Origin of the sequence: Paraburkholderia ribeironis, assembly GCF_900019265.1 — a bacterium.
GTDB lineage: Bacteria > Pseudomonadota > Gammaproteobacteria > Burkholderiales > Burkholderiaceae > Paraburkholderia > Paraburkholderia ribeironis.
On the sequence record NZ_CYGX02000031.1, the window covers coordinates 95,016 to 152,686 of the forward strand.

Genomic DNA, 57,671 nt, shown 5'->3' on the forward strand with positions numbered 1-57,671 from the left:
AAAAAATGGCACGGCGCGCGCCGGCGTGTACTACATGACGACAACGGAAGGCGCGCGTGTGTGCGAAAACTACGCGGAGTTACGCCGCGCGGTGCTGCTCAAGATGGCTGCTGCGGCGTCGGCGATCAAATCCGCTGCCGCTGAAGCCACGGCCTGCCTCGAACAGATGGAACATGTCTACGAATCCGCTACGCGCGAGGTCACGACGTTCCATCGGCGGCGCTAACCTGGCGCCTGGCACCCTGAAGCAATCCCGATCTTGAAGTGCGCTCGCTCTTCCAGACCCCCAACCTTTAAATGGAATTTCACATTGAAACTCTATTTGAACGAATCGTAGAGCAGCCGATTTTCGGCTGCAACCAAATTTCGCTAGGGGAAAACACCATCCGGAAAGGAGATTCTCGGGCCATCTGTTGGGCACGGCACGCTCGCGTCCAGCGGTGTGCTGATGTCCAGAATCCCGTTGGTGCGTACGAGCCAGTCTCGGCACCAGGCTGACCACTGCAAACGGTCGTCATCGAGCGCACTCGAGGCGGCCGACTCGTCAGCAGTGAATGGATGACTGGTCACACGGCCGGACGCCGCGCTGTCATCGGTCTGCTGCGCGACCCGCGGCATTGTGGCGATGAAGACCCCTATCGCGCCCCACCGGAGGTCTGATGTCTCGCATCAGGCCCATCGGCATGCCCATTTTCTAAAGAGATCGCATAATCTGCCGATAAACAAGTCATCGTACAACAACGGGTTGAAAAGCGGCATGCGAAACGTATCGGTTCGAAATAGTCTCCTGGCTGTCTTCCTGATCTTTGCGGCGATGATTTTGCTCGGTGGCGTGCTCGGGGTCGCCACGCTCAGCCGCGCGAATACCAATCTCAGCCGCATCCATCAGATTGCGATTCAGGAAATTCTCGTCAACGACGCATACAAGGACTCCACCCGCACGCGAGCCGCGTTGACGCGGGCTTACTCAGCGCTAAAGGAGCGCAACGACGAGGCGACACGAGACTCGGCATTGAAGAGCGCCGAAACGACCATCAACCGGGCGGCTGCCGAAACCGAGTCGTTTCGTAACGCCGCCGCTTTTCGTGGCCAGGACGACGAGTTGAAGCAGAAGTTGATCGATTCGTCGGTCAACCTCGCGGCGATCCTGAAGAAAGCCGCCGATGCACTGCGTGCCGGCGACACGAACGCCTACGCCGCTATCAACAATCGCGACATTACGTCGACCGGCGTAGCGTATTCGGTGAATGTCGAGAAATTCCAGAGCGTGGCAAACACGTTGTCGAACGATGCCATCGCACAGGTCGATCGCGAATATACCTGGGTCGTCAGCCTCGTCATTGTGGGGGTGAGCGCGGCGCTGGCCCTGATCGTCGCCTCGCATTTCGTGCTGCGACGCATCGTGACGGCTCCGCTGAACGATGCCGCCAATCTGCTCGATCGCATCGCGGCAAATGATTTGACAACGCGCATTCCCGAGGCAAGCCGCAACGAGATCGGTCAGCTATTCGCGGCGATGCAGCGGATGCAGTCTGGTTTGTCCCAGACAGTGGCGAACGTGCGCAACAATTGCGAGGCCATTCACGGCGGTGCGCGCGAGATTGCCGCGGGCAATCTGGATCTGTCGAGCCGCACGGAGCAGCAATCGGCGGCACTGGAAGAAACCGCAGCCAGCATGGAGCAATTAACGTCCACCGTCAAACAGAACGCGGACAACGCACAGCAGGCAAGCACACAGGCTGCGAGCGCAGCCGACGTCGCCGAGCGTGGCGGCGAGGTGGTCGAGCGCGCCATCCAGACGATGAATGCAATCAGCCAGAGTTCGCGCAGGATCGCCGAGATCACCGGGATGATTGACAGCATCGCATTTCAGACCAATATCCTTGCGCTGAATGCGGCGGTCGAATCAGCACGGGCCGGTGAGCAGGGACGCGGCTTCGCGGTGGTCGCCAGCGAGGTTCGCAGCCTCGCCCTGCGCAGCGCGGACGCTGCTCGCGAGATCAAGGCCCTGATCGGCGCCTCGGTCGAGGACGTGGCGAACGGCAATAGCCTGGTTGCGCAGGCGGGTCAGTCGATGCAGGAGATCGTGAGCGCAGTGCGCGGCGTGGCCACCATCATGAATGAAATCAAGGCGGCCACGATCGAGCAGAGCACGGGCATCGAACAGGTCGGCCAGGCGGTCACGCAGATGGACCAGGTGACCCAACAGAACGCGGCACTCGTCGAAGAAGCCGCCGCTGCCGCGAGCGCGCTCGAACAGCAGGCGCAGTCAATGACGGATGCAGTCTCGGCATTCCGTCTCGCCGCGCAATAGAAGCTCGGCTTGATCGAGGCCAGCCGCTCATCGATCAATCGTCCTCCACCAGACCGATATTGTTGTTCGACGCCTGATCAGATGCGCGCGAACGTTGGATCACTTAAACCATTTTCTAACAGGAGTATCAACATGAATGTTAAAGGCGTGTTGGGCGCCACCGCAATGCTGATCGCCGGTGCTTCCGTCTCTTGCGTCTCACAGGCTGCGACCTACGCATATGTATCGAATGCGGATAGTCAGGACATCTCAGTTTTCAGTCTCGACAAGTCGAACGGCTCGCTTGCGCCCGTCGAAACTGTCGCTGTCGGCGCAACGGTGATGCCGATGACGTTTTCGCCGAACCATCTCCGGCTCTACGCAGGACTGCGCTCGAAGCCTTATCGTGTGGTGAGCTTTGCGGTCAATCCGCTCGACGGCCGGCTGCTCGAACTCAGCACGGCGCCGCTGGCAGACAGCATGGCGTATATCTCGACGGACGCAAGCGGCCACTACCTCTTTTCCGCGTCGTACGGTGGCAACCTTCTGGCAGTGAACCGGATCGGCGCGAATGGTGTGGTCGGCGACGTGCAGCAGACTGTCAAGACTGGCCCGATGGCTCATGCGATCCGCAACGCCCCCGACAACCGTTTCGTATTCGCGTCGGTACTCGGCGCGGATGCCTGGCTTCGTCTCAAGTTCGATGCGTCGAATGGGCAATTGACCGAGGACGCCACGCCCGCCTATTCGTTGCCGCCGAAATCGGGACCACGCCACTTCGTATTCTCGCCGGATCATCGCTTTGCATACCTGATTGATGAACTCGACGGCAAGCTACACGTACTCGCCTTCGACAGCACCCGCGACACCGTCAAGCCGGTCGAAACAGTCTCGATCCTGCCGCCCAATTTCTCCGGCGACAAACCATGGGGAGCGGATCTCCACCTGACTCCGGACGGGCGATTCCTGTTTGCCTCAGAGCGCACGTCGAGCACACTCGCGGCTTACAAGGTCAACGCTGCGTCGGGCAAGCTGAAGCGTATCGGTACATACCAGACCGAGAAGCAGCCGCGCGGATTCAATATCGATCCGTCCGGCAAGTACTTGCTGGCTGTCGGACAATTGTCGACGAGCCTGAGCGTTTACAACATCGATCGTAAAACTGGCGAGCTGAGTGCGATCGGACAGTATCCGGTTGGCAAGGGTGCCAACTGGGTTGAAATCGTTGAGTTTGATGGCATAACTAACGAGTGAGGTTTGATTCCCGGCTAGCTGAGCGGTGGGGATGGCGTTTCTGATTCCGCTTTCATCGGGTGCCGTTGTCTACGTCTTGTCGGCGGCGCTGCTTCCAGCTCCACGGAATGCCGACAAGAGCGCTGCGCCTGGCGACCTGCTGTTCGGCCGGCGCAACTGCACTCCACAACTGTGCGGCCATGCGCTGCACAGCCCACCACATTTGCGCCAAATATGCGCGAATAGATCGTCTGCGGTACGACCATAACGCGGCGTTGTGCGTCACGACTGGTGATTGCTCACCATCGCTGATTGCTCGCAGGCATTCCTATTCATCAGACAAGCGACAGGGCCAACGGCTCGCAACTCGGCGCGGTTTTGCGGCGGCGTCGTGTCGGCCATCGCTGTTGGCCCCATAACGAATCGCACGCGATTTAATCTTATACGCTTGACATTGTTCGCCGCCTCGTCCATTATGCATCGCATGCGATCTGATCTTATGCGACGCATACACCATCCAAACCCGTTATCCATCGAGGAATCCATCATGACCACGATCGACAAAGTCCTTTTCTCGGGCAATTCCCACACCACGGTCAACCGCGACCCCAGCGTCCAGCGCGGCGAGTTCGGTGTCGTCGACCTCAAGCTGTCGGCGTCCGGCGGCGAAAGCCTCGACGTCATTGCCACCGAGCCGCACCCCAGGGCCGAGCAGCTCTTTGCCGGCGCGTGGTCGGCTTGCTACATCTCGGCGCTCGGGATCGCGGCTTCGCTAAAGAAGGTTACGTTGCCGCCGGACTATTCGGTGGATATCCAGGTCGACGTCGGCCAGACCGGTCCCGGCTGGTTTCTCGGCGCCCATTTCACGGTCCGGATACCGGGGGTTGCACAGGACGTCGCGGAGGCGATCGCGCGCAGCGCCCATCAGATCTGCCCGTACTCGAAGGCTGTGCACGGAAATATCGACGTGGTCCAGACCGTCGTCACGGCCTGACCCCGCAACACGCGTACCTATCACTGACTTCATCTGGAGAGATTCGATCATGAAGACCAAACTCATCGCTGCACTGCTCGTCGCACTTTCGGCTTCCGCAGCCGCTCCCGTATTTGCCAGCGGCTATGGCCCGGCGCCCGCATACCGGCCCGCGGTTGGCGCGCCGGCGTCGCAACGTGGCCAGAGCGTGCAAACCCTCGCTGCCGAGCGGGACAATGCGACCGGCTCGCAAAGTGCGTACGGTGGTGTAGTCGCCTTCGCCTCCCAGGCGGGAAGCCGTGTCGCTACGATGCCGGGCGACAAGCTTTTCGCGCATCACTAGCTCGCGCATCCCGCCGTCGCTGGGTCGTCGAGCATCGTCCGCGATGCACGGCGGTCCCAGCCTGCGAAGGGGGAGAGGCTATCTGCACAGGAACAGGCAAGCCATGTTCAGATTTGGCTGTGGCGATCGTGACGTCCGCTGCCACGATCGCCATCTCGCTCGAAACAGGGCATCGAAAATTTAAATCGCGTTGCGATATAATCGCAAGCGATCTATAACGCTGTCTGCGAGTGATCGGCTTTTTAGCTAAAGAGGATGCACGTGAAATCTACCGACCTCCCGGCGACTGCGCCCCTTCCGCTCTCCGACTTCCTGTGCTTTGCCGTTTATTCTGCGAATCTGGCGTTCGGCAGGGCGTATAAGCCCATCCTCGATGAACTCGGGCTCACCTATCCGCAGTACATCACGATCATTGCGCTGTGGGAGCAAGACAACCAGACCGTGAGTGGCCTGGGCGAGAAACTGTTTCTCGAATCCAACACGCTTACGCCAATGCTGAAGAAGCTCGAAGCGATGGGTTATCTGGAGCGGCGGCGTGATCCCGAAGATGAGCGCCAGGTACGGGTAAGCCTGACGAAAAGCGGCCGGCGCCTGCGCGAGAAGAGTCTGAAGATGGACCTCACCGATGCGACCGGGCTGGCGCCTAATGAATTCGCAAAGTTGCAGGAGGCGATCGTGACGCTGCGCGGCAATCTCATCAGGTCCATCGAAACAGATGAATGAGCGCGCAGCGGATCGGACGCGAATGATCGACGGGCCGCAAACCGCCCCTACGTCCTAAGCAATTCGCAAGCATCTTCTGCACACGCTCGGTGCACTGTCCCGCATCAGCAAGATTCTTGAACCTTAAGTCCGCACACCAAACGGCGCGGTCACAACGGGAGCATCCATGAACATCGATCAGTCCATTGCCGCCGCGTTCATCCCCACCGGCAAACTGCGCGCGTCGATCAATCTCGGCAACCCGATTCTTGCCAACCGACATCCGGAATCGGGTGAGCCCTTCGGCGTCTCGGTCGATCTTGCGCGTGCGTTCGCTGAAAGGCTGAACGTTGAACTCGAACTGCTGGTCTTCGACACGGCAGGCAAATCGGTCGAGGCAGTGAGCGAAGAGCGGGCTGATTTCGGCTTCTTTGCGGTCGATCCATTACGCGGAGAGAAAATCGCGTTCACAGCGCCGTATGTATTGATCGAGGGCTTCTATCTCGTGCACGATGACTCGCCGGTCAGGTCGAACGAGGACGTCGATCAGCCTCACAACCGGGTCGCCGTCGGCAAGGGCAGCGCCTATGACCTCTTCCTCACACGCGAACTGAAGGCAGCGCAGATCGTGCGCGCGCCGACGTCACCGGCCGTCGTGCAAACGTTCATCGAACAGGGTCTGGAAGTGGCGGCGGGCGTGAAACAACAACTCGAAGCCGACGCAAAAAAGACCACCGGGCTTCGGCTGCTCGACAAGCGGTTCATGGTGATCCAGCAGGCCATGGGTACGCCGAAGAGTCGCGGCCACGCGGCTGCTTCCGCGCTTCACGCTTTCGTTGAAGAAATGAAGGGTTCCGGATTCGTGGCTGATTCGTTGGCACGACATGGGATCGTCGGCGCGTCGGTGGCGCCGAAAGCGTAGTTGGAAGCGGTTGTTGACGGCGGATCGGCGAATGACCCTGCACGGCGGCGCCCGGTCACACCTGGCCACATCTGCCTGGCGCACAAGTTTCCTGCGCAGTAGTTCACCTACTGCGAAGGCGTGCTTCGCTTGCGCAAAAGAGCGCCCCACGCAAAAAGCGAATGGATGTGACAGGCAGAGCTCAGCTCTTTCTCGAAGTCTTTGCGACAAACGGCGTGGGTATGTGTTGAACCTGTTCACTTCCACACTTGGGGCAGCGCGGATGAGCGGTTTCATGCTCTGCGAGATGTTCAACGTGCTCAAACGTTTCGTGGCACTTCTCGCAGCGGTATTGGTAAGTCGGCATGGCATCCCTCCAGCACGAATCGTGCGCGTGCCGCCACGGACGAAGCCCGGTCGCGTGCAGCACCCCGTTGAGGCATTGTAGTGCAGGACGTCTCTGTCACAAGAACCTTTTACCCGTAGAGGCGCGGCGGCCTGCCGGCCTGCGCGAGTCACAACTGGCTGCGCGGAATCGGCGTCGAAAACGGGACGCCCCTTGCCGGCTGTTTCAGGAGTTACACCCAAGACCCGCTGGCCATGAGACGAAAATAAACTGAAGTTCTGGCGAGGCGCAAACCGGCAAAGCAACAACGCGGCGCGCCAGTCGGGCAAGCATTGCTAATGCTGCTGTGTCCCTTCCAGAACGCTCTTCAGTCGCGATACCGCCTCGTCGGATTCTGCCTGGATCCGCGCGCGCAGAACCAGCCAGTTGACCAAAGCGAACCACAAAGACGGCGCACGATAAGCAAACACGCGCTCGAAGCGCGTCCCCGTCGCGGTCGGTGCCAGTGAGTACGTGACGCTGCCCGCCGGTCTGTGAGCGATTGATCCCGCTATCGTCCATTTCCATGGCGGCTCGCGGGCAGTGCCCGCCACGAGAAAATCCTCCACCACCTGTTCGCCAATTTGAAGCGGATGATCAACGGCGCCCGTCACCGCCAGTGACGACGGATGCCACACAGGCCAGTGACCCGGCGTCGTCACATAGTCGAATACGGCTGCGGGCGGACGTTGAATCGACGCGACCGTCACAATGCGCGTGTCGAGCCGAACCGTTTGCGGCAATGGCACGACGAGCAACGCGATGACGACGAGCACGGCCAGGATTGCCGTTACGTATCGAGTCAGTTTTCTGCTGGCGGTTTTCACCGATAACACCTACCAGTCAATGAGCCGCGCGCAAGGCCTCGTCCGCGACGGCAAGCCGTGACGCCATGACCTTGACTACAAAACGATGAAACTGCTGCGCGGTCGCGGAATCGTCGCGTTCGAGCGCATGCAGCGATTCGAGCGTCAAACGCCGGACCCGTGTAGGCCGCTCGGCAAGAACGTCCGCACTACGTGCCTGCTGCGTATACACCGCCATTTCGCCGACGATCGTTCCCGGACCGAACGAGCGCAGCCTGAGCGACCTGCCGCCCGCCAGCGGCAATAAAACCGCGACACGGCCGCGCTCGACAAAGTACACTGCGTCCCCGGGGTCGCCGCGACGAAACACCGGCTGCCCCTCGCCCAGTTCGAGAACGTCCAGAAGCGCCAACAGTCTTGCGAGCGCGTCCGGAGTGAAATGCGGCGCGAGCATCGTCTGAAAGTCCTCCTCCTTGCGAGGCAGCACGCGTGAATCCGCCGCGAGCAGCGCATCTTCGACCCACTCCAGCCCGGCATCCAGTGTCGCGAACTCGTGAATCCGCAGGTTCAGCGTGCCGGTCTTCATCAGCAGTTCGCGCGAGCGCGCCGGCAGCCCCGTCAACACCAGATCCGCATCGTTCGTCGCGCACAGCTGCCTGAGCTTGACGAAGCTGACCGATACCGACGCGTCCATGCCGTTGGTCGACGCGAAATCAAGCACGACAAAGCGAATCGGCACCGGCCCTCGCGTGGCCAACCGTTCACGCACGCGCTGCAAGATCGAATTGGCCGTGCCAAAGAAGAGAAAGCCCTGCAGACACGCTCCGCATACCTGTGCACCCAATTCGCGAAGTCGTTCGGTTGCCTCGATACTGCGTTCGACATTCGACGTGCGCGTGCCGCCGTCAAATTCCATACGAACGCAACTGACGCGGCCATACAGCAACGCAAACATCACACAGGCGGCAATCACCCCGGCCACGACCCCGGTAACGACGCCGTAGAACGCGATAGCGCACAGAATGAGCGGCACAAGCAGATACTCATACCAGTTGAGCGTGCGATATGCGCCGACCAGCCACTGGATCAGGAGACGCAGCCCCATGAAGAGTTGCAGCCCGACCAGCACCGGCACCGGGAATAGCGCAACCAGGTCCGGCGAGACGGCCAGTACGAGCAGGCAAGCGAGGGCGGCGAACACACCAGCCAGGCGACTTGTTGCGCCCGCGCGTGCGTTGAGCATCGATCGATTGAACGACTGATAACCGACCATCCCGCCTAACAGCCCGCTCGCGATGTTGGCGATGCCGGCCGCGCGCATCTCGCGGTTCAGGTCGATGTCTTCACCGGTGGCTGCTCCAATCGCAGTGGAATTCATCAGGATCGTGATGGCCGAAATCGACGTGACGACGAGCGTCTCCGGCAAGTGCGCACTGATGGCCGACCAGTCGACGCCACCCTGCGCCAGCGACGCCGGCAGATGCAGTGAGGGAATCCGGATCGGGTGTAGCGCGACGCGCGGAAGCAATAGTCGCGTGTCGCGTGCATCGTCGATCGACAGGCCAGCGGCAAACAGGAGCACGTAGAAGAGCGCGACGCCGAGTGCAAGGGTGATCGGCAGCGCAGCGGCGTGCTTGGAGGTGCGCGCCATGAACGTGGCCAATCCGCACACCAGCAACGCAGGCGTCCACGTCAGCCAGTTCAGCCGCGTCAGCAACGCCAGTGCGTGCCAGTTCAGCGGCTCACCGGTCACCACCCGAAATGCGCCGGCCAGCAGCAGGTAGCCGGTCCCGGCAAGGAAGCCGCCGACCACCGGGAAAGGCAGGAATTGCAGCGAACGGCTGCGCTTCGACGATCCCACCGCATACAGAATGACGCCCGTCACCACCGAACACAACGCAATGGCGATCAGCACCGTCAGCAGGATTGTCTGCGGCGCGCCGCCGTCAGCGCGCACGCTGCTCGCGACGCCAGCCGCGACACCGGCAAGAAACGCCGTTGCATTGCCGTCGGGTCCGGCGATGTTCATGCGCATCGAACTCGTCAAGGCGATCACGAGTGCCGTCACTACGCAACTGATGAAGGCGGTGGGCACGCCAAGTCCCGCGTAGCGGGCTAGATCCGCGCTAAAGATCATGGTGCCGAGGCTCATTGCGTAGCAGAGCATGACCAGCATCGACACCATGCCGGCTGTCAGGTCGCCGGCCAGGTCCGTGATGCGCGACCCGGAGCGGACATTGGGTGAGGAACCTGTCGTAGCTGGCTTCACAGTGTTTCCCCGTGAGGGCAGATCGGTCTCGCGTGGGCCGTGCGGTTCGCGCTGCAGTCGTGCTGGATTCGAACGCCATCCATCGTTCCGGATAACGAACCATTGCACGTTGCACGTGCGCGCTCGCCCGCCACCGTGCCCGACTCGCCATGCGAGTATCCGTCGTGGCTGCAACCAGTGTCAAACGCGCGGCGGCGCACCGACGCACGCCGGGCCGAACCCGCATCCGCCAGCGTCGCTTATGCCCTGCATCCGTTTCCTTCACAGTGGACCTACACTGTATTTTGGTCAGGAATGGTCGAACGTGGCGTCGTTGATGCAGCCACAGCCCGGCAGCATTCGCGCATCGTTTCGTATGATCTGTTGGCGCGGGTGGCCCGCTTTGGGCATCAGGCTGAACGTGGGCGTTCGAACGTATCGGTTGGGGCGGCGGCGATGGATATCGATCAGTGGCTGCATGCATTGGGGCTGGAACAATACGCACCGGCATTTGCCGCGAACGACATCGATCTCGCCGTGCTGAAGCAGCTCGACGACGCCGATCTTAAAGAGCTTGGCGTCGCCTCGCTCGGCCACCGCAAGCGCCTGCTGGCGGCGATTGCCGATGAGCGCGCCGCCGCATCGTGCGCGCCGCCGCTCGCTGTGAATGCGCCTGCGAGCGAGCGCCGGCAAGTCACGATTCTGTTCGCCGACCTGTGCGGCTTCACCGCGCTATCGCAAACGCTCGATCCCGAAGAGTTGCGCGAGTTGACCGGTCGTTACACCGCGCTCGTCGATGGGATCGTGCTCGGCTACGGCGGGACGATCGACAAGCACATCGGCGATGCCGTGATGGCAATCTTCGGCGCACCACGCGCGCACGACACCGATCCGCTGCGCGCGGCGCGCGCCGCACTGGAAATTCATGAGGCACTTAACGGACTGACCGAACCGGCATTGCCGCCGTTGAGGGCGCACGTGGGCATTGCAAGTGGCGAGGTGGTCGCGGGTCCGTTCGAGCGCGCGGACGTTCAGGACTACACGGTACTCGGCGACTCCGTGAATCTTGCCGCCCGCTTGGTTGCCGCCGCCGGCCCCGGAGAAACGCTGCTGTCCGATAGCGTGCATCACGCGCTCGGAGACTGCGTGATCAGCGAGGCCGCGGGTGCGATGCGCTTCAAGGGCATCGACTCGCCGGTGCGGGTGTGGCGTCTGCGCGGTCTCGCCGGTGAACCCGTCGTGGCCAGCCGCAGTGTGTTTGTCGGCCGCAGGCCCGAACTCGAACAGTTCAAGGGACTCGCCCGCGCGTGCTTCGATCAGCGGGCCGGCCACCTCGTCTATGTGCGCGGCGAGGCAGGCATCGGCAAAACGCGGCTCGTCGACGAGATGCGCCGCTTCGTCGAAACGCTGGGCTTTGCGAGCCACCGCGGCCTCGTGCTGGATTTCGGCGTGGGCAAAGGCCAGGATGCGATTCACACGATTGTCGGCAGCGTGCTGGGGCTGCGGCTCGCGGCCAGCGCCGAGCAACGGCGCGCCGCCGCCGTGCAAGCCGCCGCATCGGCCGCCATCGGCGCCGATCAGTTGATGTTTCTCCACGACATCCTCGACCTGCCGCAAACCGGCGAATGGCGCACGCTTTACGACGCGATGGACAACACCGCACGCACGCGCGGCAAGCGCGCGGTCGCAGCAGCGCTCATCAAGGATGCGTGCCGGCGCGGGCCAACCCTGATCGTCGTGGAAGACCTGCATTGGGCGGACCCGCAAGTGCTCGGTTACCTGGCGGCCTTCGCGGTGGCTATCGCGGATGTGCCGGGCCTGCTCGTGATGACCTCGCGCGTGGACGGCGATCCACTCGACGCGGCATGGCGAGCAAGTTGCCGCGGCACGCCCTTCGCCACGATCGACCTCGGCCCCCTGCGCAGCGACGAGGCGCTGAGTCTCGCCGGCAGCTTTATCGATGCGACTGGGCGTATCGCGCGTGCCTGCATCGAGCGAGCCGGCGGCAATCCGCTGTTCCTCGAGCAACTCCTGCACAACGCCGAGGAAGGCAGCGAGGAAGCGGTCCCCGCGACCATCCAGAGCCTCGTGCTGGCGCGCATGGACCGGCTGAGCACGCGCGACCGCGAGGCGTTCCAGGCCGCCGCGGTGATCGGCCAGCGCTTTGGCCTCGCGTTGCTGCGCCGGCTGATCGATGCACCGGACTATGGCTGTCACGCGCTCGTCGCTAACGCACTCGTTTTGTCGGAAGGCGAAGACTTCCTGTTTGCCCACGCGCTCATCCAGGAGAGCGCCTACTCGACACTGCTGCGCGCACGCCGGCGCGAGCTGCACCGCCTCGCAGCCGACTGGTTTGCGCCGACCGACCCGGTGCTGCGCGCCCAGCATCTCGATCGCGCCGAGGACGAACGAGCACCGCGCGCCTACCTCGAAGCAGCGATCGCGCAACGCGCGGCCTACTTCACCGAAGCGGCATTCCGGCTCGCCGAGCGAGGTCTGCAGATCGCGCGAAGGGACACGGATCGCCACGCGCTGATCTGCCTCAAAGGCGAACTCCAGCGAGATCTGGGCGACATCGGCGCATCGATCGCGACGTATCGGGCGGCCGTGGCCGCCGCGCCCGACGAAGCAGCACTCTGTCAGTCCCAACTTGGGCTCGCCGAGGGTCTACGAGTGAGCGAAGGTCTCGACGAAGCCCTTGCACTGCTCGACGCGGCCCAGCAAGTCGCGCAACGGCTCGACCTGGTTGCAGAGCTCGCGCGGCTGCATCACCTGCGCGGCAACATCCTCTTTCCGCTCGGACGAATCGAAGATTGCCGTATCGAGCACGAACGTGGGCTCGCCCACGCGCGGCGCCTCGGCTTGCCGGAAGCGGAGGCGCGAGCGCTCGGCGGCCTCGGGGATGCGGCCTACGCGCAAGGTCGTATGCGCACCGCTTTCGAGCACTTCAGCCGGTGCGTTACGTTGAGTCGCGAACAAGGCTTCGGTCGCATCGAGGTGGCCAATCGTTCGATGGCAGGTTTCAGCCGGATCTTCCTCAACGAGGCACGCGCGGCACGCGAAGACGCAAGCGCCGCCGCGCACGCCGCCGCGCTGGTCGGCCAGCCACGCGCGCAGATGCTGTGCGAAACGCTGGGCGTCTTCGCCTGCTACGAAATGGGCGACATGCAGGCCGCGCTCGCCCATCTCGAGCACGAAATACAGATCATCCGTCAACTGGGCGCGCGCCGCTTCGAAGCGCAACACATGGAAATGCGAGCGCGCGTGCTGCTCGATAGCGGGCAGCGGCGAGAGGCCGCCGAACTGTTGGGCGAAGCACTCGAGATTTGCCGCGAGGTGGGCACGCAGTTCAGCGCACCCAAGGTGGTGAGCGCACTCAGCCGCGCTGTCGACGACGATGGCGAACGTATGCGTCTGCTTGCCGAAGGGGCCGAGATGTTGCGACGCGGCGCAGTGGGCCACAATCATTTGTGGTTCTACCGCGACGCCATTGAAGCGATGTTGGCCGCAGGCGAGCCGCCGGCTGCACTGAGCTATGTCAGCGCCCTCGAAGAGTACACGCGCGTCGAGCCGCTGCCGTGGGCGGACCTGTTCGCGGCGCGCGGCCGTGCCCTCGCTCGCGCGCAGCAAGACCCGTCTAACGAAGCGACGCTGCGCGAACTCGAACGTGTCCGCGCAGCGTTCGTCGAAGCCGGCTTCAACAGCTATCTGCCAGCGGTGGACGCCGCGCTCGCGATGTAGAGCACGACGTCATTTACGCGGGTCAGAGCTCGAATTGGGCCACGCAATCGACCAACTGCGCGGCCTGCTGCCTGAGGCTCTCGGCCGCGGCCGCGCTCTGCTCGACCAGCGCGGCATTCTGCTGCGTCGTCTGATCCATCTGGCCGACCGCTTCGCCCACCTGCTCGACGCCGGTGCTCTGTTCCGCGCTGGCCCGGCTGATCTCGCCCACGATCACCGTCACACGCTGAATGGCCCCGACGATCCCCGTCATCGTCGTGGTCGACCCGCTGGACGCTGTCCGCGATCAACGCCTGGATCTCTCTTGCGGCCTGGGCGCTGCGCTGCGCGAGGCTGCGCACTTCGGTGGCGACGACCGCGAAACCCCGGCCCTGCTCGCCCGCGCGGGCCGCTTCGACCGCCGCGTTGAGCGCGAGAATGTTGGTCTGAGCCGCGATGCCGTCGATGATGCCGCTGATGTCGGCAATCTTGCGCGAACTCTCGTTGATGCCCTTCATGGTCTCAACGACCTGGCCCACCACATCTCCCCCCTTCAATGCGATCGACGACGCGCCGGTGGCCAGCTCGCTGGCTTCGCGAGCGTTTTCGGCGTTCTGCCGAACGGTGGCGCTGAGCTGTTCCATCGCCGCGGCGGTCTCCTGCAGCGCGCTCGCCTGTTCTTCTGTGCGCTGGCTCAGGTCGGCGTTACCGGATGCGATCTGCGCCGAGCCGGTCGCGATCGAATCGCTGCTGTTGCGCACCTGCCCGACGATGTCGGCGAGCGAAACGGTCATCGCCTGCATGGCCGCCATCAGGCTATCCGTGTCGCCCGGCCGTACACGCAGATCGACGTCGAGCTTGCCCGTCGCTATCCGACGCGCCGCCTCGCGTGCGTCGTCGGGCTCACCGCCAAGCTTGCGTGTCATCGCACGCGAAAACACGATGGCGCCGGCAACGCCCGCGAGCAGGGTGAGCGCCATTGCACCGAAGCTCGCCACGAGCGCGCGAGTCTGCTTCCTCTTCGCCTCGACAATCGCAGCGGCAGCCTGCTCGACGATCTTGCTGCCGGATTCGCGCAACAGGATGGCCGGTTCCCGGTCGATTCCATCCATCGCCTGATCGCCGACGGCAACATCGAATCCCGAGGCCTTGAACTGCTCGAGCGCCTTGCGGTACGACTGCCCCATCGCCTTGTGAAGTGTGTTGAATCGCTCGATCTTCGCGTGCGCTTCGCCGGGCGGCAACTCGAGCGCGAGTTTTTCCGTGACGGCCTGTGAAGCCTGCTCGTATTTCTCGAAGGCGCTCCAATACTTGTCAAGCTGTTGGGGGTTCTTGCCGCGCAGCAGGATGTCCTTGCCGTTTTGCACCTGGTTCTTGAACGAGACCAGTGCATCGGCGACCTGACGTGCCTGAGCTCCATCCACTTCGATGATCCGCTGGTACGTGTTTGCGGCATCGTTCATCTGGAGCACCCCGAAGAGTCCAGCAGCGGATGCCACAAGCAACGCGACGCCCAACGCCAGCGGGAGTTGATGGACCAGTTTCATGTGTCACTCTGTCAAGTGGAGCCGGCGCTCGATGCGCCGGCGTATAACGACACGACGTGCCACTGGACCAGTGGCGAGCGGTACCGTGCCGGGTCTCCTTGAAATATTTATTGGCGCTATTTATGCCGACGCGGGCGTTGGTGGCTGGCGCCATCGCGATGTCCGCATAGTCGGTCAATGAGCGAACGATATTGGAGGATGAGTCACGCGTCCCTGCATAAAAGTTAGATTCAATGGCACTTTTTGTTAGCGGGTGCGCGATCCATGATTGCCAAGAAAAACAAACGGGGCGGATGGCATCTTCCTCCATCCGCCCCGCACCATCATGTCCCGCTCCTTTCATGCAAGCGCCCTGAGTGTCTCGATAAAGACCCTGATTCAATTGACCGAGATTAGCTTGGACGTGCAATCAACCTCGACCTTCACCGATTCCCCGCCGTCACCAATTGCAGCGGTGTTTCAATCACCGCCGACAGCTCGCGCTGCTTGCGCTGCTCGGTCACTGCCTTTAACGCCGCATCGATGCCAAATACCGCTTGCCGGTCGGCAAACTGATTGACCGTTGCGAGCACACGGCCATCGGCGAGCAATGGCTTGATCGCATCGCTGGCGTTATAGCCGGTGACATACACGCCCCCGCTTCGGCCCGCGTCGCGAATCGCGTCGACCGCGCCCATCGCCATGTTGTCGTTGCCGCATAGCAGCGCGCGAATCTGTGGATGCTCGTTGAGCATCTTCGATGCAACGTCGCGCCCCTTTGTGTAGTCCCAATTGCCAGACTCGATCGCGACGATCTGCGCGCCGGCCGCGTCCATCGCGTCCTTGCTGCCGGCTGTGCGTTGCTGCGCATTGCGGTCCACCGAAACACCTTCGATGATCCCGACCTGATCGCCCGGCTTGAGCCGCTCGGCGAGATAGTTGCCCGCCAGCATCGCGCCCTTGCGATTGTTCGGGCCGACGAACGGCACGGAAATGCCGGCCGCCGCCAGCGACGCATCGTCGAGCGGATTATCGATCGTGATCATGATGATGCCGGCCCGAATCCCGCGCGCCATCACGGCAGTCAGCGCCTTCGAGTCGGTCGGCGCCACCACGATCGCATCCATCTTCGCCGCGATCATCTCGCCGACCATCCGGATCTGCACGGCCGTGTCGGTCTGTCTGGCCGTTCCGCGAATCGTCAAACTGAATTGCGACGCGTAATGTTGCTGGTAATTCTTCGCGGCATTGATCATCGCCACCGTGAACGGATCCGCGAGTGACTTCAGGACGAGCGCGATCTTCGGATTGCCAACCGGCTGCGCGCCGACACGTGTCGTCCCGCCCAGCCCGGCGGCGGCCAGCGCGCCGGCAAGCAGCACGCGGCGGCGCATATTCCGCTTCATCGGATCTCTCCTTCTGGACCACACTGTCCAATGACCGCGCCGCGTTCGCGCGAACGCACATCGAGCCACCGGCCATGCGCCGGTCTATACGCACCGGCCATCAATTGCTCCTCAGCGTCGACACAACCGCGGCGACTTCATCGAACAGCGGCCGGCTGTCGATCGCTTCGCTCAGGCAGCGGTCTTTCAGCGCAATGAGCGCCGCCGCTATCTGCGCGTGTGCATGCAGTGTGTCGCAACGGTCAAGCAACTCTTCGAGCAGACAACCATACGCGCGCACTTCCACGCGCTGCAGCGCAACGCCGACGTCGCTATTGTCAGCGGCATAGAACGACGCCGCGCCGAAGTCGCCCAACAGCGCGTGCCCCTCGCCGCCATGCAGGATATTGTGCGCGTACAGATCGCCATGCATGATGCCGCGCCGGTGCAGATGACTCGCCGCGGCTGCAATGCCATACGCGATGCCCAACACGGTGCCGACATCGAAACGTGTGCCGGCGTCGTAAATGTCGCGCGTGCATGACGCGAGGCTCGGCGGACCCGCAAGGTTCGTGAAGCGCGGATCGATCAGCTCCATCACGAGACCGTGCGTGCCGGCCGGATGATCCTTCACCTTTCCGGCCACCGGGATCAGGTTCGCATGGTCGCCGGCTCGAATGCAAGCGGCCATTTCGCAGTCCGGTAGGCCGTCACTGGTCACCGCGCCTTTGAACAACTTGACGGCGACCGTGCGCGGCGCGCCATTGCCATTGCCATTGCCATTGCCATTGCCATTGCCATTGCCATTGCCATCGCCATCGCCATCGCCATCGCCATCGCCATTGCCATTGCCATCGCCATCGCCATCGCCATCGCCATCGCCATCGCCATCGCCATCGCCATCGCCATCGCCATCGCCGCCATTGTCGTCGCGATCGGCCGCGAGCGCCGCACGATAGATCACACCGGACGCGCCCTCGCCCAAGGTCTGTTCGAGCTTCAACCGGTCCCACCGAATCTCCGGGATCGGCGCATCGCTCAGTGCGGCCGTCTCCAGCGCCGCGCTAAATGGATTGCCCGCGTATGCCAGCCAGGAAAGCCGCGGCAGGCGCAGCAACCAGCGCGGCAGTTCTTCGAACTGGTTCGCAGCGAGACGCAGCAGTTCGAGCCGCGAGCACGCCGCCAATTCGTCGGGTAGCATGCGCAGCCGGTTGCCTGCCAGCATCAACTTCTGCAATTGCGTGCAGCCGCCGATCTGGGCAGGCAACGCCTCGATCTCGTTGTCAGTGAGGATCAGCCAGCGCAATCGCGGTGGCAGCGCATTGCCGGATACCTCACGGATGCGGTTCGCCTTGAAACCGATCATGCTCAGTTGCGTGCACTGGCCGAGCACTTGCGGCAACTCGGTGAATGGATTGTCGGACGCGAAAAGGATGCGCAGTTTGCTTAGTCGCGGCAGGTCGTCGGGCAGCGTCGAGAGCGCATTACCCGACAGGTCGAGGACTTCCAGCGTGTCGGCCAGATCGAAAATCTCGCGCGGAAATTCGCTCAGGCCGCCTGTCAGCCTGAGCTGGCGCGTACCCGTCAATTGTCCGGCCCGCAGTTGTTCTAATGTCGTCGTCACAGTGGTAGAAGAGGTCCAGGTAGAGCGGTGCACATCGTACCCAAGCTATGGATTCTACTGAGTCGCAGGCCCGCTGCGGTCGCAACGTTCTTCCGACGCAAATCAGTCCGGACATGTCGATGTCCGACTCAAGGCAACGCCGATAACTTTCGTGAATGGAATCGAAAAGGGTTGTACAGTGACAGACCGGCCGTTTACCGGCCAGAATGCTTCGACACGAATGAGACAGCAAGATCTGGAGCGTGTTCAGACAGCACGCGGTTCACACTGTCGGATATCAGCGCGTTCAGCGCGGATTCGCAGACCCGCATCGCGCGCCTCTTCACCTCCAACCAGCTCGGGAGCCAAACAAAGTGACGTACGCATACAAGTTGATGGAGTCACCCGTCGGCCAATTGAAGCTCGTAGCCAACGGCGAGCGCCTCGCCGCGATTCTGTGGGAAAACGACAAGCCGAACCGGGTGCGCGTCGGCGAATTGGTCGAAGCGAATGACCGCGCTGTGCTGATCGAAACCGAACGGCAATTGAACGAGTACTTCGCCGGCACGCGGCACGGATTCGATCTTGCGCTCGAGTTTCACGGCACGGACTTCCAGAAGAAAGTATGGCAAGCACTATTGACCATCCCGTTCGGCCAGACACGAAGCTACGCGGAGATCGCGCGGCAGATCGGCAATGTCAACGCGGTGCGGGCAGTCGGTGCGGCGAACGGCAGGAATCCGATCTCGATCGTCGCGCCGTGTCATCGTGTGATCGGCGCGTCCGGCGAATTGACCGGATTCGCCGGCGGATTGGCCAACAAGATGTTTCTGCTGTCGCTGGAAGCTGGGCAGACTTCGCTGGAAGCGGCGCCGAATACTACGGCGCCAACCCAAACGCGCGCCGTCGATGCGAAGACTCATGCGAAGCCCGCGCGCCATGCGCCGAGTCATGGGACGCAAGCTTCGCTGTTCGGCCACTGACGCGATACGCGGCGCGCTGCTCGCGGCCGATCTCGACGATGCATCAGCAGCCACGCGCATGACAGCGCCGGTGGTTTGATCGAATGCACCGCCGACGTCGATTACGGGCGTCTCGCCCACTGTTCCTGCAGAATCGCGGCCGCAGCCGTGGCCGCGACCTGGCAGCCGAGGACGATGTGCTCCTCGGCCGTATCCTCGATGAAGTCGTGACTCACGCCGCCGATGCTCGGCACGAACAGCATGCAGGCCGGCATGCAACGCGCGATCACCTGGGCGTCGTGTGCGGCCCCGCTCGGCATGCGCAGCCATTTCCCTGGCGCGACGGCCTCGGCGGCTCTGGCGAGATGTTCCGCGAGCGCGGCGTCCATGCTGACCGGTTCCATCGGCTCATCGATGCTCGTCAGCTCGACGCTCACTCCACCTTGCGCATTGAAGTCCCGCACCAGTTCGGCAAGCCTCGCTTGCATCGCCTGCAAGCGCACGGCATTCGCGTCGCGGAACTGCAGATACATGTCGGCCGCGCCCGGCACCACGCTCAGCGAGCCCGGGTCGAGCTCGATGCGCCCCACCGTCCACACGGTATCGGCATCCGCGAGTTGCGCGAACGCGTCGTTCATCCTCGCGATGAAGGCGACCAAGGCCGCGCCAGCGTCGCGCCGGATCGCCATCGGCGTGGTGCCGGCATGATTACGCTGCCCCGTGAAGCGCAAGCGCAGCTCACGCAGTCCGACGATCGTGGTGACGACGCCAATGGCTTGTCCAGCGGCTTCGAGCCGGCCGCCCTGCTCGATATGCGGCTCGAGATACGCAACCTGCCGGCCGGGTTCGAAGCGCGCTCGCGGCCTTCCGGCCAATCCGGCGGCGTCGAGCACGTCGGCAAGTCGCTGCCCTTGACGATTCGTCGCGCCGCGAATCGACTCATCGATGCTATCGCCCACGAAGCTGCGGCTGCCGAGCAAACCGGAAAAGGTGCCTTCTTCGTCGATCCACGATGCGACGTCCACGGCCAGATGCTTCGTCGCATCGTTTTCCGCGAGGGCACGTGCGATCTCCAGTCCGTAGATCACGCCCATCGCGCCGTCGAGCCAACCGCCCGTCGGCTGCGTATCGGTGTGAGAGCCGATCACAAGCGCCGGGCCACTTTTGCGCGAGCGCCCGAACACAGTGCCCACCGCGTCGATGCGAGCATCAAGTCCGGCCTCCGTCATTCGTCCGACGAGCCATTCGCGCGACGCCAGATCCACCGGCGAGAGCGCCAGCCGGACCACGCCGGGCCCGGTCGCGCCGAAGCTGCGTAGCCGCTTGAGGTCGTTGAGCAAGCGGTCCGCATCGATCTTCACCACGTTTCTCTCTCCTTTGCTTGATAGGCCACGCTGCAGCGCCTGCATTGCCGAAGCACAGTCAGTGGGCGGTTGACCGTTCGTGCCGACAGCTTACACGGGCCGAGCGCGAGCCGCCCATCAATGGGGCGGCTAAGCATGTCATAAGTTTCGGCTGTTAATATCGATCGACATCGACTCACGTCCATTCAAACAGCCCACCGCATGAGTACACTCGAAGCGTTCAACCAGGCGCTCTTCCTGATGATCAACGCCACGCCGTCGACACCGGCATGGCTAATCGACATGGCGCGCTTCAGCGCCGATTACGTGATCTATCTGGTGCCACTGTCATTGATCGCGATGTGGCTGTCCGGCGTCGAACAGCGCCGCGAAACAGCCGTGCATGCCAGCGCCGTGAGCGGGTTCGCGCTCGGCCTCAATCAGCTGATCGGCCTCGTCTGGCAGCATCCGCGGCCGTTCATGATGGGCATCGGCCACACGTTCGTCGAGCACGCGCCGGACTCATCATTCCCCAGCGACCATGGGACGCTGTTCGCGTGCATCGCGCTGACCTTGCTGCTCAGTGGCGAGAGGCGGCATGGCGTCGTGATCCTGTTGGCCGGTCTCGCGGTGGCCTGGGCACGCGTGTTTGTCGGCGTGCATTTTCCGCTCGACATGGCGGGCGCCGTGGTCGTGGCATTCATCTCCTTCGGGCTGATCGCGCCACTATGGCGACCGCTCGGCACAAACCTGACGCGCGGCCTCGTCATCGTGTATCGCAAGCTGCTGGCCTGGCCGATCGGCCGCGGCTGGTTGTCGTCGTAGCGCGATATTGCACGCGGGACACTGGCCAATGGTCTGCGTGACTATCGCGTCAGCGTCCGGAAATCGCTCGGCGACATATCGTAAGCACGACGAAACGCGCGATTGAAATCCGACGCGCTATTGAACCCCAAACCATAAGCGACCTCGACGATCGCTTTGCGCGGATAGCGGTGCAGTTCGTCGGCGGCTTCCCGCAGCCGGCGATTGCGAATATAGGCGGCCAGTCCGCCTTCGGATTCGAACAGTCGATACAGCGTGGGCCGCGACAGTTGCGATACGGCGAGCACGTTTTCGAGCGTGAGATCCGGCTGCCCGAGATTGGCGTCGATGTAGCGGCGCGCCGTCGCGAACATCGCAGTGCGCGCCGCTGCCCGCGCATTGCCGCTCAAGCCCTTGTCCTTGCCGAAGGCCGCCGCAATCAGCATTGCACAGGTATGTATCGCGTCGTACGCGTCGTGCGGGCTCATCGTGGGCAATTGCTTGCACAGGTTGGCGAGATGCCCCGGGATCAACCGCCCGAGCGGCGACCGATAGTCGACCACGCTGCCATGAATCGATTCCGCTTCGGGCAACACCGACTCCACCAACTCGCGCGGCAGAAAAAACGCCAGCACACGGCAGGCGCTGCGCGTCATCCGCATCGGCTGGTTCATATCGAGCGCGAGGATGCCCGGGGTGGACTGCAGCGCCGTGCGTTTCGGATACAGGCCCGTGCCCGTTTCAAGCGTGCCTTCGACGGCCACGTGAAACACCAACTGACGGACCGAATCCGTCGAAATGCGCGCGACCGAGCGCGTTTGCGAAACCGGATCGGTCCGGCAGTCCATGAAGGCGAGATCGCCAACGCGATAGCTGTCGATCGTGCCGCTGAAGCCATCGGCCAGTCCCCGGCGCGAGATCGGCACGTCGAGGAAATGATCGAGTCGGTCTCGCCATGCGAGCAACTGATCGCGCGGTGCCGCGTGGCGCGTATCGAAGTGGTTATAGACGCAACCGGTAGCGGCTGCATGCGTCGCTGCGGAGTCGGTCGTCACGTTGTCTCCGTCGGTTTCGTCATCCGCGCATGATAGCCGCAGGCGGGGAAAACTTCACGATTCGGGTAAGCCCATGGTGCACGCAGACGCGCACTCGCATTCGCCAGCCCGCCTCGCAACGCGACTTCAGAAGTTGGCGAAGAAGGTGCGCGCGGCGACCATGCAGAACGACGCGACCAGTTCGCCGTGATAGGCCTGCAACACCGCGGATGCACCGCCGTCGGTCGCGCCGCCCGCGACGGCCTGGCTCGCGAGCGTCGCCTTGGCGCTGGCGAAACCCTGCTTGATCGGTGCATACGGATCGTCGGGGCCGGCAACCGACGAGTCCACATCCAGCACCGAGGTGAGGCCCACCGGAACTTTGGCGCTCAGCCAGTACGCCTGCTCGATGCGCGCGTTGAAGAAGTACACCGTGGGGTCCGCGCCGCCGCCGCACAGCAGCACCGGCACATGCGGCTGCCAGTTGCGCAGGTCGTTGCGCTTGAATGCCTGACGCAGCGGATGCTGCGGATGCGCTGCCGGCGTCAGCGCCACCGTCGTGTTGGGGAACGCGCCGTCGGGATTGGCGGCGGCATCTTCGAGAAGTGTCAGACGGTAAGCATTGCGCACGAGGTTCGCGTTGCCGAAACCGGCGGCGAACACCGGCGTCAACACCGGCGGCTGCAGCGGCGGCGCGATTGGCGGCGTCATCGAGGCGAATTGCGGCGCTGGAGGCGTGCTGCTGAAGAGTTGCGTCGAAGGCAGCTTGCCCGCGGCGAATAGCGCGTTCAGCGGTTGCACGCTCGGCAAGAGACTTTCGATACCGGGCGCATAAGCCGCCTCGTAGAAGTCGCCCGGCTTGCGATAGATATTCTCGTAGGCGCGCTGATAGCTCGTCACAGTCAGGACTGTGAAGAGCGTCGAGCCGAGGTTGACCTCGCCCTGGATCAGCGCGTCGGCTGTAGCGGCGAGCGCATACGGACCCGACCCTGGCGCGGCCGCCGTCACGCTGACGCCGGCCGCCTGCAACGCCCGATGCGTCGCCATGGCCACGAAGCCGCCCTGCGAATAACCAGTGACGAACAGCTTGCCGCTTTCGCGCGTCGCGTGTCGCGCGTTGCCATCGTCCAGCACGCGGCGCGCCGCGCGCAGCGCATCGATCACATCGGCGGATTGCTGGTCGGCGTTCAGATATGGGTGGTACGGGAGGTCCGAGCCGGCGTAGCCCGCATAGTTCGACGCCACCACGATATAGCCTTGCGCCGCGTACATCGCGGCGACGCTGAGGCCCTCTCCGGCGCCGTCGCGGTTGCCCGGGTCGGTTTGCGTGATGTCGGCGAGATTGTAATTGCGGTATGCGGTGGTGCCGTGCGCGTAGATCATCAGCGGACGCGGGCCACTGCACGCGGCCGGACTTCCGGACGGAATCATCAGTGCGCTGCTCGCATTGGTGGGTTCGCCCGCGCCACCGATGGTGCGATAGCGGAAGTACACGATCTCGATGTCGCAAAGAGGCGCGCCGGCGATTTGCGCGAATTGCCGGCCGGACGCGGTTGACGTGAGCAGCGTCGAGAGCGCCCCGGCGCTGAGCCGCAACGACACGTGTTGATCGAGGAGCTGACCGCGTGCGTCGCATCTGTCGTCGCATTTCGAACCGCCATGTGCATGGACCGCGATGCCCAACGTGAAGCATGTCAGCAACGCAAGGGCTGCATTCCGGATCGCTACAGACATGTGAGGCTCCGTCTCGTTGGTATTGACGACAAACAGGCGGCCTTACAGAGTGAGACGAGTATAGGTTAACGAATCGATACGCCGCCAGCAGATCGGATGGGACTTTTGCACTGGAACGCTTCATGGCAATTGCGCGGTGAGTGCGATTTTGCAGGCGATTGCGCGAGCGCGAGCGGTGACTGCGATCAACACACACCGGTTATCACGACGGCCTGACATTCGCCCTCGGTGAATGCGGCATTTGCGTGAATGCGGTCGCGCCGGGCGTCGTCGAAATGGACATGTCCGACGAACTTCGCGAACACCGACGCAGGGCGCGAAGTCACGCTGAACATGCTGGCATTGAAGCGCGTGGCGCGACCCGCCGATATCGGCGGCGCAGTGGTCTTGCTCGCGTCGGACACCGCGCGCTGGCTTTTACTGGTGAACCGCTGCGTGTGGACGGCGGCTCGAAGCTCCGAGCCTGATGTGCGTCATTGCGGTGCGGATTGTCCGGACGCTTTGCGGTGTGTCGCGCAAACGTGCCGGCACACCGCAACGCTCATTACTTCCACAACGTGCGACCGAAGAACGTCAATGTGCGGTCCCACGCTTGCTGCGACCAGACCGCATCGAACTGCGTTCCGGCGATACGGCCCGGCCCGACGGCCGTCTCGTTCGCGAACGCGTGATGCGCCAGATAGCGGTGGAACTCGATATCGACGTTGGCCTCGGTCAGCTTCTTCTCCAATGCATCGACCGTTTCAGCGGCGAAGAACGCGTCTTGCGAAGCCCAGTGACCGAGCACCGGCACCTTGATTCTGGACGCGTCGATGTACTCGAGCGGCGGGAAACCGTACCACACCGCACCGGCCGACAGCTCCGGGACGTTGCACAGCGCGAGCCACGTGAGCGCACCGCCCATGCAAAAGCCAGTCACGGCGACCTTCGCCGCGTGCTGCTTCAGATACTGGACCGCGCCGCGCACGTCCTGCGTCGCGGCGTCGCCGAAATCGAGCCCGCTCATCAGATGGTGCGCCTCCTCCTCTTCCACCGTCGATTTGCCACGGTACAGATCGGGCACCAGCGCGAAATAGCCAGCCTGCGCGAGGCGGTCCGCCACGCCGCGAATCTGCTCGTTCAAGCCCCACCATTCCTGAATCACGACGACGGCGGGCGCGCCCGCCTGCTTTTGCGGCTTCGCCAGATAGCCCTGAACCTGCTCGCCATCGGGGCGGTTAAACGTGATCATCGATCCTGCTGGCTGCTTCATCGGTTGCTCCTGGGTGTGGGAAAAGCCCGCTAGCATAGCGCCAGTGCGGTGAGTTCTGCCGACGCGCCGCAGCGTTGCACGGCGCGCATGAACGACCCGCTTCGCGATCGAGCGCATGCAGTCTGCCGGGCGTGCCGCTTGCGCTGGCCGGATGACGCGATCAATACGACTTGTAGGGCAGGAATTTGCCGCTGAGCACCACCCGCACCCGGTCGCCATTCGCATTCGGCTCGCGCTGGATATCCAGCGAAAAGTCGATCGCGCTCATGATGCCGTCGCCGAACTCCTCATGGATCAACTCCTTGATCGTGGTGCCGTACACATTGACGATCTCGTACCAGCGATAGATCAGCGGGTCGGTCGGCACCGCGGTCGGCAGCGAACCTTTGTACGGGACGATTTGCAACCACGCGGTTTCTTCATCGGTGAGGTCGAACAGTTCGCGGGCGACGCCAGCCTCTTTTGCATCGAGCGTCATCTGACCGAGCAGCGCGGCGGTTGTCCACTCCTTGCTCTTGCCGATCTCCGCGGCGATCTCGGCCCACGTCAGCTTGCCAGCAACCTTCGCGGCGAGGATTTTCTTCGTGACATCATTGCGATCCATGATTGACTCCTTTTTGAAGAGTCCGGCAACAACGGTTGAGAGGTGTGCAGTGATAGTAATCCTGGTTGAGACAACAGGCGCGACCGTCCAGCGCCGCGCTGACTAGAATCGCTGAATCACGCCGAGTTGCACGCCTGCGACGGGCGCGCCGGGATAGGCGACCGGCAGCCCGACCACGTTGACGCCGCGCAGCGTGAAGCGGGCGTCGTCGTGATTCGCCAGATAGGCAGCGCTGAAATACAGCAGCAGCGTGCGCGAGAAGTCGTATTCGAATGCCGCGCTGAACTGATCGGCGCTCGCGCCCGCAGTGGCATAGTCGCGCACATGCGCATAGCCGACCGACGCCCGCGCATGCGCCGAAAAGCTGTATTGAGCCGACAGCGAACCGCCCGCGCCGTGATAGAGCGGCGTGCCGCCGTCGCCGTTGAAGAAAGCGAGCCACACGTCGACGCTGCCGAACGCGTAGCTCGCGCCGCCGAGATGGGCCCGCAGCGCGCCTGCGCCGTGCGTTTGCTGTCGCGCGAAGAGCAGCCGTAGTGCGTCGATCTGGTATTCGGCGGTAACGTAATAGCCGTCGATCCCATTGCCGTCATTCTCCGACGGATCGCGCGTCGCCATCATGAGGGTCGCGCTGAAGCCGCCAACCGGCGGCGACAGATACGCGAGCGCGTTACTGGCATAAGGCGTGATCTTCGAAAAATTGTTGAGTCCGGACGCGATCGTGCCGGCGCCGAACGCATCGAGATTGCCTTTGAACGGGATGTAGATCGGCGAGTATTGGCGGCCGAAGCGCAGCTCGCCCCATGCGCCGCGCGCACCGATCCACGCCTGGCGGTTGAACAGCACACCGGGCGTTTGCAACGTACCGTCGGCAGAGCTGAAGCCGTTTTCCAGTGTGAACACGATCGCCGTGCCGGCGCCGATCGGCTCCGAACCGTGCAGCCCGAATCGCGAGCCGCGATAGGCGCCGGAGTCCATGCGCGGCGTCCACCCGGAGCCGGGGTCGGTGACTTCGATGCTGGTGTCCAGCACGCCATACAGCGACACGAAGCCGGCGCTCGCGTCCGCTGCCGCAACGTTAGTTGTGCAAAACAGCGATGCGGCGGCGACGATACCTGCGCAAGAGCGCAGCGCCACGCGGCGAACGCGGGCCGCAGCCCGCACGGGCGCGGTCCGCTTGCAAGGCGTGGTGTCGAGCGAAAAGGTCGGAGCGCGGCGCAGGTGGGAATCCTCCACAAGGACATCGATCGATGTGTACCGGGAACGAAAATTACCATGTTCGTCACGCCGAGTCGCGGAGATCGTATCTCTGTCGCTCGTTGGCGTTGTATCGACGCTGAATCGGCGTTGCATCGCCGCTCAACCGACGTGCCGTGCCCTCGTAGCGCGGCTTCTTTGCCTTGTGCGCATGAGAAGTCGTCCTGGATAAGGGGAAACCCGTATAATCACCTCAGGAGGTCAGACAACTGTAAGACTCCCATCGTCAAGACCCTGATCTGCGTTCTGCCGCGCAGTGCCCATTCCGAACAGCCGTTTGCCAGATACGTGAATCCGACTGCCACTGCCCTGCCCTTTCGAAACGCCCTGTTCGCGATGCTCGGCATCGGTCTTGTCAATATGCTGGTCGCCCTCGACCAGACGGTCGTCAGCACCGCGTTGCCTTCCATCGTCGCCGAGTTGCATGGCTTCGAATACTTCGCGTGGATCGCCAGTGCCTACTTGCTGGCGTCGGTGGTGACGGTGCCGGTTTTCGGGCGGCTCGGCGACTACTTCGGCCGCAAGCGTTTTGTGATCGCCGCGGTGATCACGTTCACGGCGGCGTCGGTGCTGTGCGGTGTCGCGAACGACATGCTGTTTCTCGTGATCGCACGCGGCCTGCAAGGGGTCGGCGGCGGGATGATGGTCGGCACCGCGTTCGCATCGATCCCGGATCTCTTCCCCGATCCGCGCGCACGGGTTCGCTGGCAGGTGGTGATGGCCGCCGCATACGGCATCGGCACTGCCGCCGGACCGTCGCTGGGCGGCTGGATGAGCGAGCACTGGGGCTGGCGCTCGACTTTCCTGATCAACCTGCCGGTCGGCGCGGCGGCGCTCTACTTCATCTGGATGCATCTGCCGAGCTTCCGGCGTCCGCACGAAGGCGAAGTGAAGATCGACTGGCTCGGCGCGGCGCTGGTCGCCGCGGTGCTTGCCGGTTTGCAGGTCGTCATCGAAGCGGTGCCGAAACAGGGGTTGACCGGCGGCAATCTCGTGCTGGCGGTATGCGTGATCGCCGGGGCGATCGCGTTGTTCATCTGCGAAAAGCGCGCCACGCATCCCATCATTCCGCTCGACCTGTTCAAGAATCCGCAACTGGTGACGCTGTTCACCCTCGGCATGCTGTCCGGCTTCGTGATGTTTTCGCTGATCTTCTTCGCGCCGCTGTTGCTGCAAGGCGGCTTCGGACTGTCGCCGCAGCAGGCCGGCCTGATCGCCACGCCGATCGCCGCATGCATCGCGCTCGGCAGCGTGCTGAATACGCGCATCGTGATTCACATGAGGAAGCCCACGCGGATTCTGTCGATTGGCTTCGGGCTGCTGCTGTTCGCATCGATCGCGCTGGCGTTCGCGAATCCCGACACGCCGCGCCTGCGGATCGTATTGCCGATGGCCGCGGTCGGCATCGGCCTCGGCTTCATCCTCAACAATCTGAATGTGTTCGGTCAGGAGATCGCCGGGCGCGAACGCTTCGGCATTACGACCGCGCTGTTGCAGTCGACGCGCATGGTCGGCGGCATGCTCGGCACGAGCATCGTCGCGACCGTGGTCTCGCATCACTACCGCAATGTGGTGACACGCACGATCAGCGTGCTCGGCGAGCCGGCCGCGTCGCAATGGCGGCCGCGCTTCGTCGATCTGCGCATCCTGATCGATGAAGCGTCGCGCCTGAAGCTGATCGCGGATATGAAATCGTCGGGGCTGGATACGCTCGCGTTGATCGATACGGCGCGCGATGCACTAGTGCAGTCGATTCATATCGGCGTGTGGTTGACCGCCGTTGCATCGCTGGCCGCGGCGTTGCTGGTGCAGCGGATCTCGCAGGTCGTGTTCCGGCGCGGTTGAGTGCTGCTGAGTGACACTGAGCGCTGCACGCGATGCGCTGGTGCAGTCGATTCATATCGGCCGGTGGTTGACCGCCGTGGCATCGTTGGCGACGGCGTTGCTGGTGCAGCGGATCTGACAGGTCATGTTCCAGCGCGGTTGAGTGCTGCTGAGTGACGCATCGGCCGCTTCGACGCCGTCGCGCGAGCGGCGTCGAACGCAGGCAACCAGGCGCGGCTCCGCGCGTCGCCGGCCTGCTCACTCCGATTTCAACGCACCAGACACGGCCGCTTGTTATCGAACTTCCAGTTCGGAATCAGGTATTGCATCGCCACGCCGTCGTCGCGTGCGCCCAGGCCATGTTGCTGATACAGCGCATGCGCCTTCTCGATCTGGTCCATGTCCAGCTCGACCCCGAGGCCTGCCGCCTGCGGCACCTTGACCTTGCCGCCGACGATCCGCAGCGGCTCGCGCGTCAGACGCTGACCGTCCTGCCAGATCCAGTGCGTGTCGATCGCCGTGATTTTGCCCGGTGCCGCGGCGGCCACGTGCGTGAACATCGCGAGCGAAATGTCGAAGTGATTGTTCGAATGCGAGCCCCACGTGAGGCCCCAGTCATTGCACATCTGCGCGACGCGCACCGAGCCTTGCATGGTCCAGAAATGCGGATCGGCGAGCGGAATGTCGACCGACTGCAACTGGATCGCGTGACCCATCTGGCGCCAGTCGGTGGCAATCATGTTGGTCGCCGTCGGCAAGCCGGTCGCGCGGCGGAATTCGGCCATCACCTCGCGGCCGGAATAACCGTTCTCCGCGCCGCACGGATCTTCCGCATACGCGAGCACGTGGTGCTGGTCGCGGCACAGGCGCACCGCTTCGGCCAGCGACCAGGCGCCGTTCGGGTCGAGCGTCACACGCGCGTCGGGGAAGCGTTCGGCGAGCGCGGTCACCGCTTCGATTTCGGCGTCGCCGGGCAGCACGCCGCCCTTGAGCTTGAAATCGTTGAAACCGTAGCGTGCGTGCGCCGCCTCGGCCAGCCGCACGACGGCTTCAGGGGTCAGCGCCTGCTCGGTGCGCACGCGCTCCCAGTCGTCGCGGCCATCGGCGCCGCTCGCGTAGGGCAGATCGGTCTTGTCACGGTCACCGATATAGAACAGGTAGCCCAGCATTTCCACTTCATCGCGCTGCTGGCCTTCACCGAGCAAAGCCGCGACCGGCACACCCAGGTGCTGGCCGAGCAGGTCGAGCAGCGCGGCTTCGAGCGCGGTCACGGCGTGAATGGTGGTGCGCAGATCGAAGGTCTGCAGGCCGCGGCCGCCGGCGTCGCGATCCGCGAATTGCGTGCGCACCTTGTTCAGGACAGCTTGCAAATTGCCGATCGACTGACCGACGACGAATGGCCGCGCGTCGTCGATCGTCCTGCGGATGCTCTCGCCGCCCGGCACTTCACCGACGCCGGTGTGACCCGCACTGTCGCGCAGGATGACGATGTTGCGCGTGAAGAACGGGCCATGCGCACCGCTCAGATTCATCAGCATGCTGTCGCGGCCGGCGACCGGCACGACGCGCAGCTCGGTAACGATCGGCGTAGCGTTCGATTCAAAAGGTGTCGTGGACATGACAATAAGATCCATGGAGTAGCGAACCGGCGGGTGGAACGCATCGCAACCTGCGATCGCGTTCCCTACCTGTGCCGGATGAAAACTGAGAAGCGCGAGACCTGTGATCGGCCGTGGTGGACGTCAGTGTAGTCAATGGGCCTTGCTGTGCAACGGATCCGGCAGCATGTTGCGATCGCCGCGCCGATTGCGCGTGAGAAAACCGGCCGCCGCCGCGAGCAGCGAGGCCACGCCGAGCCCATACAGGCCACCGGTAATCGAGCCGGTATGCTGCTGCAGATAACCGAACGTGGCCGGCGCGAAGAACCCGCCGAGGTTGCCGACCGAGTTGATCAGCGCAATCACCCCGGCGGCCACGCGTGCATCGAGGTAGCCCTGCGGAATCGGCCAGAACAGCGACGATGCCGCCTTGAAGCCGATCGCCGAAAAACAGATCGCCACGAACGACAGAACCGGATTGCCCGAAGTCGACGCGAACAGCCCGCACGCCGCGATGACCAGCGCCACGGCCAGCCATGCCTGCTGAAAGCGCCATTTCGCCGACAGCAAGGCAAAGCAATACATCGCGACCATCGCAATCAGCCACGGAATCGCGTTGAGCATGCCGACCTCGAAGTCGGAGAGTCCACCCATCTTGCGGATGATGGTCGGAAGCCAGAAGGTGGCCGCATAAATGGTCAGCTGGATCGCGAAGTAGAGGAAGCAGAACAGCAGAATCTGCGGGTCCTTCAGCAGCTTCATGGCCGGCAGGTGCGCGCCGCCGTGCGTGTCGCGTTCGGCCTGCTCCATCGCGATCGACCGCGCAAGCACGGTCTGCTCTTCAGCGGTGAGCCACGTCGCGTCGCGGATATGCGATTTCAGCAGTATCCAGCTGACGCCGCACAACAGGATCGAAAAGCCGCCTTCAATCAGGAACATCCACTGCCAGCCTTGCAGGCCGAATCCGCGAATGGACAGCAGCGCGCCGGTGATCGGACCCGACAACACAGAAGCGAGGGCCGAGCCGGACAGGAAGATCGCCACGGCCTTGCCGCGTTCTTTCTGCGGTAGCCACTGCGTGAAGTAATAGACCACGCCGGGAAAGAAGCCGGCTTCGGCAACGCCGAGCAGAAAGCGCAGCACGTAGAACGAGGTGTCGTTCCACACGAACGCCATGGCCGCCGCGACCAGCCCCCACGTGCCCATGATGCGGGTGAGCCATGCACGCGCGCCGTACTTCTGCATCAACACGTTCGACGGCACCTCGAACAGCGCATAGCCGATGAAGAACAGGCCGGCGCCCAGGCCGTACGCCGCCGCGCCGATGCCGAGGTCCGCCCGCATGTGCGCATTCACGAAGCCGATGTTCACGCGATCGACGTAGTTCGCGATGAACATGATCAGAAAAAGCGGCAGTACATGCCGCTTGACCTTCGAAACCGCGGAATCTAACGGGTCGATTGCAGTGGTGAGAGCAGATGTCAAGGTTGTCTCCAGTATCGGCCGCGCCGGTGGCTTGATCGAACGCGATGCGGTGCAGCCGGACGAGGCGGCGAGTTCATCGTGAGTCACGTGTTATGTTGTCCGATGACAGTCTACCTTGATCTGTTTTCCGGCTCCAATTGGGTGTTTACCCTGCTATAGTCTTGCTAAATATAGCGGATGTACAGATCGAACAGCCTATTTTGGCCGCGAAACATCAATTCCGCTCGGACGTCTGATGACTAAATTTTCTGCCGCCAACGCATGCTCTCGCGGGCCGTGAAATAGCTGACAAGCGCTCGGCCGGGCGCGCGAGAATCGAGTAAAGTCCTGTGCAATACTCTGCGGAAATCCGGCGGTGGGCATCGTCGTCACCGCCGTCGGCCAGCGCGGCAATAGCCGGGCCGACACGGCCGCTGTCATTGGCGCGTGAGCGTCCGCATTCCAGCCGATTAGTCAACCAGCCACAAAAATGAGCAGCCTAACTGAGAAGGTGGTGGCCACCCTTTCCGATGAGATTCGCCGCGGCGCCCTGAGGCCCGGCGACCGCATTCCCACCGAAGTCGCGATGATGAAGCAGCTCAGTGTGAGCCGCTCCGTGGTGCGCGAGGCGATCTCGCGTCTGCAGGCGGCGAACGTGGTCGAGACGCGTCACGGCATCGGCACGTTCGTGCGGGCGCCGGCCGCCGAAAGGCCGATGCAGCTCTCCGCCGCGGACCTGTCCAGCATGCTGGACGTGATGGCCATCATCGAATTTCGCATCGACGTCGAAGCCGCCGCAGCGGCGCTCGCCGCGACGAGACGCACCGAGCAGAACCTCAAGCAGATTCGGGCGGCGCTGGTGCGTTTCGAGTCCGAACTCGAGCGCGGCAGCACCGATACGCTGGCGCACGACATCGAGTTTCATCTGCAGATCGCGCGTGCCAGCGGCAACCGTTATTTCTTCGACGTGCTCAGCCAGCTCGGCCGCTCGGTGAGCCCGCGCACACGGCTCGGCTCCGCCGAGATCGCCGAACTCGACCAGATCGAGCTGCTGCGCAACGTGCTCAACGAGCACCAGATGATTTATCGCGCAATCGAACGGCAGGACGCGGACGACGCGCGTGCCGCGATGCGCATGCATCTGAGCAACAGCCGCGAACGGCTGCGGCGCGCGCATGAGTTGAGCAAAGCGGGCGCCTGACGGGCGGCGTTAGCAGCGCCGACGCCACTGATGTAGTTGCCGCCGCGCACGCCGTTCACGCGCGGTGGCTGGCCGGAAGCCGGTGATGCGACACACGCCGGTTTTGCTTCACCCATGCCACGGTTTGAAACGAAGGATCCAGACGAGCAGCACGCCTCCATAGGAGTGACCAGCATGAACGTCTCGAAACCCGAAGCTCGACCCGATGCAGGTTCCGCACCGGCCAAACGCGGTTTGCCGATCGGTTTGATCGCGAGCGTCGTCGCGATGATCGTGGTGCTGGCGCTGCCGCTGCCCGCGACGCTGCCGCCTGCCGGGCACCGCATGCTCGCCATTCTCGTGTTCGCCGTGGTCGTCTGGTTGACCGAGGCCATCTCGTATGAAGCCAGCGCGATCGTCATCACGTCGCTGATCGCGTTCCTGATCGGCACCGCGCCGACCATCAAGGACCCGAGCGTGCTGTACGGCACCTCGGCGGGCATCACCATGGCGCTGGCCGGCTTTTCGAATTCGGCGCTCGCGCTGGTGACCGGCGCCCTGTTCATCTCCGCGGCGATGACCATCACGGGTCTCGACAAGCGCATCGCGCTCGTGACGCTGTCGTTGATCGGCACCACCACGCGGCGCATTCTGCTCGGCTCGATCGCCGTGACGATCGTGCTGTCGCTGGTGGTACCGAGCGCCACAGCGCGCAGCGCGTGCGTCGTGCCGATCATGATCGGCGTGATCTCGGCGTTCGGTGTCGACCGGCGCTCGAATATCGCCGCCGGCATCATGATCGTGGTCGCCCAGGCCACCAGCATCTGGAACGTCGGCATCCTGACGGCGGCCGCGCAAAATCTGCTGACCATCGGCTTCATGGACAAGATGCTCGGCGCACGCGTCACGTGGCTGGAGTGGCTGATTGCCGGCGCGCCCTGGGCGATCGTGATGTCGGCCGTGTTGCTCGTGATCGTGCTGAAAATGCTGCCGCCCGAAGCCGACAGCATCGCCGGCGGCAAAGAGGCAGTCGCGCACTCGCTGCGCGAACTCGGTTCGATGACCGGTCCGCAAAAGCGCCTGCTCGGCGTCGCCATCGGCCTGCTGTTCTTCTGGGCGACGGAAGGCAAGCTGCATCCGTTCGATACCACCTCCGTCACCTATGTGGGCCTCGTGATCCTGATGTTGCCGCGCATCGGCGTAATGGACTGGAAAACCGTGCAGAACCGCATTCCATGGGGCACCGTGATCGTCTTCGGGGTCGGCATCAGCCTCGGCACGGCCTTGCTCACCACGACCGCCGGCCAGTGGCTCGGCGACCTCGTCGCGCATCACACCGGCCTCGATCAGGCGAGCACGTTCACCGCGTTTGCGATTCTGTCAGCCTTCCTGATCGTCATTCACCTGGGTTTCGCGAGCGCCACCGCGTTGACTTCCGCGATGCTGCCGATCCTGATCTCCGTGCTGCAGTCCATGCAAGGCGACTTCAACCGCCTCGGCATGACGATGCTGCTCGGCTATGTGGTCAGCTTCGGTTTCATGCTGCCGATCAACGCGCCGCAAAACATGGTGTGCCTCGCCACGGACACGTTCAGCGCGCGCCAGTTCGCACGCGTCGGCATCGCGCTGACGATCTGCGGGTATCTGCTGCTCCTGCTGTTCGCCGCGACGTGGTGGCGATGGCTCGGCTGGCTGTGACGCGGGTGGCCATGCGATGGCGGCAAACCAGCGAACCCTCGCGCAACGGAGACCACGATGCACCCCTTGACTGCCTCACACGACGACGACCTCGAGCGATTCGCCGCGCAAGGGGCGCCGCCGCTGCCGCCATCGGACATGAGCGGCTACGTCGAGCACGACAACGCGCGCATCTGGTATGCGTCGTATGGCGCTGGCGCGCCGGTGCTGCTGCTGCACGGTGGCCTTGGACATAGCGGCAACTGGGGCTATCAGATTGCGCCGCTGCTCGACGCGGGGCACCGCGTGGTGGTGCTCGACAGCCGCGGTCACGGCCGCAGCACGCGTGACGCGCGACCTTACCGCTACGAGTTGATGGCCACCGATGTGCTGGCCGTGATGGACACGTTGCAGCTGGACAGGGCCGCGATGGTGGGCTGGAGCGACGGCGCGTGCGTCGCGATGGTGCTCGGCATCGTTGCCCCTGAGCGGGTGGCGGGCGTGTTCTTCTTCGGCTGCAACATGGACCCGAGCGGCACGAAGGAGTTTGTGCTGACACCGACGATCGACCGCTGTTTCAGCCGGCACGCGAAAGACTACGCGCAACTGTCGGCGACACCGGACGACTTCGACGCGTTCGTCGGCGCGGTCAGCGAAATGATGCGAACGCAGCCCAATTATCCGGCGCATGAGCTGGCTCGCATCCGCGTGCCGGTTGCGATCGTGCAGAGCGAGCACGACGAGTTCATCAAGCCTGAGCACGCCGACTATCTCGCTCGCACGATTCCCGGCGCGGACTTGATTCTGCTGCGAGACGTCAGCCATTTCGCGCCGCTGCAAAGACCGGCGCAATTCAATCGCGTCCTGCTCGGATTCCTGCGCCGGGTGCTCGCCTGATTCGGATGAAGAAGCGCTGCGAGTGGCCGTGGCGCGCCGCCCGTGCTTTCAGGGTCGCACCGGGCGCGAAAATTTCATGATACGAAACGATCCGTTGCTTCGTAAAAAGTCGTGGTGCGTGGCACAAATGCGGCATTTCGCAATGTCGCCCCACGTTGCACATCGCAAAATGAAATTCGCAAATCATTATTTTTAAAGGATATTTTTTAATAAAACGAACTGTTTGACGCCCACTTGCGCCGCAATGCGCTGACGTAGACTCTTTCACAAGAGCAGGCGCTTCAGCGCAGTCGAGTGGATGGGACGGAAAAAACGCCGTCTGACCGGTCCTCCAACTTGCGCACGAAGCCGCCACGGCACCGCGGTTTTTTTATTGGCTTTATTGGCAATTGGGAGACAAAAATGAAAGGCTTTCGCTTTGGTTCGACCGAGGGAGCGTTCTACATTTTGCCGGGACAAGATGGTTGGGAGGCAACCTACGGCAACGAAACGCTCGGTGAGTTCGCCACCCCGCAACAGGCGGCTGACGACCTTGCGCGCGGCCTGACCTGCTCGCTGTCCGAAGTCGACACGTCGACACTCGAAATTCCAGACAAACTCGCCGATTGGGAAATCGTTCACGTGTGAGCGCGGGCATGAACGCTAGCCACGTGAGAGCAGAAATGACGATGGCGCTCGAGAGCGCCATCGTCATGTTTACCGCCTACTGCAGTGCGTACTGCGTTGCTTTCGCACGCTTCGCGAGCTTCGGGACGTTAAGCCACCGAGTCCACGATCTTGTTCAGCGTCGCGCTCGGGCGCATTGCGTTGCTCGTCAGCTCGACATTCGGACGGTAGTAGCCGCCGATGTTCACCGGCTTGCCCTGCGCCGCGCCCAACTCTTCGACGATCTTCGCTTCGTTCTCAGCCATCGCCTTCGCCACGCCTGCGAACTGCACCTGCAGCGCCGCATCTTCGGTTTGCGCGGCCAGTGCTTCGGCCCAGTACATCGCGAGGTAGAAATGGCTGCCGCGGTTGTCGATACCGCCAACCTTGCGCGCCGGCGACTTGTCGTTGTCGAGGAACTTGCCGGTCGCCTGATCCAGCGTCTTCGCCAGAACCTGAGCTTTCGGGTTGTGATACGCGTCGCTCAGGTGTTCGAGCGATGCCGCCAGCGCCAGGAATTCACCCAGCGAATCCCAACGCAGGAAGCCTTCTTCAACCAGTTGCTGAACGTGCTTCGGTGCCGAACCGCCAGCGCCGGTTTCGAACATGCCGCCACCTGCCATCAGCGGGACGATGGAGAGCATCTTCGCGCTGGTGCCCAGTTCCATGATCGGGAACAGGTCCGTCAGGTAGTCGCGCAGCACGTTGCCCGTGACCGAGATCGTGTCCTCGCCGGCGCGAATCCGTTCGACGGAGAACTTCGTCGCTGCGACCGGCGTCATCACGCGGATGTCCAGACCGCTGGTGTCGTGGTTGCACAGGTATTGCTCGACCTTCTTGATGATCTGCGCGTCGTGCGCACGAGCCGCGTCGAGCCAGAACACGGCCGGCGTGTTGGTCGCGCGAGCGCGGTTGACCGCCAGCTTGACCCAGTCCTGAACCGGCGCGTCCTTGGTCTGGCACATGCGCCAGATGTCGCCCGCTTCCACCGCTTGCTCGATCAGCACCGTACCGGCTGCATCGGTCACGCGGACCACGCCGTTCGCCGGAATCTGGAACGTCTTGTCGTGTGAACCGTATTCTTCGGCGGCTTGCGCCATCAGGCCGACGTTCGGCACCGTGCCCATCGTGACCGGGTCGAACGCGCCGTGCTTCTTGCAGTCTTCGATCACCGCCTGATAGACACCGGCGTAGCAACGGTCCGGGATCACGGCCTTGGCGTCGTGCAGTGCGCCGTCCGCGCCCCACATCTTGCCCGACTCGCGAATCATCGCCGGCATCGACGCGTCGACGATCACGTCGCTCGGCACGTGCAGGCTGGTGATGCCCTTGTCCGAATTGACCATTGCCAGTTGCGGACGCTGTTCGTATTGAGCCTTGATGTCGGCTTCGATCGCCGCGGCCGTTTCGGCTGGCAGATCCTTCAGACGCGCGTACAGATCGCCGATACCGTTGTTCGGATTGAAGCCGACTTTCGCCAGCGCGTCGGCGTGTTTGGTCAGCACGTCCTTGTAGAACACCGACACCACGTGACCGAAGATGATCGGATCGGACACCTTCATCATCGTGGCCTTCAGATGCACTGAGAACAGCACACCCTTGCTCTTCGCGTCGGCGATTTCCGCTTCGATGCAGCTGCGCAGCGCGTTCTTGCTCAGCACCGATGCGTCGATGATCTCGCCTGCCTGCACGGCCGTCTTTTCCTTGAGGACCGTCTTGGTGCCGTCGGCAGCCGTCAGTTCGATCTTCACGGCGCCCGCTGCGGCGATCAGCGCCGACTTTTCGCTTCCGTAGAAATCACCACCGCTCATGTGCGCCACGTGCGACTTCGAGTCCGCGCTCCACGCGCCCATCTTGTGCGGGTGCTTGCGTGCGTAGTTCTTGACCGACAGCGGCGCGCGACGGTCCGAATTGCCTTCGCGCAGCACCGGGTTGACCGCGCTGCCCTTGATCTTGTCGTAGCGAGCCTTGGCGTCTTTTTCGGCGTCGGTCTTCGCTTCGTCCGGATAGGCCGGCAGCTTGTAGCCCTGGTCGCGCAGTTCCGCGATCGCGGCCTTCAGCTGCGGCACCGACGCGCTGATGTTCGGCAGCTTGATGATGTTCGCTTCCGGACGCGTGGTGAGTCCACCGAGTTCCGCCAGATCGTCGGAAGCCTTCTGTTCCGCGGTCAGGTAGTCAGGAAATGCAGCAATGATCCGGCCGGCGAGCGAGATGTCGCGCGTTTCAACGATCACGTCGGACGAGCGCGTGAACGCCTTGACGATCGGCAGCAGCGAGTAAGTCGCCAGAGCAGGCGCTTCGTCGGTCAGGGTGTAGATGATCTTCGGCGGTGTGGACATGTTTGATGCTTTGCAAGAAGAGGTGATAGACAGCGCGTTGGTAACGCTGAGCCAGCGGAATTGCGACGAAGCGGCACGACGGTACGGTGCGACGCGGCACAACCCACGGCACTACTTTTACGGCCCGACCGTGAGTATATGCGCGTTTTCCTCGCTCCGCTGCTAAACAAACATATTCCGGAACCTCACTCGAATAGGCCGAGCCCCGCCAGATAAGGCTTTCAGGCCAATTGCCTAGGCCTTAAGACAGATGTCTTATAGAGGACTTACGCGGCGAAATATAGTTTTTCACATGAGAATAAGATGCATTACCACGCCTGCCAATTGAAAATTTGAACCATCCGTTTAGTAACCACACGCTCGCTCGCCGTGACGCACAAGGTTGGTGCGCACCGGCGTCTTCGCCATCCGTAAGAACACGCTGGCATTGGGCGCGGTCTGCCTCGCGTCGCTGATGTTCGGCCTGGAAATCTCCAGCGTGCCGGTGATCCTGCCCACACTCGAACACGTGCTGCACGGCGACTTCAAGGGCATGCAGTGGATCATGAATGCGTACACGCTCGCGGTGACGACCGTGCTGATGGCGACCGGTACGCTGGCGGACCGCTACGGCCGTCGCAGGATGTTTGTCATCGGCATCGCTCTCTTCGGCATCACGTCGCTGATCTGCGGACTCGCGCAGACCGTGCCGATGCTGATCGCCGCGCGTCTGATGCAAGGTGCAAGCGGCGGCGCGATGCTCATCTGTCAGGTGGTCGTGCTTTCGCACCAGTTCAGCGACGGCCCCGAGCGCGCCCGCGCGTTCAGCGCATGGGGCATCATTTTCGGCATCGGCCTCGGCTTCATGCTGATGAAACTCGGCAGCGGCGTCGCGCATGCGGGTGTAACGGCGATGCTGCCTGGTTGCGTGCTCGCCGGCGCCGGCCTCGGCCTCACCAACACGCCTGTGACGAATACGACGACCGCCTCGGTGCCCACGCAGCGAGCAGGCATGGCATCCGGCATCGACATGAGTGCGCGGATGATTACGCTCGCGATCAACATTGCGTTGATGGGAACCGTCCTGGTCGGCGGCATTCTCTACCATCTGAAGACAAGCGTGCCGGCCACGCTCGACATGGCGGAACTCGGTCGGCTGGCGGAAAGAATTGCAGCGGGAGATGTTGAAGCGACCCGCGTTGAAGCGACCCGCGCGGCAATCCCGGCGCTCGCACGGATCGATCCGTCTGGCAGCATTGTGCACGCTGCGTTGATGCGGAGTTTCGGTTGGGTGATGGTGTATGGCGGGGCCGGCGTGTGGGTGCTCGCCGCGCTCAGTTTCGTGATATCGGGGAGCGCCTCGCGAAGGCTGAACAGAAAGCGCACACCCCCTGCCGCGCAGCGGGCCGCCCGCTGCGATTCATGCTAGACGCCAGTGCCCGGCAAGCCGTCATGAAGGCTTGCCGGGCACCAGTGGCAAAAAGACAAACGGACAACCAGACTTACCTGCCCAGAAACTCGACGACCATGCGGTTGAACTTGTCCGCATGCTCCCACTGCGCCCAATGCCCGCAGCGGCTGAAGATATGCATGTCCGCATTCTGCATCCCGGCGACAAGGCGCAGGCCCACATCCATCGGCACGAAGCGATCGTCGCGCCCCCAGATCACCAGCGTCGGCGCGGCCACTTCGCCGAGTCGCGGACCGAAATCGTTGAACTGCTTCGGATTGGCCGCGAGACTCGCGACAAAGTTCTCCAGGTGGTCGCGGCGCGCGAGCATATTGTCGAGCCGTGCCTGCATCAGATCCGGCGTGAGCGCTTTGGAGTCGAACACGAACACGTCCATCATGCGCTGCAGGTTCTCGATCGTCGGATTCCGGTAAAGCCCTTGCAGCAGCTTGATGCCTTCGGTCGGCATCGGCACGAACTGGCTGGGACCGCCCGTGCCGCCACCCATCAGCACGAGCTTGCCGACGCGCTGCGGTTCGGCAAGCGCGAACGCCACCGCGCTATGGCCGCCCATCGAGTTGCCGATGATATGCACACGCGGGATGTCGAGCGCATCGAGCAGCCCCTTCAGCGAACGCGCGTTGAGTTCGGAGCGCGAGCCCTTGCACACGATCGGATCGCTCTTGCCCCAGCCGAAGCAATCCATCAGGATGACCCGATAGCCCGCCGCGACGAGCGGCTCGACATTGCGATTGAAGTTCGCCCAGCCAGTCGCGCCCGGCCCCGAGCCGTGCAGCATCACGACCGTTTCCTTGCCCTGGCCCTTGCCCTGGCCCGCGTCGTTGTAGTGCAGTTGCATCTCACGACCGTCTTCAATGATGCGAACGAATCGGCTGGTGGATGCTTCGGTGATTGCCGGTGCTTGCGAGCTCATGTTGAATTCCTTTCTTTCACGAGTTGAATAATCGCGGACTCGCCATCGATGGCGAGTCTGCTCAAGTGTGTCAGGTTGCGGCTCTACTACACGGCAGCCGCGGTATAACGAGGCGCGGATTTGCCGACCACGAGCCATGCCGCGACCGCCGCGACGACGATCAACGGAATGCTCGCGCTCAACAGCACCGAAGCGCCTTGACCAATGGCGAGCAACTGGCCCGCGATCAGAGGCCCGAGAATCGAACCCAGGCGCCCCACGGCCACGGCGGCGCCCACGCCGGTGCCACGCACGTCCGTCGGGTAAAGGCTGCTGGCGAGCGCGTACAACACCGACTGCCCGCCGACCAGAAACAGCCCTGCCAGCAAGCCGCCCCACGCCATCGAGGTGCCGCCGCTCGCGCCCAGCAGCGCCGCCAGCGCGACGACGATGCCCAGATACATGCCCGCCACCGTGCGACGACGGCCGACCCGGTCCATCAGGCTCGCGATCGCAATTGCGCCGATCCCGCCGCCGATGTTGAACATCATCTGCACCACGCTCGACTGCACCCGCGTGAGACCGCGGCTCAACACCAGCGAGGGCAGCCAGTTGATGAGGAAGTACAGCACGATGAGCGTGCCCAGGTAGCTGATCCACAACGCCACGGTGGTGCCGGCGCGGCCCTCCTGCCACAATGCGCGCGCCACGCCAGCCTTGGGCTCGCGCGACGCGCTGCGCGTCGAACGCGCCGCCACGAACTGCGACGACTCGCGCAGAAACAGTGCGAGCAACGGCAGCACCAGCAGAGGCCCGACCCCGCCGACGTAAAAGATATGCCGCCAGCCTTCATCGCCCGGACTGACGATGCCGATCACCGCCGCGAGCGCCGCACCGAACGGCATGCCGCAATACATCGCCCCCACCGCCGTGTTGCGCTGATGCGGCTGCGCGGCTTCCGCGCACAGCGCGATCAGGTTCGGCATCGCGGCGCCGAGGCCGAGCCCCGTCAGAAAACGCGCCGCCAGCAGGCTGTTGAGGTCCCACACCTGGGTGGTCGCGATCGAGAAGAGGCCGAACAGCGCCACCGAAAACATCAGCACGCGTTTGCGTCCCAGCTTGTCGGCGAGACGTCCGCCGATCGCCGCGCCGGGCAGCAGCCCGAGCGCGCCGATGCTGAACGCCCAGCCCATCTGCGCGACCGCGAGATGAAATTCGCGCGCCATACGCGGCGCGGCGACGCCGGTCGATTGCAGGTCCAGCCCTTCCAGTAACGCGACGATGAGGCACAGCCCGATGGTGAGGGCGCCGCTTTCCGATCGATTCGTTGATTGCCGCATAAAAGTCTCCGATATTGAATCAGCATCGCTCTGGTGGCGATCTTGCTGGGGTATCGACCTCGCACGGCCAGCATGCGGCCAGCCGTGCAAGGTCAGTTCGTCACGCAACGGCCTCCTTGCTGGACGCGCGCATCAAATCGAGCGCCACGTCGACGATCATGTCTTCCTGGCCACCCACCATGCGGCGCTTGCCCAGTTCGACGAGAATGTCCACGGTCTTCAGGCCGTACTTCTTCGCGGCCACTTCCGAATGGCGCAGGAAGCTCGAATACACGCCTGCATAACCGAGCGCGAGCGTCTCGCGGTCCACGCGCACCGGCCGGTCCTGCAGCGGACGCACGATGTCGTCGGCGGCGTCCATCAGCGTGTAGAGATCGGTGCCGTGATTCCAGCCCATGCGCTCGGCCGCCGCGATGAACACCTCGAGCGGCGCGTTGCCCGCACCCGCGCCCATGCCCGCGAGCGACGCGTCGATGCGGTCGCAGCCTTCTTCCACCGCGACGATCGAGTTCGCCACGCCCAGCGACAGGTTGTGGTGCGCATGCATGCCCGTCTGCGTTTCGGGTTTCAGCACGGCCTTCACCGCGCGGAACCGGTCGCGCACGTCGTTCATCGTCAGCGCGCCGCCCGAATCGACCACGTAGATGCAGGTCGCGCCGTAGCTTTCCATCTTCTTCGCCTCGACGGCGAGATTCTCCGGCGTGGTCATGTGGCTCATCATCAGGAAGCCGACGGTGTCCATGCCGAGTTCGCGTGCGTATTCGATGTGCTGCTTCGAGATGTCCGCCTCGGTGCAGTGCGTGGCGACGCGCACGATGCGCGCGCCCGCCTGATATGCCGCCTTCAGGTCGTGAATCGTGCCGATGCCCGGCAAGAGCAGCGTCGCGATCTTCGCGTGCGTGACCACATCGGCCACCGCCTCGATCCATTCGAGGTCGCTGTGTGCGCCAAAGCCGTAGTTGAAGCTCGACCCCTGCAGGCCGTCGCCATGCGCGACTTCGATCGAATCGACCTTCGCGCGGTCCAGCGCGCGGGCGATGTCCTGCACGTTCTGGATAGAGTACTGATGACGGATCGCGTGGCTGCCGTCGCGCAGCGTCACGTCGGAGATATAGAGTTTCTTGTCCATGTGAAAGTCTCCTTATGCCTGCACGAGCGATTGCGCCATGCGCTCGGCGGTGGCGAGCGCGGCCGAAGTCATGATGTCGAGATTGCCTGCATAGGCAGGCAGGTAGTGCGCGGCGCCTTCCACTTCGAGGAACACCGAAGTCTTCAGGCCGCTGAAGCGGCCCAGGCCCGGAATGTTCAGCGGCGCGCTCGCGGGGATTTCGTCGAACTGCACCTTCTGCTTCAGACGGTAGCCGGGCACGTACGCGTGCACGGCGGCGGCCATCGCCTCGATCGACTGCTCGACCTTCTCGCGATCGGCAAGCTCCGAGAGCGTGTAGACGGTGTCGCGCATCATCACCGGCGGCTCGGCCGGGTTGAGCACGATGATCGCCTTGCCCTTCGCCGCGCCGCCGACCACCTCGATCGCCTTCGAAGTCGTCTCGGTGAACTCGTCGATGTTTGCGCGCGTGCCCGGACCCGCCGACCTGCTGCTGATCGAAGCCACGATCTCCGCGTAGTGCACCTTCGCGACGCGCGACACCGCCGCGACCATCGGGATGGTCGCCTGACCGCCGCACGTGACCATGTTCACGTTGGGCGCGTCGATATGCGCGTCGAGATTGACCACCGGCACGCAGTACGGACCGATCGCCGCGGGCGTGAGGTCGATCACGCGGATCGATGGCTTGAGCTTGCGCAGCAGCGCATCGTTTTTGACGTGCGCGCCGGCCGACGTGGCATCGAACACGAAGTCGATCTCGTTGAAAACGGGCAGACGCGTAAGCCCTTCCACGCCTTCGTGGGTGGTCGCCACGCCCAGGCGCGCGGCACGGGCCAGACCGTCCGAATCCGGATCGATACCGACCATCGCGGCCATTTCCAGATGCTTGCCATGCCGCATGATCTTGATCATCAGATCGGTGCCGATGTTGCCCGAGCCGATGATCGCGGCCTTGAGTTTTTCGGTTGCCATTTCAGTCCTCAGTCGAGTGCTTGCTTATGCGGAAAAAGTCGCGCGGACGCTGCCGAGCCCGTCGATCTGCGCGCTGAAGGCGCCGGGCTGCGTCACCGCGACCATCGGGCCGAGTGCGCCGGTCATCAGCACATCGCCCGCGCGCAGCGGCGTACCGAGCTGGACCATGCGGTCCGCGAGCCAGATGGCGGCGTTCAGCGGGTTGCCGAGGCACGCGGAGCCGTTGCCGCGCGACAATACTTCGGTGTCCTGCGAAAGCGTCATCGCGCAGGCTGCCAGATCGATGTCGCGCAGCGGCACCGGGCGGCTGCCGAGCACGAAGCGCGCGCTCGATGCGTTGTCCGCCACGGTATCGACGAAGCGGATATTCCAGCCCTCGATGCGGCTGTCGACCACTTCGATCGCCGCGACCGCGTAGGCGGTAGCGCGGATCAGGTCGGCGTAGGTGTGCTTCTCGTGCGTGAGGTCGTGCTCGAGCACGAGCGCAATCTCCGCTTCGACCTTCGGCTGGATCAGCTCGCCGAGCGGGATCGGCTGGTTGTCGCCATACGCCATCGAAGCGAACAGCGCGCCGAAGTCGGGCTGGTCAACGCCGAGCTGCTTCTGCACCGCCGGCGAGGTCAGGCCGATCTTGCGCCCGACGATGCGCTCGCCCGCCGCCACGCGCGCCGCGACGTTCAGCTGTTGCACCGCGTACGCAAGTTGCGTAGCGTCGGCCGCATTCTGCAGACCGGCGAAACATGCATCGTCGCGCAACGGTGCGATCGTCTGACGCGTGCGTTCGGATTCGCGCAGCCGCAAGGCCAGCGCTTCGACATGACTGGGAGTGTTCATAGCAGGTTCCTGGTTCGGTTAAGCGTGGGCGGCAACGGGACGCGCGTGCATCGCGCCGAAGCCCGCGATCCACTCGGGGATCGGCCGGTAATAGTCGAGCGTCGCGCGATACGGCCCGCATGCGTTCAGCGCGCTAAACGCCGCGATCCACGTACGGATCTCGTGAGCCGATTTGCCTGCGTCACGCGTGATCGCGTTGTCGGTCAGACCGTCGAGCGCCGTCAGCTCACCGTCTTCGAGCAGCTTGAGGAACGCCCGGTCCCATGCGGGATTGAGCGGATGCAAATGGCTGTCGCCCGCCGTGAAGGCACGCGCGGCCGCAACCGTGCGCGCCTGGCGCGCCGCCCGCGATTCGGCGGAAGGATTGCGGCCTGCGATCAGCCGCTGCGCGACTTCGTCGCTGGCACCGGCGAGTTCCGGCACCGGCGGCTCGTGCGAGATACCGCCCGACCCCACCACCAGCACGCGCTTGTCCAAGCGTGCGAGCACGCGGCCCAACGCGTCGCCGAGCAGGCGCGCACGGCGGCACGAGGCCATCGGCGGCGCCACCGAATTGACGAACACAGGCACCACCGGATAGCGATCGAGGCTACCCGTGAGCACTTCCAGCGCTTGCGCGCAACCGTGATCGACCTGCATCCGGTGCGACACCGCCACGTCGATGTCGCTCGCCAACACGGCTTCGGCAAGTTCGAGCGCGGTATCGGCGGGCACGTCGAGCGGCCCTGCCAGGCTATTGAAATCGCCGACTGCACTGGCCGACGCGCCGATACAGAACGGCGGCATTACGTCGTAGAAAAAACCGTTGTAATGATCCGGCGCGAACACGACGACCAGTTCAGGATCGAACCCGGCGACACGCTCACGCGCCGCCGCGTGAATCTGCGCCACTTCCGCGACCACCTCGGGCGCGGGATCGTAATAGCCTGTGAGCGGCGAGTGCGACAGGCATTCGAGTAACATCGGCATTTCAGGCTCCGGTGGCAACGGCCGCAACGCTGCCACGCGCCGCGATCGGTTCGTTGACGGCAGCGGCAACGCTGTGCCGCTCGACCGCTTTGAGATTCAGCTTGGCCGCCAGCGCGCCGATCTGCGCCGACACCTGCTGCGGTGTGCACATACCCGCGACGAACCGGTCGGGACGCAGCAGCACGACGGACTCCGGCACGCGCGAAAACCAGTCTTTCAGGCGGCCGTTCACGTCGCCGATCGCGATCACGTCGGCGGGCACGTCGTCATGGAAAGCGAGTTGCGTATCCGGTTTCGCCATCACAAAGCAACCGCCCAGCCGCTGCCAGATTTCGCGTGCCGCCGGCGACAAACCGAAGGTCGGATCCGAGCCCCAGCCGAGAATCGCAAAACGGTTGCCGAGCACGTCGTCCAGACGCACGACCTCGCCCTTCACCGTGCGCACGCGCGGTTGGATGAACATGCGGCCCACCGGCGAATGGCAATGGGGATCGCGGCCATACACCAGACGCCCGAGCCGTGACTCACGCTTCTCGCTCATCAGCCCGAGCAGGCGACCCGGCGCCGAGTGACCCGAGCGCTCCAGCACACGTGCCAGCCAGCCATGCTTGCGTTTGCTGCGATCGAGCAGCACCACGCCCGATTCGTAGCGCGGCATCGGCTTGAAGCGCATTTCGACGAAGTAACGCTTGACCGCGGGGAACAGGTTGAAGGTGCGCACGAAAGCGTCGCGGAATTTGATGCCGAAGCGGCTGGTCGGCGCGAAGATATCGCCGGCCACTTCCGACAGATGGATCATCGAGCCAGCATGTGCGCGACGCTCTGCGGTGTAGGTGTCGAGCAACGCGTCGCCGGCGAGACCCTTGACCACCATCGCTAGCTTCCAGCCGAGGTTGCTCGCGTCACGAATGCCGCTGTTGTAGCCCTGGCCTTGCCACACCGGCATGATGTGCGCGGCGTCGCCCGCCAGCAGCACGCGCTCCACGCGGAAGCTGCTGGCAAGCCGCGCATTGTGCGTATAGACGCGCTTGCGGATGTAGTCGACCTGCTCGGGATCGGCAACGACCTTGCGGATCAGCGCGGCCATGTTTTCCGGCTTCGACAACTCCTCTTCGGTCTCGCCCGGCATCACCATGAATTCGAAGCGGCGGATGCCGTGCGGCAACGCAGCCGACACGTACGGCCGCTTCGGGTCGCAATGCATGTAGACATGCGGCGAGCCGATCGGATCGTTGCGCACATCGACGACGATCCACTGATTCGGCTTGGTCCGTCCTTCGAACGGCACGTTGAGAACGCGGCGCACGAAGCTGTTGCCGCCGTCGGCGCCGACCATGTACGACGCCCGGATCGTGCGACGGCCGCCTTGCTGGTCTTCCGCCTCGATCGTGACGCCCGTCTGGTCCTGGGTGAATGCGTTGACGCTGTGGCCGAACAGCACCTCGACGTGTGGGAAGCGCTGCAGCCCTTCGTACAGCACGCGGTCCGCAAGCGGCTGAATGAACGCGTTTCGACGCGACCAGCCAAATTCGTCGGTACGCGGTTCGATCGACGCGAAGCAATGGCCCGTGCTCGTGACGAAGCGCATCCAATGGTCGGGGGTGGTGTGGGGCAACAGCGCGTCGGCGAGACCGACCGACTGGAACACGCGCAGCGCTTCGTCGTCGAGACCGATGGCGCGCGGATAGTCGATAATCTGTTCGAGCTTTTCCAGCAGCACGACGCGCACGCCCTGCAGGCCGAGATAGTTGGCGATCATCAGACCAACCGGGCCGGCGCCGATGATCGCGACGTCGGCGGTAACGGTCTCGCTGTGACCTTGAGCGGCCACCGGATCAAGAGGTGGGGGCATGCTGTCTCCTTTCTCACACGCGGCGTGTGCCACGGTCGCTTCTAATAACGAACTGGTCGATAGAGTCAGGGAGCGCGGCGAGCGGGAACCGCCCGTGGCCGCAGCGAAAAACTCGCGCACGGACAACCTCTTGCGTCTCCATGAATCGTTTGATTTGTTCGCAGTCTAGGATTGGCCCGGTGCTCGCTCAACAATTTGTGCGAATTGTGCATACAATGCACATAGTTGATTTCAAAGAGGTTTTCTGTGACCAGATACACCAGTGTGAGGGGCCTGTCGCGCGGCCTGCAGGTGTTGCAGGCGCTCAATTCGATGGATAGCGGCCGCGCCACCAGCCAGCAGATCAGCGACCTGACGGGCCTGCATCGCACCACCGCGCGGCGTCTGCTGGAAACGCTGATGGAGGAAGGCTTCGTGCGACGCAGCGCGTCGGACGACAGCTTTCGGCTGACGCTCAAGGTGCGCGCATTGAGCGAAGGTTTTACGGACGACGAACGAATCGCGACGATCGCGCCGCCGATCATGGGCCGGCTACTGCAACGCGTCGCCTGGCCTTCGGACCTGACGACGCCGGACGGTGACGCGATGATCATCCGCGAGACGACCCACCGGTTCAGCTCGTTGTCGTTTCACCGCTCGATGGTTGGCCGCCGTCTGCCGCTTCTGCTCACCGCGGCCGGGCGTGTGTACTTCGCGATGTGCCCCGACGGCGAACGCGAAGACATTCTCGACTTGCTGCGCTCGGGTGCGGGCGGCGAAGAACAGAAGGCGCTCGCATCGGACGATGCGTTCATCCGCGGGCTCGTGCGGCGGGTTCGCGCGGACGGCTTCGGCTCCAATCACGGCGACTGGTCCGCGCAAAGCAAGATCGGCGCGGTAGCCGTCGCGATCGTGCTCGAACAGCGCGTGCTGGCGAGCCTGAACGTGGTGTTTCTTTCGCGCGCCGTCACGCTCGCGGAAGCGAAGCGGCGCTTCGTGCCGGAGCTGCAAATCGCTGCGCGCGAGATGATCGAAGGTCTGGAAGCGGAGGCGTCCGGGGGCGGCGCGGGCAAGGCGTCCACGGCACGTGAGGGCCGGTCGTGAAGCTCGATGGCGGGATCGATCGTTGGTTCTACGTATTATCTGGCGTCGTGCTGCAGAAACTTGTGCGCGAACGCGATCGCCATGCTGCCCTCACCGACCGCGGAAGCAACGCGTTTGACCGGGCTCAGCCGCACGTCTCCGCACGCGAACACGCCTGGTACACTCGATTCGAGCAGGTACGGGTCGCGTTCATGGGACCAGCGGCCAGCCTTGACGACATCGTCGCCGGTGAGCACATATCCGCGGGCGTCGCGGGCGATTTCCGCGGGCAGCCAGTCGGTTTGCGCGTCGGCGCCGATGAATACGAACAGTCCACCGCAGTCGTACCGGCGCACTTGCGCGCTCTGCGCGTCGCGCACGTCGATGGCCGTCAGATGTGTATCCCCATACGCGCCGACCACTTCCGAACCTAGCTGCACCGCGACGTTGGACTTCGCGCGAAGCTGCTCGACCAGGTAGTTCGACATGCTCTTTTCGAGCGCATCGCCGCGCAGCACGAGCGTCACCATGCGCGCATGATTGGCGAAGTACAACGCGGCCTGCCCCGCCGAGTTGCCGCCGCCGATCAGATAGATATCGAGGCCGTGAGTCGCATTCGCTTCACTGCGCGACGCACCGTAATAGATTCCCTTGCCGATGAACCGGTCGAAGCCATCGATCGAAAGACGCCGCCACGTGACGCCAGTCGCAAGAATGATCGTGCGCGCCCGGATCACGTCGCCGCCATCGAGGTGAACGTTGCGCCCGTCGACGTCGATTCGCGTCACGCAGCGCGTCACCAGGATCTCCGCACCAAGGCGTCTGGCCTGTTGCAACGCACGGCTCGCGAGTTCGTCGCCCGACACGCCGTTGGGAAAGCCCAGATAGTTTTCGATCCGCGACGATGTGCCTGCCTGCCCGCCCGGCGCTTCGCGCTCCAGCACCAGCGTGCGCAAGCCTTCCGATGCACCGTACACCGCCGCGGCAAGACCGGCCGGCCCGCCACCGATGATCATCGTGTCGTATTCGGCAAGGCGGGCCTGCGTCTGCAGACCCAGCAATCCGGCGAGCTCGCGTAGCTCGGGCCGCTTCAGCACGGTGCCGTCGACCAGCCGCAGCGCCGGGCAATCTTCCTCCGACGGACAGGTGCCGGGCCAGCGGGCCGACAGTTCGGGCGCATCGGGAGTCATCCAGTCAAAGCTGATCTGGTTGCGCGCGAGGAACTGGCGCAGCGTCGTGCACGCGGTGTCCCAGCGATTGCCGACCATGGTCACGCGGGCTTTCGGCGGCTCGGCGGAAAGGCCCTGCAAACCACCGATGCGCTCACGCGCGAGCGCGCCCATCCTGAACGCGACGTCCGGCGACGCCGCCGCCAGCAGGTAGTAACGCTGGGCGTCCACCCGCATCACACGCGACGGCTCCGCGGCCCGGTACGCGCCCGGGAACGGCGAACTCAGCGCAAGCGGCACTTCGCCAAAGATCGTACCCGGCAGACGCCAGCCCAGCGTGCGCTCGACACCGTCGAATGTCTTGATGACTTCCATCTTGCCGGACAGCACCACATACAGCGCGCGTTCGCCACCTTCGTGCACCGCGAATTCTCCGGCGCACAGATGGAGATCCGCCGACGTGTGAATGAGATGCTCGAGTTCGTCTTCAGCCAGAGTCGCGAACAGCGGCACGCTCCGAATGTCGTCAGTTGTCAGCATGGCTTTGTCCGGGCAGACAGATGAAGCGGAGCGCCGCCCATCGACGTCAGGCTGTGCGCGTTAGCAGCGAAAGATAAGGAGGCGCCGGACCGCAGGCTTCGTGCGGCCGGCGCATGCTGCTTTTCGTGAAGGCCTTACTTGGGTTGCTGCACGTAGCGCAAGTAAGGTTTGAGGGTCTTGAACCCGCCCGGATACTTCGCTTTCGCGGCTTCGTCGGACACCGACGTCGGGATGATGACGTCCTCGCCCGGCTTCCAGTTCACCGGCGTCGCCACGGAGTGCTTCGCGTTGAGCTGCAGCGAGTCGAGCAGGCGCAGCACTTCGTCGAAATTGCGCCCGGAACTCATCGGATAGACGAACATCGCCTTGACCTTCTTGTCGGGTCCGATGAGGAACACCGCACGCACCGTTGCGTTGTCCACCGCGGTGCGCGGGCCACCGCTCGCCTCCGGATGAATCATGTCGTAAAGCTTCGCGACCTTCAGATCCGCATCGCCAATCATCGGATAATTGACGGCAGCCCCTTGCGTCTCCTCGATGTCTTTCACCCACTTCTGATGATCGGTGACCGGGTCGATGCTAAGACCGATGATCTTCGTGTTGCGTTTTTCGAATTCCGGTTTCAGTTTCGCCATGTACCCCAATTCGGTCGTGCAGACCGGCGTGAAGTCCTTCGGGTGTGAAAACAGGATTGCCCATTGATCGCCAATCCATTCATGAAAACGAATCGTGCCCTCGGTGGTTTCCGCAGTGAAATCGGGTGCGTCTTCTCCTAGCCTGATTGCCATCTTCACTCTCCTTGGAAAGCGTTGCGTCGAGATGTCCATGCGACTGGAACAATTGAATGTTACTCCGCAGATCGGACTCCGTTCCCCGGGATTTCACCATTGATCGGATCTGTCCGCGAAGCGGCGAACGCGGCCTTGCTGGTCATATGAGGACGCGGCCGGCCATTACAGACACCCGACGATGAGAGGGTGCGAAAAGATATCCGCAATGCGTATGAAACTCTGTTCGCCGGCGCACAAAGGGGTCGTGGCGGACCGCCCCGCCCGATGGGACCGCGTGCTCCGCGCAAACGCATTGGAGCAAAGCGATCCGAATCTGGTAAAACGGGGTCTGTGCCGCTGTTCCCGTCTCTACCCCGTCTTGATGGAGTGATCGATGGCTGATGTATACCTGCAGGTGATCGCGCATTACTTTGCCAAACCCGGCAACGGTGACGCGCTCGTGAAGCCCCTCACGGAACTCGCCGCGGCGACCCGCGCGGAACCCAGCAACCTCGACTACGAATTCTTCCGCTCGCCGCTCGATCCGGACCATTTCGTGATCCTCGAACAGTACAGCCACGCCGAGGGCCTCGCCGCGCATCGCGAGACCGAACATTTCCAGCGCATCGGCGTCGGTATCGTGATTCCGCTACTCGCGCGGCGTGAAGTGTCGAGCCATCTGGTGCCGGGAGACGCAGCATGATGAACGCATTCAGGTTTCAAACGGTACCGACGCTAATCGTCGAGTTCGGTGCGGCGCGCCGCCTCGGCGCGTTATTGCGCGCGCAATTTCCAGCGCTGACACGCCTGTGTGTCGTCACCGATGCCTTCCTTCACGCGAGCGGGCTGCTGAATCCGGCACTCGCCGATCTCGCGGCGCACGGCTGGAACGCCACCGTGATCGACGACGTGATCGCCGATCCGCCCGAGCACATCGTGCTCGAAGCGACGTCGCGCGCCCAGCTTGCCGGCGCGGAAATCGTGCTGGGGCTCGGCGGCGGATCGTCGATGGACGTCGCGAAGCTGATCGCCGTGCTGGCTCCGCAGCAACAGCAAGCGCTCGGCGAGATGTACGGCGTGAACAAGGTAACGGTGTCGCGCTTGCCGCTCGTGCAGATGCCGACCACTGCGGGCACCGGCTCCGAAGTCACGGCCGTGTCGATCGTGACGGTGGGCGAAGCAAAGAAGATGGGCGTGGTTGCACCGCAACTGCTCGCGGACCTCGCGATTCTCGACGCGGAACTCACGCTCGAGCTTCCCGTCGCCGCGACCGCGGCCACAGGCATCGACGCGATGGTGCATGCGATCGAGGCATACACGTCCGCGCATCTGAAAAATCCGGTCTCCGACATGCTCGCGGTGAAGGCGCTCGAACTGCTATCGCGCAACCTGTTGCCCGCCTGTGAAGACGGCCAGAACCGCAACGCGCGTGAAGCGATGCTGCTCGGTGCGACCTTCGCGGGCCAGGCGTTCGCCAATTCGCCGGTCGCCGCGGTGCACGCGCTTGCCTATCCGATCGGCGGCATCTATCACGTGCCGCATGGTCTTTCGAATGCACTTGTGTTGCCGCACGTGCTGCGCTTTAACGCCGAGGCAGCGGCGCACCTGTACGCCGAACTCGCGGACGTGATCGTGCCGGACGCGACCGGCAGCGACGCGAGCAAGACGCAGGCGCTGATCGCCCGCCTCGAACAGATGATCGCGGCGACCGGGATTCCGGCGCGGCTACGCGACGTGGGTATCGCACGCGATGGCCTCGCGCGCATGGCGAGCGATGCGATGTTGCAGACGCGGCTGCTGGTGAACAATCCACGGCCGGTTAGCGAGGCCGATGCGCTGGGGATCTATATCGCGGCGTTTTGAAGTAGCAGGTGGGAGACGGCGCCCTGTCTGCGTGCCGTCTGCGCAACTGCGGATCAATACCTGAAAGCCTGGAAGTGCGTGCGAATACCTGTGGTCGAGCCTAACTGGTTCTTCGCACCGAACCTCGTGGCAACAACGTGGTTCACGCGGTGGCAAATGCTTCGCACGGTGCTTCTTCGCGCAGGATGTAGCCGAGCCCGCGCAAGGTCATGATTTTCGCGGTCGAATCCGCGAGATGCCTGCGCAAACGGTGGATGTAGATGTCGATCGCGTCGGCGCTGGGTTCGTCGTCGAGCGCGAAAACTTTATCCATCAGCGTGGACTTCGAGACGGTTTTGCCCTGCTTGAGCATTAGCGTTTCAAGAATTGCGTGTTCGCGGCGGCGCAAAGGCAATGGTTCGTCGCGCAGAACGAATTCACGCGAGTCGAACAGATAGCGCAGGTTGCCGCATTCGATCGACTGCCCCTTGTCGCCGGCCGCCTGGCGGCGGATCAGCGCCTTGATGCGCGCGACCAGTTCGCGCGCATCGAACGGTTTGACGACGTAGTCGTCGGCACCGGCCGAGAAGCAGTCCACCTTGTCGTCGGTCGAGCCGTTCGCGGTGAGCATCAGCACGGGCACGTTATCGCGTTTGCGACGCAAGCGCGCGAGCACATCCTTGCCACTGATGCCAGGCAGACGCAGATCGAGCAGCACGGCGTCATAGCATTGCAGGCCCAGCAACGTTTCGGCGTGTTCGCCATTCTGAGCCCAGTCAATCGCGAATTGCTCGACCTGCATCAGGTTCATCACCCAACGCGCGAGATCCGCGTCATCTTCAACGAGCAGCAGTTTCATCCTCTTTCCCTCATTCCACCGATTGCGCAACGTCTCGCGTCGCGCCCGCCCATAACCGCATCTCGACGGTAGCGACGAGACCGGCGCCCTCCTCGTTCGACTCGAGCCTGATCGTGCCGCCCTGACGATGCGCAATCTCCCGCACGATCGGCAACCCGAGCCCGGTGCCTTCAGCGTGGCTCGACGCGCGATAGAAGCGCTCGAACACACGTTCCCGCGCTTGCGCGCTGATGCCGGGTCCATTGTCGATCACGCGCACGACCGCCATGTCGTCGCGGCGCTGCGTTTGCACGGTCACGCGGCCGCCCGGTTGCGTATAGCGCAGTGCGTTGTCGACCAGATTGGTCACGAGCGCCGCGGTCAGCGCCTCGTCACCGGCCACGCTCAGACCGTCTTCCAGTTCGGCACCCAGATCGATTTCACGCGACTGCGCGAAAGCGATCAGCTCCTCCAGCACGCCCGCAATCAACGCGCTCAGGTCGACGCGTTCGTGCTCACCCGACGGCGCAGGCGATTCGGCCTGCGCGAGCAGCAGCAGCTTGTTGGTCAACGTGGTCAGCTTGCGGCTGCTCTTGTGCATGCCGGCCAGCGCTTCGGCGAGTGGCACATCACGGTTGTCGCGTTGCCGCGCGAACTGGATCTGCGCGAGCAGCAACGCAAGCGGCGTGCGCAACTGATGCGCGGCATCGGAGATGAATTGCCGCTGCGTCGCGGCCTGCTGACCCATGCGCGCGATGCACTGATTGATCGCATCGACGATCGGCCTCAGCTCGACGTGCAAGCGCGTAACGCGGATCGGCTCGAGCTCTGACGGGTTGCGATCGGCGACGTCGTCCTTCACCTTCATCAGCGGCCGCAATTCGAAGGTCAGCCCGAGATAGACGAAAACCATGGCGAGCACCAGCGTGAGCACTTCGCCAAACAGCTGCGGACGCAACAGGCGCCACACCATCGCATCGCGTGAGCGTTCCGTCTTGGCGACCGCCACGACGACTTCCTCGTTGCGCCCGGAATCATAGAGCTGCCGCATGTACGCGACCGCGCGTACGGCGCGGCCATCGGCGAGATGGGTGACATACAGCTTGGGGCTGTCGCCGACGTGTGGCGGCAGCGGCAGATCAGGCATGCCCGCCAGTAGACGGTGGCCGCTCGCCTCGACGCGATAGAACACGCTGTCCTGCTCCGGCGACTCGAACAGTTCGAGCGCGGCCGGTGGCACCTGGATCGACACCGTACCGTTAGCCCAATCGACATCCTCACCGATGATCCGCATCGACGACAGCAACGCGTTGTCCTGCACCAAGTCGGCGTTGGTCTGCGCGAAGCGGTACGAAATCACGCCGGAAATGGAAACGAACGCCGCCAGCGGCAACAGCAGCCACCACAGCAAGCGTCCACGCAAACTGCCTGAAAACACGATGCGCCACTCCTCTTTTCTACCAATCGGCGCGCGGCGATCAAGCGCCGCGACGGGTTACTCCTAAGGCCTCACGTCATTGACGAACTGATTGGTGAAGGTACGCGACAGATCGACGTGACGTCCTTTCACCGATGGATTGAAACCCGTCAGCACCTTCAGCACCGTTGGCGGTCCGTCCGCGGGCATCTTGCCGTCGACGGTATAAGTCGGCAACGACGCCTTCAGCGCGCGTACATAGAGCGCCTTGTCGTTGCCGATGTAGTCCGTCGGCATCTGTGCGGCAATCTCTTCGGCACTGTGCGTATGCAGATAGCGCAGCGTTCTCACGAAAGCGCGTGCAAGTCCGGCCGCTTCCTGCGGATGCGTGTCGAGCCACGTGCTCTGCGCATACAGGCTCGCGGCGGGATACGTGCCGCCCAATGCGGCGCGCGTGGCTTCAACGTTGCGCATGTCGACGAGCACCCTGGCGTCGCCGCTCTTCAATAGCCGTGACACGGTCGGCTCAGTGGTCATGCCGGCGTCGATGCGAGCCTGCCTGAGCGCCGCGATAAAGCTGTTGTCCGCACCGACCGGCAGCAGCGTGTATTGCGTGGGCGGCACGCCCGCACGTTGCGCGAGGTATTGCGTGAGGAAACTGGTCGACGAACCGAGCCCGGTCACGCCGAGCGTCCTGCCCTTCACGTCGGCCATGCTTCTGATCGAGTCGGCGGCGCGGGTCGCGACCATCGTCACTTCGCCGGGCACCTGGCCGAACACGACGATCGTCTTCACTTCCTGGCCCCTGGCTTGCAGATCGATGGTGTGATCGTAAAAGCCGATCACCGCCTGCACACCGCCCGCCAGCAGTTCGTCTTCCGCTCCGACGCCCGCCGGTTGCGACAGCAGTTCAACGTCGAGTCCCGCGTCCCTGAAGTAGCCGAGCTGCTCGGTGAGCTTGGCCGGCAGATAGATGAGCTTGTCGATGCCGCCCACCATGATCAGGATCTTCTCCGGCGTGGCCGCGTGCACCGGCGCGGCCGGTTGCGCGGCGAGGCACAGCGTGAGCGACGCCGCAAGCGCGGCACGCAAGGCGCGCGAAAGCCACGCCAACAAACGGTTCATTGCGGGTGTCTCCGTGATAATCCCACCCGCGTTGATGGCGCATGGTGGTCCGCTTGCCGGCCATTTTACGGGCGCGAATCCTTCCGAATGCTTTCGCGGATGCGTTTGCGGTCCCGTATGCGGGTTTGTCCCGAGTCGTCCTGGGCCGTCTTGGGTCGTCCTGGGTCGTCCTGGGTCGTCCTGGGTCGTCCTGGGTCGTCCTGGGTCGTCCTGCGTCGTCCTGGGTCGTCCGGCGGCGGATCTAGCGCGTCTCGGCCTGCGCCGCGCCTGCGCGCGGAAACGACACGCTAATGTCCACGCCTTTGCCGCCCACGCCGGGCTTGAGATTGATTTCGCCGTGATGCGCGTCCGCGATTTCGCGCACGATCGCCAGACCCAGGCCGGTGCCCTCCGTATCGGCCGACGCCCGGAAGAACGGTTCGAACACCCGGCTGCGCGACTCGGCCGGAATGCCGGGGCCGTCGTCGAGCACGCTCACGGTGACGGTATCGGCCCGCGCATTCACGGCGACCGTCACGTGGCCGCCCTCGCCGGCGTAGCGGATCGCATTTTCCGCGAGGTTGGCGATCAACGCCTGCAACAGGCCGCGATGTCCCGCAACCGGCGCGACGCCGCTCAGCTCGGCGCCCAGATCGATGCCACGAGCTTGCGCGAGCAATGCCAGGTCTTCGACCACTTCCATCGCCAGCGGCACCAGGTCGACGATCTCCGTGCCCAGTTGCCGGTTGTCCGCGGCCTCGGCCTGCGCGAGCAACA

Annotated in this window: 46 protein-coding genes and 2 pseudogenes (2 of these 48 cut by a window edge); 20 read left to right on the plus strand and 28 right to left on the minus strand. The window is 63.6% G+C overall.

Annotated elements, in window-relative coordinates; all coding sequences use genetic code 11:
* From BN2475_RS15170 to BN2475_RS15200, 7 genes are all read left to right on the plus strand, one after another.
* Positions 1-226 carry the end of a winged helix DNA-binding protein gene (locus tag BN2475_RS15170; protein ID WP_162844477.1) on the plus strand. Its footprint begins 323 nt before the window's first position, so the window shows 226 of its 549 coding nt (coding positions 324-549); the start codon falls outside the window, past its left edge; it ends in the stop codon at positions 224-226.
* 531 nt (positions 227-757) lie between these two features.
* Positions 758-2,314 (plus strand): methyl-accepting chemotaxis protein, encoded by a 1,557-nt coding sequence (locus BN2475_RS15175; RefSeq protein ID WP_094780321.1) that lies wholly within the window; start codon positions 758-760, stop codon positions 2,312-2,314.
* Between the two features lie 165 nt (positions 2,315-2,479).
* Complete coding sequence (locus BN2475_RS15180) at positions 2,480-3,547, plus strand: lactonase family protein (protein ID WP_245841346.1); 1,068 nt, start codon at positions 2,480-2,482, stop codon at positions 3,545-3,547.
* A 526-nt stretch (positions 3,548-4,073) separates the two neighbouring features.
* Positions 4,074-4,520: an Ohr family peroxiredoxin gene (locus tag BN2475_RS15185; RefSeq protein WP_094780323.1), complete on the plus strand. Its 447-nt coding sequence runs from the start codon at positions 4,074-4,076 to the stop codon at positions 4,518-4,520.
* A gap of 49 nt (positions 4,521-4,569) precedes the next feature.
* Complete coding sequence (locus BN2475_RS15190; RefSeq protein ID WP_094780324.1) at positions 4,570-4,842, plus strand: hypothetical protein; 273 nt, start codon at positions 4,570-4,572, stop codon at positions 4,840-4,842.
* Positions 4,843-5,097: 255 nt separating this feature from the next.
* Complete coding sequence (locus BN2475_RS15195) at positions 5,098-5,565, plus strand: MarR family winged helix-turn-helix transcriptional regulator (protein WP_094780325.1); 468 nt, start codon at positions 5,098-5,100, stop codon at positions 5,563-5,565.
* Between the two features lie 166 nt (positions 5,566-5,731).
* The gene (locus BN2475_RS15200) at positions 5,732-6,466 is read left to right on the plus strand and encodes an ABC transporter substrate-binding protein (RefSeq protein ID WP_094780326.1); all 735 of its coding nucleotides are present in this window, start codon (positions 5,732-5,734) and stop codon (positions 6,464-6,466) included.
* A gap of 181 nt (positions 6,467-6,647) precedes the next feature.
* On the opposite strand, the gene BN2475_RS15205 is transcribed toward BN2475_RS15200, so the two are convergent.
* The 3 genes from BN2475_RS15205 to BN2475_RS15215 all read right to left on the minus strand — a co-directional run bounded on the left by BN2475_RS15205 (position 6,648) and on the right by BN2475_RS15215 (position 9,905).
* Entirely contained in the window at positions 6,648-6,812 is a 165-nt protein-coding gene (locus BN2475_RS15205) for an FmdB family zinc ribbon protein (protein ID WP_094780327.1), read from the minus strand.
* A 314-nt stretch (positions 6,813-7,126) separates the two neighbouring features.
* A complete protein-coding gene (locus BN2475_RS15210) occupies positions 7,127-7,657 on the minus strand; it encodes an SRPBCC family protein (protein WP_245841340.1) in 531 nt (176 codons plus the stop codon).
* Positions 7,658-7,673: 16 nt separating this feature from the next.
* Entirely contained in the window at positions 7,674-9,905 is a 2,232-nt protein-coding gene (locus BN2475_RS15215; protein ID WP_281254219.1) for a SulP family inorganic anion transporter, read from the minus strand.
* A 435-nt stretch (positions 9,906-10,340) separates the two neighbouring features.
* On the opposite strand from BN2475_RS15215, the gene BN2475_RS15220 reads away from it, so the two are divergent.
* On the plus strand, positions 10,341-13,625 hold the full coding sequence (locus BN2475_RS15220) for an adenylate/guanylate cyclase domain-containing protein (protein ID WP_094780387.1): 3,285 nt from the start codon (positions 10,341-10,343) through the stop codon (positions 13,623-13,625).
* Positions 13,626-13,647: 22 nt separating this feature from the next.
* On the opposite strand, the pseudogene BN2475_RS36225 reads toward BN2475_RS15220, so the two are convergent.
* The 3 genes and pseudogenes from BN2475_RS36225 to BN2475_RS15235 form a co-directional block, all read right to left on the minus strand.
* Positions 13,648-15,151 (minus strand): annotated as a pseudogene (locus BN2475_RS36225) (methyl-accepting chemotaxis protein).
* A 422-nt stretch (positions 15,152-15,573) separates the two neighbouring features.
* A complete protein-coding gene (locus tag BN2475_RS15230; protein WP_094780329.1) occupies positions 15,574-16,536 on the minus strand; it encodes a substrate-binding domain-containing protein in 963 nt (320 codons plus the stop codon).
* A gap of 100 nt (positions 16,537-16,636) precedes the next feature.
* The gene (locus BN2475_RS15235; RefSeq protein ID WP_245841342.1) at positions 16,637-18,139 is read right to left on the minus strand and encodes a leucine-rich repeat-containing protein kinase family protein; all 1,503 of its coding nucleotides are present in this window, start codon (positions 18,137-18,139) and stop codon (positions 16,637-16,639) included.
* A 353-nt stretch (positions 18,140-18,492) separates the two neighbouring features.
* On the opposite strand from BN2475_RS15235, the gene BN2475_RS15240 reads away from it, so the two are divergent.
* The gene (locus BN2475_RS15240; protein WP_094780330.1) at positions 18,493-19,101 is read left to right on the plus strand and encodes a methylated-DNA--[protein]-cysteine S-methyltransferase; all 609 of its coding nucleotides are present in this window, start codon (positions 18,493-18,495) and stop codon (positions 19,099-19,101) included.
* A 101-nt stretch (positions 19,102-19,202) separates the two neighbouring features.
* On the opposite strand, the gene BN2475_RS15245 is transcribed toward BN2475_RS15240, so the two are convergent.
* Positions 19,203-20,444: a Zn-dependent hydrolase gene (locus tag BN2475_RS15245; RefSeq protein ID WP_094780331.1), complete on the minus strand. Its 1,242-nt coding sequence runs from the start codon at positions 20,442-20,444 to the stop codon at positions 19,203-19,205.
* Between the two features lie 201 nt (positions 20,445-20,645).
* Here BN2475_RS15245 and BN2475_RS15250 point away from each other — a divergent pair, with 201 nt between their 5' ends.
* Complete coding sequence (locus BN2475_RS15250) at positions 20,646-21,248, plus strand: phosphatase PAP2 family protein (protein WP_094780332.1); 603 nt, start codon at positions 20,646-20,648, stop codon at positions 21,246-21,248.
* Positions 21,249-21,289: 41 nt separating this feature from the next.
* Here the strand turns inward: BN2475_RS15250 and BN2475_RS15255 are convergent, their stop codons facing one another.
* Both BN2475_RS15255 and BN2475_RS15260 read right to left on the minus strand, forming a co-directional pair.
* Positions 21,290-22,282 carry a helix-turn-helix domain-containing protein gene (locus tag BN2475_RS15255; RefSeq protein ID WP_094780333.1) on the minus strand — a complete coding sequence of 331 codons (993 nt, stop codon included), beginning with the start codon at positions 22,280-22,282 and terminating at the stop codon, positions 21,290-21,292.
* Between the two features lie 126 nt (positions 22,283-22,408).
* Positions 22,409-23,995: an alpha/beta hydrolase family protein gene (locus BN2475_RS15260; protein ID WP_094780334.1), complete on the minus strand. Its 1,587-nt coding sequence runs from the start codon at positions 23,993-23,995 to the stop codon at positions 22,409-22,411.
* A 221-nt stretch (positions 23,996-24,216) separates the two neighbouring features.
* Here BN2475_RS15260 and BN2475_RS35550 point away from each other — a divergent pair.
* Positions 24,217-24,462: pseudogene (locus BN2475_RS35550) on the plus strand (SDR family oxidoreductase); the annotation flags it as partial.
* 77 nt (positions 24,463-24,539) lie between these two features.
* Here the strand turns inward: BN2475_RS35550 and BN2475_RS15270 are convergent.
* From BN2475_RS15270 to BN2475_RS15280, 3 genes are all read right to left on the minus strand, one after another.
* Positions 24,540-25,247, minus strand: coding sequence for a dienelactone hydrolase family protein (locus BN2475_RS15270; protein WP_094780335.1), 708 nt, complete (start codon positions 25,245-25,247; stop codon positions 24,540-24,542).
* A gap of 160 nt (positions 25,248-25,407) precedes the next feature.
* Positions 25,408-25,851, minus strand: coding sequence for a cyanase (cynS, locus tag BN2475_RS15275; protein ID WP_094780336.1), 444 nt, complete (start codon positions 25,849-25,851; stop codon positions 25,408-25,410).
* A 102-nt stretch (positions 25,852-25,953) separates the two neighbouring features.
* Positions 25,954-26,964 (minus strand): porin, encoded by a 1,011-nt coding sequence (locus tag BN2475_RS15280; protein ID WP_425435536.1) that lies wholly within the window; start codon positions 26,962-26,964, stop codon positions 25,954-25,956.
* 480 nt (positions 26,965-27,444) lie between these two features.
* Here BN2475_RS15280 and BN2475_RS15285 point away from each other — a divergent pair, with 480 nt between their 5' ends.
* The gene (locus BN2475_RS15285; RefSeq protein WP_094780337.1) at positions 27,445-28,953 is read left to right on the plus strand and encodes an MFS transporter; all 1,509 of its coding nucleotides are present in this window, start codon (positions 27,445-27,447) and stop codon (positions 28,951-28,953) included.
* A 248-nt stretch (positions 28,954-29,201) separates the two neighbouring features.
* On the opposite strand, the gene gudD is transcribed toward BN2475_RS15285, so the two are convergent.
* Entirely contained in the window at positions 29,202-30,551 is a 1,350-nt protein-coding gene (gene gudD / locus BN2475_RS15290; RefSeq protein WP_094780390.1) for a glucarate dehydratase, read from the minus strand.
* A 132-nt stretch (positions 30,552-30,683) separates the two neighbouring features.
* On the minus strand, positions 30,684-32,015 hold the full coding sequence (locus BN2475_RS15295; RefSeq protein WP_094780391.1) for an MFS transporter: 1,332 nt from the start codon (positions 32,013-32,015) through the stop codon (positions 30,684-30,686).
* Between the two features lie 469 nt (positions 32,016-32,484).
* On the opposite strand from BN2475_RS15295, the gene BN2475_RS15300 reads away from it, so the two are divergent.
* The 4 genes from BN2475_RS15300 to BN2475_RS15315 all read left to right on the plus strand — a co-directional run bounded on the left by BN2475_RS15300 (position 32,485) and on the right by BN2475_RS15315 (position 36,375).
* Positions 32,485-33,195, plus strand: a complete 711-nt coding sequence (locus BN2475_RS15300) for a FadR/GntR family transcriptional regulator (protein WP_094780338.1) — start codon at positions 32,485-32,487, stop codon at positions 33,193-33,195.
* A 174-nt stretch (positions 33,196-33,369) separates the two neighbouring features.
* Complete coding sequence (locus tag BN2475_RS15305; protein WP_094780339.1) at positions 33,370-34,872, plus strand: DASS family sodium-coupled anion symporter; 1,503 nt, start codon at positions 33,370-33,372, stop codon at positions 34,870-34,872.
* A 57-nt stretch (positions 34,873-34,929) separates the two neighbouring features.
* Positions 34,930-35,748, plus strand: a complete 819-nt coding sequence (locus tag BN2475_RS15310) for an alpha/beta fold hydrolase (RefSeq protein ID WP_094780340.1) — start codon at positions 34,930-34,932, stop codon at positions 35,746-35,748.
* Between the two features lie 402 nt (positions 35,749-36,150).
* Complete coding sequence (locus BN2475_RS15315) at positions 36,151-36,375, plus strand: hypothetical protein (RefSeq protein ID WP_094780341.1); 225 nt, start codon at positions 36,151-36,153, stop codon at positions 36,373-36,375.
* Between the two features lie 128 nt (positions 36,376-36,503).
* Here BN2475_RS15315 and BN2475_RS15320 read toward each other — a convergent pair whose 3' ends face one another.
* Positions 36,504-38,732, minus strand: a complete 2,229-nt coding sequence (locus BN2475_RS15320; protein WP_094780342.1) for an NADP-dependent isocitrate dehydrogenase — start codon at positions 38,730-38,732, stop codon at positions 36,504-36,506.
* A 385-nt stretch (positions 38,733-39,117) separates the two neighbouring features.
* Here BN2475_RS15320 and BN2475_RS15325 point away from each other — a divergent pair, with 385 nt between their 5' ends.
* On the plus strand, positions 39,118-40,140 hold the full coding sequence (locus tag BN2475_RS15325; protein WP_425435535.1) for an MFS transporter: 1,023 nt from the start codon (positions 39,118-39,120) through the stop codon (positions 40,138-40,140).
* 73 nt (positions 40,141-40,213) lie between these two features.
* On the opposite strand, the gene BN2475_RS15330 is transcribed toward BN2475_RS15325, so the two are convergent.
* From BN2475_RS15330 to BN2475_RS15360, 7 genes are all read right to left on the minus strand, one after another.
* A complete protein-coding gene (locus BN2475_RS15330; RefSeq protein ID WP_094780343.1) occupies positions 40,214-41,095 on the minus strand; it encodes an alpha/beta fold hydrolase in 882 nt (293 codons plus the stop codon).
* An 86-nt stretch (positions 41,096-41,181) separates the two neighbouring features.
* A complete protein-coding gene (mhpT, locus tag BN2475_RS15335) occupies positions 41,182-42,414 on the minus strand; it encodes a 3-(3-hydroxy-phenyl)propionate transporter MhpT (protein WP_094780344.1) in 1,233 nt (410 codons plus the stop codon).
* Between the two features lie 100 nt (positions 42,415-42,514).
* Positions 42,515-43,543 carry a 4-hydroxy-2-oxovalerate aldolase gene (mhpE, locus tag BN2475_RS15340; protein WP_094780345.1) on the minus strand — a complete coding sequence of 343 codons (1,029 nt, stop codon included), beginning with the start codon at positions 43,541-43,543 and terminating at the stop codon, positions 42,515-42,517.
* 12 nt (positions 43,544-43,555) lie between these two features.
* Positions 43,556-44,497, minus strand: coding sequence for an acetaldehyde dehydrogenase (acetylating) (locus tag BN2475_RS15345; RefSeq protein ID WP_094780346.1), 942 nt, complete (start codon positions 44,495-44,497; stop codon positions 43,556-43,558).
* Positions 44,498-44,521: 24 nt separating this feature from the next.
* Positions 44,522-45,331 (minus strand): 2-keto-4-pentenoate hydratase, encoded by an 810-nt coding sequence (gene mhpD, locus BN2475_RS15350; protein ID WP_094780347.1) that lies wholly within the window; start codon positions 45,329-45,331, stop codon positions 44,522-44,524.
* 18 nt (positions 45,332-45,349) lie between these two features.
* Complete coding sequence (locus tag BN2475_RS15355) at positions 45,350-46,300, minus strand: 3-carboxyethylcatechol 2,3-dioxygenase (protein WP_094780348.1); 951 nt, start codon at positions 46,298-46,300, stop codon at positions 45,350-45,352.
* Between the two features lies 1 nt (position 46,301).
* Positions 46,302-48,152 (minus strand): bifunctional 3-(3-hydroxy-phenyl)propionate/3-hydroxycinnamic acid hydroxylase, encoded by a 1,851-nt coding sequence (locus tag BN2475_RS15360; protein WP_094780349.1) that lies wholly within the window; start codon positions 48,150-48,152, stop codon positions 46,302-46,304.
* Positions 48,153-48,398: 246 nt separating this feature from the next.
* On the opposite strand from BN2475_RS15360, the gene BN2475_RS15365 reads away from it, so the two are divergent.
* The gene (locus BN2475_RS15365) at positions 48,399-49,235 is read left to right on the plus strand and encodes a DNA-binding transcriptional regulator (RefSeq protein WP_094780350.1); all 837 of its coding nucleotides are present in this window, start codon (positions 48,399-48,401) and stop codon (positions 49,233-49,235) included.
* Between the two features lie 35 nt (positions 49,236-49,270).
* Here BN2475_RS15365 and BN2475_RS15370 read toward each other — a convergent pair whose 3' ends face one another.
* On the minus strand, positions 49,271-50,923 hold the full coding sequence (locus BN2475_RS15370; RefSeq protein WP_094780351.1) for an FAD-dependent oxidoreductase: 1,653 nt from the start codon (positions 50,921-50,923) through the stop codon (positions 49,271-49,273).
* Positions 50,924-51,057: 134 nt separating this feature from the next.
* Positions 51,058-51,711, minus strand: a complete 654-nt coding sequence (locus BN2475_RS15375) for a peroxiredoxin (RefSeq protein ID WP_094780352.1) — start codon at positions 51,709-51,711, stop codon at positions 51,058-51,060.
* A 376-nt stretch (positions 51,712-52,087) separates the two neighbouring features.
* Between BN2475_RS15375 and BN2475_RS15380 the strand changes: the two genes are divergently transcribed.
* Both BN2475_RS15380 and BN2475_RS15385 read left to right on the plus strand, forming a co-directional pair.
* Positions 52,088-52,396, plus strand: coding sequence for a putative quinol monooxygenase (locus tag BN2475_RS15380; RefSeq protein ID WP_094780353.1), 309 nt, complete (start codon positions 52,088-52,090; stop codon positions 52,394-52,396).
* Positions 52,396-53,556 (plus strand): iron-containing alcohol dehydrogenase, encoded by a 1,161-nt coding sequence (locus tag BN2475_RS15385; protein WP_094780393.1) that lies wholly within the window; start codon positions 52,396-52,398, stop codon positions 53,554-53,556. The genes BN2475_RS15380 and BN2475_RS15385 overlap by 1 nt, the downstream gene beginning before the upstream one ends.
* A gap of 142 nt (positions 53,557-53,698) precedes the next feature.
* Here BN2475_RS15385 and BN2475_RS15390 read toward each other — a convergent pair whose 3' ends face one another.
* From BN2475_RS15390 to BN2475_RS15405, 4 genes are all read right to left on the minus strand, one after another.
* A complete protein-coding gene (locus BN2475_RS15390; protein WP_094780354.1) occupies positions 53,699-54,394 on the minus strand; it encodes a response regulator transcription factor in 696 nt (231 codons plus the stop codon).
* Between the two features lie 10 nt (positions 54,395-54,404).
* A complete protein-coding gene (locus BN2475_RS15395; RefSeq protein WP_094780355.1) occupies positions 54,405-55,811 on the minus strand; it encodes a sensor histidine kinase in 1,407 nt (468 codons plus the stop codon).
* A 63-nt stretch (positions 55,812-55,874) separates the two neighbouring features.
* Complete coding sequence (locus BN2475_RS15400; protein WP_094780356.1) at positions 55,875-56,915, minus strand: ABC transporter substrate-binding protein; 1,041 nt, start codon at positions 56,913-56,915, stop codon at positions 55,875-55,877.
* Positions 56,916-57,156: 241 nt separating this feature from the next.
* Positions 57,157-57,671: the 3' portion of a sensor histidine kinase gene (locus BN2475_RS15405; protein ID WP_094780357.1), read on the minus strand. It continues 880 nt past the right edge of the window; the window shows 515 of its 1,395 coding nt (coding positions 881-1,395); the start codon falls outside the window, past its right edge; it ends in the stop codon at positions 57,157-57,159.

What these genes read in the sequence shown, in the direction of transcription:
- BN2475_RS15190 (WP_094780324.1), top strand. Translation starts at nt 4,570, where the DNA reads ATGAAGACCAAACTCATCGCTGCACTGCTCGTCGCACTTTCGGCTTCC.
- BN2475_RS15195 (WP_094780325.1), top strand. Translation starts at nt 5,098, where the DNA reads ATGCACGTGAAATCTACCGACCTCCCGGCGACTGCGCCCCTTCCGCTC.
- BN2475_RS15305 (WP_094780339.1), top strand. Translation starts at nt 33,370, where the DNA reads ATGAACGTCTCGAAACCCGAAGCTCGACCCGATGCAGGTTCCGCACCG.
- BN2475_RS15355 (WP_094780348.1), bottom strand. Translation starts at nt 46,300, where the DNA reads ATGCCGATGTTACTCGAATGCCTGTCGCACTCGCCGCTCACAGGCTAT.
- BN2475_RS15380 (WP_094780353.1), top strand. Translation starts at nt 52,088, where the DNA reads ATGGCTGATGTATACCTGCAGGTGATCGCGCATTACTTTGCCAAACCC.
- BN2475_RS15320 (WP_094780342.1), bottom strand. Translation starts at nt 38,732, where the DNA reads ATGTCCACACCGCCGAAGATCATCTACACCCTGACCGACGAAGCGCCT.
- BN2475_RS15285 (WP_094780337.1), top strand. Translation starts at nt 27,445, where the DNA reads ATGCTCGGCATCGGTCTTGTCAATATGCTGGTCGCCCTCGACCAGACG.
- BN2475_RS15175 (WP_094780321.1), top strand. Translation starts at nt 758, where the DNA reads ATGCGAAACGTATCGGTTCGAAATAGTCTCCTGGCTGTCTTCCTGATC.
- gudD (WP_094780390.1), bottom strand. Translation starts at nt 30,551, where the DNA reads ATGTCCACGACACCTTTTGAATCGAACGCTACGCCGATCGTTACCGAG.
- BN2475_RS15390 (WP_094780354.1), bottom strand. Translation starts at nt 54,394, where the DNA reads ATGAAACTGCTGCTCGTTGAAGATGACGCGGATCTCGCGCGTTGGGTG.
- BN2475_RS15375 (WP_094780352.1), bottom strand. Translation starts at nt 51,711, where the DNA reads ATGGCAATCAGGCTAGGAGAAGACGCACCCGATTTCACTGCGGAAACC.
- BN2475_RS15250 (WP_094780332.1), top strand. Translation starts at nt 20,646, where the DNA reads ATGAGTACACTCGAAGCGTTCAACCAGGCGCTCTTCCTGATGATCAAC.
- BN2475_RS15185 (WP_094780323.1), top strand. Translation starts at nt 4,074, where the DNA reads ATGACCACGATCGACAAAGTCCTTTTCTCGGGCAATTCCCACACCACG.
- BN2475_RS15260 (WP_094780334.1), bottom strand. Translation starts at nt 23,995, where the DNA reads ATGTCTGTAGCGATCCGGAATGCAGCCCTTGCGTTGCTGACATGCTTC.
- mhpT (WP_094780344.1), bottom strand. Translation starts at nt 42,414, where the DNA reads ATGCGGCAATCAACGAATCGATCGGAAAGCGGCGCCCTCACCATCGGG.
- BN2475_RS15330 (WP_094780343.1), bottom strand. Translation starts at nt 41,095, where the DNA reads ATGAGCTCGCAAGCACCGGCAATCACCGAAGCATCCACCAGCCGATTC.
- BN2475_RS15230 (WP_094780329.1), bottom strand. Translation starts at nt 16,536, where the DNA reads ATGAAGCGGAATATGCGCCGCCGCGTGCTGCTTGCCGGCGCGCTGGCC.
- cynS (WP_094780336.1), bottom strand. Translation starts at nt 25,851, where the DNA reads ATGGATCGCAATGATGTCACGAAGAAAATCCTCGCCGCGAAGGTTGCT.
- BN2475_RS15370 (WP_094780351.1), bottom strand. Translation starts at nt 50,923, where the DNA reads ATGCTGACAACTGACGACATTCGGAGCGTGCCGCTGTTCGCGACTCTG.
- mhpD (WP_094780347.1), bottom strand. Translation starts at nt 45,331, where the DNA reads ATGAACACTCCCAGTCATGTCGAAGCGCTGGCCTTGCGGCTGCGCGAA.
- BN2475_RS15315 (WP_094780341.1), top strand. Translation starts at nt 36,151, where the DNA reads ATGAAAGGCTTTCGCTTTGGTTCGACCGAGGGAGCGTTCTACATTTTG.
- BN2475_RS15220 (WP_094780387.1), top strand. Translation starts at nt 10,341, where the DNA reads ATGGATATCGATCAGTGGCTGCATGCATTGGGGCTGGAACAATACGCA.
- BN2475_RS15180 (WP_245841346.1), top strand. Translation starts at nt 2,480, where the DNA reads ATGCTGATCGCCGGTGCTTCCGTCTCTTGCGTCTCACAGGCTGCGACC.
- BN2475_RS15385 (WP_094780393.1), top strand. Translation starts at nt 52,396, where the DNA reads ATGAACGCATTCAGGTTTCAAACGGTACCGACGCTAATCGTCGAGTTC.
- BN2475_RS15200 (WP_094780326.1), top strand. Translation starts at nt 5,732, where the DNA reads ATGAACATCGATCAGTCCATTGCCGCCGCGTTCATCCCCACCGGCAAA.
- BN2475_RS15400 (WP_094780356.1), bottom strand. Translation starts at nt 56,915, where the DNA reads ATGAACCGTTTGTTGGCGTGGCTTTCGCGCGCCTTGCGTGCCGCGCTT.
- BN2475_RS15310 (WP_094780340.1), top strand. Translation starts at nt 34,930, where the DNA reads ATGCACCCCTTGACTGCCTCACACGACGACGACCTCGAGCGATTCGCC.
- BN2475_RS15360 (WP_094780349.1), bottom strand. Translation starts at nt 48,152, where the DNA reads ATGCCCCCACCTCTTGATCCGGTGGCCGCTCAAGGTCACAGCGAGACC.
- BN2475_RS15300 (WP_094780338.1), top strand. Translation starts at nt 32,485, where the DNA reads ATGAGCAGCCTAACTGAGAAGGTGGTGGCCACCCTTTCCGATGAGATT.
- BN2475_RS15345 (WP_094780346.1), bottom strand. Translation starts at nt 44,497, where the DNA reads ATGGCAACCGAAAAACTCAAGGCCGCGATCATCGGCTCGGGCAACATC.
- mhpE (WP_094780345.1), bottom strand. Translation starts at nt 43,543, where the DNA reads ATGGACAAGAAACTCTATATCTCCGACGTGACGCTGCGCGACGGCAGC.
- BN2475_RS15270 (WP_094780335.1), bottom strand. Translation starts at nt 25,247, where the DNA reads ATGAAGCAGCCAGCAGGATCGATGATCACGTTTAACCGCCCCGATGGC.
- BN2475_RS15205 (WP_094780327.1), bottom strand. Translation starts at nt 6,812, where the DNA reads ATGCCGACTTACCAATACCGCTGCGAGAAGTGCCACGAAACGTTTGAG.